Origin of the sequence: Paraburkholderia gardini, assembly GCF_907164575.1 — a bacterium.
Lineage (GTDB): Bacteria > Pseudomonadota > Gammaproteobacteria > Burkholderiales > Burkholderiaceae > Paraburkholderia > Paraburkholderia gardini.
On sequence record NZ_CAJQYY010000033.1, the window covers coordinates 1 to 57,671 of the forward strand.

Genomic DNA, 57,671 nt, shown 5'->3' on the forward strand with positions numbered 1-57,671 from the left:
CAACTTCCCGAACCGCCCGGTGCGGACCCGCATGCCGGGTGGTGTGGCAGGGGTACGGCCTCATGGCCGTCCCCTATGCCGATTCTTCTCTATAAGCCGACGCAGTCGGTTGTCTTGATCCGAATGAGTTTGAGCTTCCGGATAGCGCGGATTGCCTGTTCACACGTCATGTATTGCAAACGGGTTTCGTCCGTACTACACGCGCCGGAAATTTCGGTCACAAACGCGGAATAACCGGGTAGCGCCAAAGCTTTCGGGTGCGATAAATTCGCCCTGTCGTTGATTCTTTCATATCGAAAGAAATCGGTTTCGAATTTTTTAATCGCTATCGTCGAATCCAATTGTCTCTACACGGCGCCCGGATCTTGTGATCGATTTGTGAATGCTCGTTTTCGGAGATAGGCATCTTGTCTATGCGATCGAATATCTGTTGGTAATTTTATTTTTTGAAAGTCTTAACTTTCAAAGAGTGCCGGGTTTTTCAGATTGCGGCGGTTGTAAAACAACTGCCTACAGATCATAAATTGATACGGTTTGTGAAGTGTCAGTGGGAGAAAATTTCGACATGAGTATATTAAGAATACTGATATTCGGCCTTGCGTTTTCAACTGCCACGGCCGGGTGCAAGCGAGAACATACGAAAGACCGAGTGCCGATTTCAGTGCCATTCAATCTTGCCACGTCCGGAAACGATGTTTCGGTGAATTTTGTTGTCGATAAGGAATTCTTTTGCGCTGTCAATCTGAAATACTTCTTTCAGAGCGAAAATCCTGCTGACCGGGAGCGGGTATGGGCGTTAGTAGGCGGAATGAAAATGTCTGGGACAGCATTTGACGAGCGTGGGGCACCGGTCACCGTGCGAGTTTCCATATGGAAAATTTTAGGTGAGGACGAGAGTCTCTTGACGGAGCAAATCGTCTCGTCACCACGCTTGTCCTCATGGGGACAGACGCTCAATGCCAGGCTAATGTTGATCAAGCTCGAACCGGGTCGCTATGTAATTCGGGCGTCCACGCTGCTTGGGGCACCTCAGCTTTCTAAAGTCGAAACACAACTATCAGTTGTTCAAGCATATTTGGGTAAATAAGTGAGGTTGTCATGCCAAGAATTACGATAAAGATCGCAGGTCGCGGAACGCCGATGGCTGACGGCGGTGCGTCCGCGGTAGGTCACATGTGATTTGTGCTGGACAACGGCCATGGCATTTCCCAAAGCTACGGATTCGCCCCTGACGAAGATCATCATGGCCAGCCGTTCGCTCAGGGACGCCTATATGATGATGACGATGCAAATTATCAAACTCGCACCTACATAAACACAATTGAAATAACGGACGCGCAGTATGCCTCCATCGTTGCGTTCGCGGCGAGTCCCGCAGTCTACGGCTTCGATCTGCAATACAACGGTTTAAACAACAGCTGCATCGACTTTGTCTGGAAAGCGCTAGAAGTAGCCGGCCTTAACCCGTCGGGTTTCGAAGGGCAGATCTGGCCGACGCTGAACTCGCTTCAGGTTGAAATGATCCGAGACGGGTTCGCTAATGGCGATGACTCGCTACTCGGCAGTCTTACGTTTCCTGCATTCGACCTGCCTTTCGGGATTTATGACTTCTTCAAGCAACTCGGCCTTGCTCTGGGCATGATCGATCCATTGATTCTCGACTTCGACGGCGACGGTATCCAGACCATCAATCCGGACGACTCCACAGCCTATTTCGATTTTGACGGCGGCGGTAGTCGAACGCACACGGGCTGGATCAGCACGGGCGATGGTTTCCTCGTGCTGGATCGCAACCACAACGGCGCAATCGATTCGGGCGCGGAGATGTTAGCGATTTTACGCAGCGGGTGAGATGGTAACGCTCGACGCGCTTGGCATAGTCGCGATCAGTCTGAATAAAGACGGCGCCATCCGGACGCTGGAAAACGGTAACGTAGTACGCGGCACCGGCACGTTCGTACAGGTGATGGATGGAATCGCCGTCAATCGCGAAATTTTTGCTTCTGGTTCTTCATTTTTCTCCGTAAGCCGGTGCAGTCGACGAATTCGATTCGACCGAGGTCGATTTCGCTTGTACGGATGCGGGCTCGCGTGTCTGCTTCTCGGAAGAGTCAGTCATATACACAACTGCCCAGGAAATTTCGCTCTGAAACGCAGAATTATCGTGTATCGCAAGGATCTCGAGTTGCGGTAAATTCGCGTCTTCAACCGAATCTTTCATTATGAAAGGAATCGGCGATGATGGAGATTTTAGAGAGTTGTTATTGAACTAAATAGTTCTCGGTTTTTCGTAAATCCGTGGGAATGAATTTTAGCGAAAAGCCGGTTCCAACGCCGCCCGATAGTATGTCTGTTTCTGCGAATTTCCCGATTTTCTCCGGTCTCATCGCGAGCATTAACAGGGAATTTCAATGCTCGCAATTGATGGAACGGCAGCGGATGCTCGCCGAGGTGCGGCGTGAATTGTATCCAGATGGAGATCGTGGGTGCTTTATATATTTAAGCCGTTAGTGCCCATTGCGTATGCAAGGACACTTTTGTATTGCTTCGGAATTATGTTGGCGTTGGCCGGTCTGTTGTTTCCTGCAGAAATTCCAGTCAACGGAGGGGTGGCGCGCTGGATGTGTGATCTCGGACGACAGGTGCCGATAGTGCGTAGCCTCGATACGTCCATGAGATACACCTGCGCGCTGTCAGTCAGCCTGGGAGGAGCAGTTTATTTTGGATTTCTCGTCGGAGTGCTGCTGTGTTTCTGCAGGCTCCGCGACCCCATTCCTATACGCCAGTTTATAGCAGCCGACTGGAAGAAAAAAATCTCACTTCTATTAATCGTCGTAATTTTCCTTGGTGGAACGTGGACGACGAATACTGCTCCATTAATAGGGGGGATATTTAGGTTTATTTCGTTAAGTAGAATAACAATCGCCATTGTGGCGCCAGGTTATCTTTTTGCTCATGCACTAATGTGGTCGCTAGCGCTTTTTTACGTGAAATTCTGCTTCGGGATACGACATGAATTCTATTAACCAAGAATATTTTAAAAATCTTCAGGATGTGTTGTCGGATCGTTCTGCAGATTTTTGGACGATGGGTTCCGGTGCATTGGCGGCGGCGTTGACCCAGCTTGAAAAATCTGCGGAAACGTCCGCGGTAGTGTATGAGACGCTTGGCCGCACGATGGCGGACCAGGCTGCCAGGCTAGCTGCCGATTTGATAGCTCTTGGCGAAGGTGTGGGCACGGAATCACAGAGGGCCTTCCTGTTACATAACGCTCAAGCTATTTCATTGCGTATCGACGATTTGCGGGCCGGCGGCGCTGCCGCTTATGCGGAATACGGTGAGGCTATTGCAGCGGCGGCGAGAGGGGCGACGTCCGCGAAGGCGATTATGGGAGTTGGTGCATTCGTCGACGGGATCACTCTCGCCAGTGCAGTAAATGACGCACAGCGGACAGGAAACTGGACCAATGTTGCGAGTGCAATAGGATCAATCATCGCCATTAGCGCGACGGTAGACTTGGGAATTGCCGCTGGTACTCTCGCGGCGGGGTATGGAAGCGCGTTTCCTCGACGGCGAATTCATTGATTTCCAGTCGAAGCTGGCTCGTCTCGATGCGGAGATCGCGAAGAATCAGGCCGAATTGCAGACGGTCGAAGCCGTTGTGCAACGCCTGAAGCGGACGCTTCAGATTGCACGTGTGCGCGAGGCTGATCTGAATGAGCTTGTGGCAAGGAACTACGTGTCTCGCCACGAATACCTGGAAAAGCAGCAGGTCGTCATCGAGCAGGAAGGCGAACTCGCTGCACAGAAAAGCCGGACGGATGAAATCCGGGCGGTGATTTTCGCAGGCCGGCGGCAGCGCGATGAACTGACAGCCACGACACGTCGCCAGACGCTGGATAACCTGAACGCGGCTATTCAGAAAGCAGCGGAATTTCGCGAGGAATTCGCGAAGGCGGACGCACGTGATCGTGTGATGACGCTGGTCGCGCCAGTCGATGGGGCCGTCCAGCAGCTTGTCGTGCATACGGTTGGCGGAGTAGTCACCGCAGCCCAGCCGCTCATGGTGATCGTGCCGAACGACCGGCCGGTTGAAATCGAGGCTTTCCTGGAGAACAAGGATGTCGGATTTGTCCAGGCCGGTCAGCGCGCCGCCGCGAAGATCGAAACGTTTCTGTACACCCGCTATGGAACGTTGCCGGCTGAAGTGGTCAGCGTGTCTCACGACGCGATCGGCGGGGAGCTCACGCATTCGTTCGCGTGGTCGCGACGTCGCTCTGTCTGGTAGCCGCCGATGCGCGGGCCGAGACGTTCGATCCGCTTCGCACCGGCGAAGCGGTGCCGATGGTTCCTGTCACTGCGAGGATTCCGGGAAGCGTCGGCGTTGTGCCGTGCGAATATGGTCCGCCTGCGTCGGCGATGCAACTCGATGAGGTAGTGGAGCGGGCGCTGTGTCGCAATCCCCTCACTGCGCGGACATGGGCAAACGCGCAGGTGCAGGCGGCACGACTGGGACAGGCGCAGGCCGCCCGGCTGCCGACAATTTCCGGCGTCGTAAGCGGATCGGCCAATCAGGCGAATACGTCGTCCACCAGTTCGCTCGCATCGCAAGGTGCCTACGACGGTCCGGCTCGCGCGGCGGAACTGTCGCTTGATTGGGTCCTGCTCGATTTCGGTGCGCGTCGGGCGGAAGTCAGGAAAGCTCGCGAACTTCTTGCTGCCGCAGACGAGTCATTCAACGCGGCGGTGCTGGATGTTCTTTACGCAACGGCGCGCGACTATTTTGCTGCGCTGACTGCGCGAGCTCAGGTTGACGCAGCGAGAATGGCGCAAGCGAATGCATTGCAGAGTCTGAATGCCGTGCGAGCGAGGCTGGCATCCGGCGTTGTGTCGATAGCGGACGAATTGCAGGCGCGGACCGCACACAACGAGGCGACACTTCGTGTGGTCAAGGCCACGAACGCCCTTCACGAAGCCGAAGGAACCCTGGCCATCGATATGGGACTTCAACCCGACGTGCCGATCCACCTGGTGGACATTCCGGAAAACGTGAGAGATACCCGCCCTCCACTAGAGGGTATCCGGCTTCTGATCGAGCAGGCGCTGGCGACGCACCCGCGTCTGCGGGCAGCGCGGGCGGAACGCAATGCGACGGATGCAGCCGTGGATGTGAGTCGTGCCCAGGGTCTCCCGAGCGTGCATCTGGAGGCGGGCCTGTCGCGGAGTACGCGCCCTGGCGCGAGCATGGGAGACGACCTGCCTGTTACGTCAACGTCGCGCAGCAACTACGTCGGTGTGCGTGTGACCATTCCATTCTTCGACGGATTTGGAACGACATACCGTATCAAGGAGGCGCGGATGCAGGCTGAGGTCCAGCGGGCAAATCTGGCCGAGACAGAACAGCAGGTCGCGCTGAATGTCTGGAAAAGCTATGAAGCTGTGCGTTCAGGTGCGGATACGCTTGAGCAGGCCGAAGCGTTACAGCAGAATGCGGCGCTGGCGTTCGATGCCACCCGTGCGCGCTACAACGCGGGGATCGCGAACATCGTCGAATTGCTGCGTGCACAGGACGTACTTGTCGATGCCACGCAGCAGCGCATTTCCGTGCAATCGGACTGGAGGGTCGCGCGTCTCAGTCTGGCGGCAAGTCTTGGAAAGCTTGACATCTCTACGTTCCGAAACCGCCCGTGACAATGACCACCCCTAAAACACCTCCATCTCACTCTTCGGCTTCTCGGCAAAAAACCGTCCCATCTCACGCGCCAGTTCGTTCAACGCCGCCATCTCTTTCTGTGAGATCTTGCGCGGTTCCTGCGAATGCGACCAGTCGCCGTACATGAGCGCGACCGTCGACTGATTCTCTTCCAGCACGACCGGCAGGATCACGAACGAACGCGCATCGTCGAATGCACGACGGAACCACGCCGGCAGACGCGCCATGATCTTCGGGTCGCGCGCATTCTCGATGAAAATGCCGACCGAATTCGCGATCGCCAGATGGAACACGTCTGGTTCGAACGTCGCGGTGAAGCCGAGCGTCGGCAGCATCGCATCCATCTTCGGACCGAGTCCGAGTCGCGCCTTGAACGAGCCGGCACCATGCCTCACGAACACGACCGTGCGCGTGAAATTGAGCCCTGCCAGAACGGTCTCGGATGCCATCGCGAGCACCGGGCCGATCGGATTGTCGGAAGGCAGCGCACGCAGGTCCTCGACACCGGCGGCGATACGCGCTTCGGGATCGAGCGCTTCGCGTGCGATCGCATCGGCGTTCGCACGCAGTTCGACGATCTCACGCATCACGCCGTCGTCGGACTCTTCGCCGGCGAGCGCGATGCTCATCGCGACGAGTGTTTCCGGGTCGGTGCCGAGCATGTGGCCGTAGCGGTGCGCAAGCTCGGCGATACTCGTTTCGCGCACCGCGTCGGACATGTTCGGCGTCGTCAGGACGTGCGAGACTTCGGTCGAATAGTTGGTGATGGCGCGCAGCCACTGTACCTGGCGCGACGGATTGTCCGGCGTTTCGTACGTCGTCATGCCGGCGCGGATCGTGTCGGGCAGACGCCAGCGCGTTGCCGCTTCAAGACCGATTTCGTCGAACGTGACGCCGAGTTCGTTGTTGCACGCCTGGTTTTCATCGACGCCCGCGTCGATTGCGCGGCGGATCTTGTCCCACTCGGTGTCAAGGTAGAAGACGACCAGCAGCTTGCCCACCTGACGCATCAGCGTGCAGACGACGGCCTCTTCACCGGCGCGCAGATCGCCTCGCTCGGTGAGCTTGCGTGCGACGCAGCCCGAGAGCATCGTGCGGTTCAGCTCGAGCTTCGCGTCGATGCGGCGCGGCACGCTGTGGTGGAAGTGATCGACGAGCTTCAGGCCGACGATCAGATGGCCGACGGCGTCCATGCCGAGCACCATGAGCGCACGCGTGACGGTCGTGATGTTGCCGCCGAACGCCATGTACATCGCCGAATTGGCGAGCCGCAGCACCTTTTGCGTGAGGGCGAAATCCGACAGCACGACTTGCACGAGCGCGGAGAAATCGAGCTCGTCATTGTTCATCGCCGACATGGTGGTGCGCATCGCGTGCGAGAGCATGGGGAAGTCCCCGCGCTCGTTCATTCGCGACCACAGCCTGTCCAGCAGCGTAGCCTTCATTTAAGTCCCGCCAAAGCCATACGTATTCCAGTGTTCAGCATGCCGGTACGCCCCGGGTATCCGGGCTCCGGGTAGTTCGGGTACATCAGGACACCGCGCCATGCAGACGGAGCGCGCGGGACTCGAAGCGCTGCGCCAGTTCGTCCGACGGCAGCGCCTTGCATACCAGCCAGCCCTGAATGTGATCGCAGCCCATCTCGGTCAGAAGGGCACGTTGTGCCTCGGTTTCGACGCCTTCGGCGACGAGTTCGAGATTGAGTGTCTGTGCCAGTCCGACAACCGCGCTAACGATCGCCTGATCGTTTCGCGAGGTTAGCAGATTCTCCACGAAGCTACGGTCGATCTTGAGCTTCGCAAGCGGGAAGCGTTGCAGATACGCGAGGCTCGAATAGCCGGTGCCGAAATCGTCGACGGCAAAGCGGATGCCGATCGCGGTCATCTCCTCGAGCAACGCCTTCGCGTGCACCGGGTCGTGCATCAGCAGGCTTTCCGTGATCTCGAACACAAGCCGGTGCGGGTCGATGCCGGTGAGCGCGATCGCCTCGTGCACGCTCTCGGTAAAGCGCGGATCGCGAAATTGCTGGGGCGACACGTTCACCGCGACGTATTGCAGCGAAATGCCTTGCGTGTCCCACTGGATCAGCTGCATGCACGCGATCTTCAACACCCAGTTACCCAGATAGTTGATGAGGCCGACCGATTCGGCGAGCGGGATGAACATCGATGGCGGCACGAGACCGTGCACCGGATGCAGCCAGCGGATCAGCGCCTCGACGCCGACGACGCCATGCGTCTGGCTGCTCGTGATCGGCTGGAAGTGTAGCGAGAACTCGCCGTTGCGCACGCCGTCGTAGAGATCGGACTCGAGTTTGAGGCGTTCGGCGTCGGCGGGGTTGTTGTCGGGGATATAGAACGCGAGCGTGTTGCCGCCAGACGTCTTGGCCTGCATCAGCGCATGATCGGCGCAGCGTAGCAACTGGCTGTCGTCGGCGGGCGTGTCCTTCAGATGTCGCGCGTCAGGGTAGAGCGCGATGCCGACACTCGCCGACAGATGCACCTGCTGGCCGTTGAACGAATATGGCCGCTGGACGGCGGTCAGCAGGCGCCGCGCGAGCGCTTCGGCGGCAAGCGCGGCGTTCTGGTGCGTCGAGATCAGCGGCATCAGGATCGCGAACTCGTCGCTCGCGACGCGCGCGAGGATCTCGCCGCCGTTCATCATGTTCTGCAGGCGGCGCGCGGTATCGCGCAGCATCTCGTCGCCGGCGTCGTAGCCGAGCGCGCGGTTCACGCGCTGATAGTCGTCGATGTCGAGCAGCAGCAGCGCCGCGCTGGAGCCGTGCGCGTCGGCCTGCTGCTGGGCGTGCAGCAGCGCGAGCGTCAAGGCGGACTGGTTCGCGAGGCCGGTCAACCGGTCGTGATGCAGCGCGTGATTGAGACGGTCCTCCGTCGCGCGCCAGGCCGAAACGTCGAAGCCCGCGATCGCATAGCCGTCGACGCCGTCGTGCGTGTTGCGTACCACGCGCAGTTCGACCGCGACCGGATAGGTCAGCGACTTCACGAGGTCGAGCGTGGTTTTTTCGATGGTGTTGCTGTCCCGGGCGCTGGCGAGCAGGGCGTCGAGCTTCGCGACGTCGCCAGGGGCGACCAGATCGTGGAGCGTGATCGTCTGCAGGTATTCGCGGTGGTAGCCGATGAAGCGCAGGCTCGCGTCCGACACGTACAGGAACTTGAGGCTGGCGTCGACATGGGCGAGGAAATCCACGGCGCCGACGGCCACGAGGGTATCGCCGCCTGACGGCCGGCTGCCTCGACCGGTGGCTTCCCTGTCCGCGCGCCGGCCAAGCATGCGTAACCGGTCGATGACCGTGCGCAGAGGGCCCCGGCGGGGCGCGATGACGCTGTTCGCTTCCATGTTTGTCGCTGGCAACCCGTGTTCTCATTTGCTGGCGGACGACCGGTTCCGCCGTTTTCGGGGGCGCGGCTCGGAGACACGAGCCCGCCTATCAGAACAAGATAACGACCCCGGCGCGAAAATCTTTAGCCGGGAGGGCAAAAAAGCGACGATCAGCGGAAGCGCTTCCATGGGGGCTGTAATAATTTCCGGTTTCGGTTACAGTGGCGCGAATATCGTCGATCCGCCAACGTTCCAGGAGAAGCGCAAGCTCGGGGATCGTGCGCGCTGTGGTCCAACAGAATTCCACCCGCCAACAGACATGTCTGAACCGATCGAGCCCAGATCAACGATCGCACGTGCCGATACCGACGCGGCCTTGCCGGCGCCGGACGGCACCGTCGCGGCGTGCCAGTTCGCGTTCCTCGGCCGTCAGCCGATCCTTGACCGCTCGGGTGCGCTTTCCGCGTATGAGCTGCTGTTCCGCTCCGGCGAGCAGAACTTCGCGCAGGTCAGCAACGACGACGAAGCCACCGCTCACGTGGTCGCCCGCACGATTGGCGGGCTCGGCGTGCCGGCCGTGCTGGGCGAGCATCGCGGTTATGTGAACATCGGCCGCGACATGCTTTTCGACGACATTGTTCACGTGATGTCCCCCGAGCGCTTCGTGCTCGAAATCCTCGAGACCGTCACGTTCGACGCCCAGGTGGTGAAGCGTCTCACGCAGTTGCGTCGCGCCGGTTTCCAGATCGCGCTGGACGACGTGGTCGAACTCTCCGATGGTCTGATCACGATTTTGCCGCATGCGGACATCGTCAAGATCGACTTCCTGCTGACCGACCGCGCGAAGCTGCCCGAACTCGTGTCGGCGATCCGGAGGTTCGGCAAGACGCTGGTCGCGGAAAAAGTCGAGACACGCGAAGACTTCGCGCTTGCCAGCGAGCTGGGTTTCGATCTCTTCCAGGGTTACTTCTTCGCGCGGCCCCAGGTGCTGGCCGCACCGCGTCCGCGTTCGTCGCGCGAAGCGCTGCTGCGGCTTCTCGCGCTGCTGTCCCGCGAGCCCGACATCAATGAAATCGAAGACGAACTGAAGCGCAATCCGGGCGTCGTCGTGCAACTGCTGCGGCTCGCGAATTCGAGCGCGTTCGCGCTCGGCCGCGAAATCTCGTCGTTGCGCCAGGCGATCACCGCAACCGGCACGCGGCAGATCGCGCGCTGGACCCAGCTGCTGCTGTACGCCGACGGCCGCGCGCTGCCGTGGCGCTCCGATCCGCTCGTGCAGCTCGCGGGTACGCGCTCGCGCTTCATGGAACTGATGGGCAACTGGCTGCATCCTTTCGATGACCGGTTCGCCGATGCCGCGTTCATGACCGGCATTTTTTCGCTCGTGCACGTGGTGGTCGGTTCGACGCCGGAGAGCACGCTCGACCGGCTGGGTCTCGCGCCGCAGATTCGCGACGCTATCGTCAATTACGCGGGGCCGCTCGGTACGCTGCTGCGCATCACCGAGGCGGTCGAGCAGGGCCAGGACATCGATGCGATCGCACGTGAAACGCCGCTGCAGGAATTCGCCGGGCTCACGCCGGAGGTGCTGGCTGAATTGAGTCTTTCTGCAGCATCGTGGACAGGCGGGCATACTGACGACTAGTGCAGCTTCGCCGGTATGCGCGATCGGGCTCGATTCGTGCCCGCAGGCTGTCCGTCAGTCGCCAGAAAGGAAACCCGTGATGAAACGAAATACATGGCCGTGGATCGCTGCCGCCTGTGTGTCCGCGGCGCTGTCGCTGCATGCGCTCACCGCCAGCGCGACGCTGAAGCCGGGCGACGCCGCGCCTGACTTCACGACACAGGCATCGCTCGGCGGCAAGACGTACACCTACGCACTCGCCGACGCGTTGAAGAAGGGCCCCGTCGTGCTGTACTTCTACCCGGCGGCGTTCACGAAGGGCTGCACGATCGAAGCGCATGAATTCGCGGACGCAGTCGACCAGTACAAGAAATACGGCGCGACCGTGATCGGCGTCTCGCACGACAACATCGAAACGCTGACGAAATTCTCGGTTAGCGAATGCCGCAGCAAATTTCCCGTGGCCGCCGACGAGAACAGCAAGATCATCGATGCGTACGATGCCGGGTTGCCGATGCATGCCTCGATGGCGAACCGCGTGTCGTACGTGATCGCGCCCGATGGCAAGGTGATCTACGAGTACACGAGCCTTTCGCCGGACCAGCATGTCGCGAACACGCTGAAGGCGGTGAAGGACTGGGCCGCCACGCACAGGCAGCCCTGAGCGTAGTGCTCAGATCGCGCGCGGCGGGTTATTCCGCCGCTTTCCTTTTGTACACGCCGCGCGCGTTCGTGGCCCGGCGCGCTCACACCCGCGGGCCGCGTGAATTTGTATCGAGGTGATGTCGAATGCCGGTTCTGGTAGTTCTCTTTGCGTTGATCGCGCTGGTGTACGGCGCGGTGCAGGCGTTCTATTTTCTGTCGCGGCAATTTGGTCTCGCCGTGGCGACCGGTGTGGCCGTGACGGTCATCGTTGCGTTGCTGCTGGCGATCGCGTGGTGGTGGCGACGCCGTCGCGAGGTATCCGCCAACGTGCGCGACGGCGACTGGACGCACGAGCTGAAAGGCGAGTGGGGCGAGCTGAAACTGGCCGCCGCGAAGCGCTTCATGACGGTGCGCACGGGCGACGCCGTCGGCGAGTTTATTTTCGCGGATCTCGTTCAGGCCGAGGCCGCGCACGCAGCGGGCGGCTGGCAGGTCGCGCTGACGGTCCGGAATACCAGGCAGCCCGTCTGGCATCTGCCGATGGCAAGCGAACGGCAGGCAAGACAATGGGCGAGAATTCTTGTGCTGGCGGCGGCGCAAAAACTCAAGGGGTGAGCAGTCGCGCGACGCCCTGAAAAGGCGTCGCGTTCCGTCATTTACTCCACGGCAGGCGTCGAGCCGCCGCGACGTCGTTCACGCCGCGCTTCCCAGCGCACGCGCAGCCGGTCCATATACAGATAGACGACCGGCGTCGTATAGAGCGTGAGCATCTGGCTCACGATCAATCCGCCCACAATCGAGATGCCGAGCGGCGCGCGCAACTCTGCGCCTTCGCCGCGGCCGAAGGCGAGCGGCAGCGCGCCGAGCAGCGCCGCGCAGGTCGTCATCATGATCGGGCGAAAGCGCAGCAGGCACGCCTGGAAGATCGCGTCGCGCGAAGAAAGCCCTTGCCGCGACGCTTCGATTGCGAAGTCCACCATCATGATCGCGTTCTTTTTCACGATGCCGATCAGCAGAATCACGCCGATCAGCGCGATGATGCTGAACTCCGTTTTGAAGAGCAGCAGCGCGAGCAGTGCGCCGACGCCCGCCGAAGGCAGCGTGGAGAGAATCGTCAGCGGATGGATGTAGCTCTCGTAAAGTATCCCAAGCACGATATAGACGGCGGCCAGCGCGGCCAGAATCAGGATCGGCTGGTCCGACATCGACTGCTGGAACGCCTGCGCGGTGCCCTGGAAGCTGCCGCGTACCGTGCCCGGCACGCCGATCTCCGCCATCGTCCGGTAGATGGCGTCGGTGGCGTCCGAGAGCGACTTGCCCGGCGGCAGATTGAACGAGATCGTCGACGCGACGAACTGGCTCTGGTGATTCACCGAGAGCGCCGTGTTGCCCGGCCCGAAGCTCGCGATCGCCGACAGCGGGATCATCGTTTCCTTCGAGGTCGACACCGCCGCGCCCGACGATGCGCTCGACTTGCCGCTCGCGGCGATCGAGTTGGTCGCCTGGTTGCGCGCGGAGTCGGCGGCGATCGAGGCCGCGCTCGAAGCGGTCGTGCCGGCCGTTCCGCCGGTTTTCGCGCTCGTACTGGTTGCCGCCGACGTGACGGTGCCGGCGGTCGCGTTGGTGGTCTGCGCGCCGCTTGCGCTGCCGCCTGACGTGCTGACCCAGATCTGGTTCAGCATGTCGGGGCTTTGCCAGTATTTCGGCGCGACTTCCATCACCACGTGATACTGGTTCAGCGGGTTGTAGATCGTCGACACCTGGCGCTGGCCGAACGCGTCGTAAAGCGTGTTGTCGATCTGCGCCGGCTTGATGTTCAGCCGGGCAGCGGTGGCCCGGTCGATCGTGATCATCGCTTCGAGGCCGCCTTGCTGCTGGTCGGAGTTGACGTCGGCGAGTTCCGGGAGACGCTGGAGTGCTTCAGTCAGCTTCGGCACCCACTTGTAGAGATCGGCGGTCGAATCGGACAGCAGCGTGAACTGGTACTGCGCGTTCGACTGCCGGCCGCCCACGCGGATGTCCTGCACCGCCTGCAGGAACGTGCGCGCGCCCGCGACGCTGCTGAGCGGCCCGCGCATCTGCTGGATGACCTGGTCGGCGGAAAGACCGCGCTCGCTCTTCGGCTTGAGCGTGACGAACATGAAACCCGAATTGGTCTGCCGCCCGCCCGTGAACCCGACCACGCTGTCGACCGCCGGATTCTTCTGCACGATCGCCATCATCTGCGAAAACTTGACCTTCATCGCCTGGAACGACGTGCTCTGGTCGGCCTGAATACCGCCAACCAGCCGCCCGGTGTCCTGCTGCGGGAAAAAGCCCTTCGGGATGATGATATAGAGCCACACGTTCAGGCCGATCGTCGCGATCAGGATCGTCGCGATCAGGCGCGGATGTAGCAGCGCCCAGCCGAGCGTGCGCTCGTAGCCGCGGTGCATCGCCGTGAAGCCCCGTTCGAGCCAGCGCCCGAAGCGGCCTTCTTCCTTTTTCTCGTGATGCTCCTCGAGCAGGCGCGAACACATCATCGGCGTGAGCGTCAGCGAGACGATCAGCGACACGCCGATCGCGAGCGAAAGCGTAATCGCGAATTCGCGGAACAGACGCCCGACGATGCCGCCCATCAGCAGGATCGGCAGGAACACCGCGACGAGCGAGATGCTGATCGACATCACCGTGAAGCCGACCTCGCGCGCGCCGAGAAGCGCGGCCTTCATGCGCGGCATGCCGCTTTCGATGTGCCGCGAAATGTTCTCCAGCACGACGATCGCATCGTCGACCACGAAGCCCGTCGCGATCGTCAACGCCATCAGCGAGAGGTTGTCGATCGAAAAGCCAAGCAGGTACATCGCGGCGAACGTGCCGATGATCGAGATCGGCACCGCGACGCTCGGAATCAGCGTCGCGCGCCAGTTGCGCAGGAACAGGAACACGACCATCACGACGAGCGCGACCGCGATGATCAGCGTGCGCTCGGTGTCCCTCAGCGACATGCGGATCGTGGTCGAACGGTCGGAGGTCGGGATCACGTCGACGTCGGCGGGCAGCGATGCTTTCAGTTGCGGCAGCATCGCCTTCACGCGATCGATCGTCTCGATGATGTTCGCGCCGGGTTGGCGGTACAGGATCACGAGCACCGCGCGCCGGCCGTTGATGAGACCGAGATTGCGCAGGTCCTCGACCGAATCGACGACTTCCGCGACGTCGGACAGATGCACCGCCGCGCCGTTGCGGTAGGCGATCACCAGATCCTTGTACTGCGCGGCTTTGGTTGCCTGATCGTTGGTGTACAGCTGCACGTGGTTCGGGCCGAACTCGATCGAGCCCTTCGGGCTGTTCGCGTTCGCGGCGGCGAGCGCCGCGCGCACGTCCTCGAGCCCGATGCCGTAGTGGAACAGCATCTGCGGTTCGAGCTCGACGCGCACCGCCGGATTGGTCGAGCCGCTCACGTCGACTTCGCCCACGCCGTCGACCTGCGACAGCGACTGCTGCAGGACAGTCGCCGCCGAATCGTAGAGCTGGCCCGCCGGCAGCGTATTCGACGTAAGCGCGAGGATGAGGATCGGCGCGTCGGCCGGGTTGACCTTGTGATACGTCGGGTTGCTGCGCAGGCTCGCGGGCAGGTCGGCGCGCGCCGCGTTGATGGCGGCCTGCACGTCGCGCGCGGCGCCGTCGATGTCGCGGTTCAAACCGAACTGCAGGACGATGCGCGCGGAACCGACCGAACTCGTCGAGGTCATTTCGGAGACGTCCGCGATCGAGCCGAGATGCCGCTCCAGCGGACTCGCGACGCTCGTCGCGACGGTTTCCGGGCTGGCACCCGGCAGGCTCGCCTGCACCGAGATCGTCGGGAAATCGACCTGCGGCAGCGGTGCGACCGGCAGCTTCACGAACGCGAAGCTGCCGGCGAGCGCGATCCCGATCGCGAGCAGCGTCGTCGCGACGGGCCGGGAAATGAACGGACGCGACAGGTTCATCGCTCAGTTCCCCGCATCGGTGGCCGGCGGCGCGTCGTTCGGCGCATCGTCACGGTGAAAGCGCGCGCGCACGCGCCGCGCGAGCGAATCGAAGCCGAGATAGATGACCGGCGTCGTGAAGAGCGTGAGCAGCTGGCTCACGATCAGACCGCCCGCGATCGCGATACCGAGCGGACGGCGCAGCTCGGAACCGGCGCCGGTTCCTAGCATCAGCGGCAGCGCGCCGAGGAGGGCGGCCAGCGTCGTCATCAGGATCGGGCGGAAACGCAGCAGACACGCCTGATAGATCGCCTCGCGCGGCGATTTGCCCTGTTCGCGTTCGGCTTCGAGCGCGAAGTCGATCATCATGATCGCGTTCTTCTTCACGATGCCGATCAGCAGCACGATGCCGATGATGCCGATGATGTCCAGATCGTGACCGGTGATGAGGAGCGCGAGCAATGCGCCGAGACCGGCCGACGGCAGCGTCGAGAGAATCGTGATCGGGTGGATGAAGCTCTCGTACAGTACGCCGAGCACGATATACATCGTCACGATCGCGGCGAGTATCAGGAACAGTTCGTTCGACAGCGACGCCTGGAACGCGAGCGCCGCGCCCTGGAAACGCGTCTGGAACGAAGCGGGCAGGGCGATCTCTTTTTCCGCCTGATCGATCGCCTTCACCGCCGCGCCAAGCGACGCGCCGGGCGCGAGGTTGAACGACACGGTAGTAGCGGGGAACTGGCCCAGATGCGTGACGAGGAGCGGCGCGGGTCGCTCGTGGAAGCTTGCGATCGAGTTGAGCGGCACCTGGCCGCCCGTCGAGGTGGAAGAGGGCAGATAGATCGAATTGAGCGAATCGATGTAATGCTGCATCGTCGGCTGCGCTTCGAGAATCACGCGGTACTGGTTCGACTGCGTGAAGATCGTCGAGATGATGCGCTGGCCGAACGCGTCGTAAAGCGCGTTGTCGACCGTGGCCGGCGTGATGCCGTAACGCGCGGCCGTCGCGCGATCGATTTCGACGTACACCGACTGTCCGTTTTCCTGCAGGTCGGTGGCGACGTCCGCGAGTTCGGGCGACTGCTTGAGCCGGTCGATGAGCTTCGGCACCCACGTCGCGAACTCGGTGATATTCGGATCGGTCAGCAGGAACTGGTATTGCGTCGGGCTCACGGTCGAATCGATGGTCAGATCCTGCACCGGCTGCATGTAGAGCGACGCGCCCGGAATATGCGCGACGTCCTGCTGCAACTGGCGGATCACCTGGCTCGCGGTGTTGCTGCGGTCGTCGCGCGGCTTCAGGTTGATCAGCATCCGGCCGCTGTTGAGCGTGATGTTGCTGCCGTCCACCCCGATGAACGACGTGAGGCTTTCCACATCCGGATTTTTCAGGATCTGGGTAGCGAGTTCCTGCTGGCGCTCGGCCATCGACTGATACGACACCGACTGCGGCGCCTGCGTGATCGCCTGGATCACCCCCGTGTCCTGCACCGGGAAGAAGCCCTTCGGAATCACCACGTAGAGCAGCGCGGTGAAGACGAGCGTGAGCAGGGCGACGAAGAGCGTGGAGCGCTGGCGATCCAGCACCCATGTGAGCGCGACCGCGTAACGGCCGATCACGTAATCGATGAACCGGTGCGCCTTCGCCTCGAAGCGATGGCTCTCCTTGGGCGGCGTGTGACGCAGCAGCTTCGCGCACATCATCGGCACGAGCGTGAGCGACACCACCGCTGAAATCACGATCGTCACCGCCAGCGTGATCGCGAACTCATGGAACAGGCGCCCGACCACGTCGCCCATGAAGAGCAGCGGAATCAGCACCGCGATCAGCGAAACCGTCAGCGAGATGATCGTGAAGCCGATCTGCTTCGAGCCCTTTAGCGCCGCTTCGAGCGGTGGATCGCCTTCTTCCACGTAACGTGCGATATTTTCGATCATCACGATCGCGTCGTCCACGACGAAGCCGGTCGCGATGGTGAGCGCCATCAGCGAGAGGTTGTCGAGCGAGAAGCCGCACAGGTACATCACGGCGAGCGTGCCGATCAGCGAAAGCGGCACCGACAGGCTCGGAATGATCGTCGCGTAGATGTTCGCGAGGAACAGGTACATCACGAGCACGACCAGCACGACCGACATCAGCAGCTCGAACTCCACGTCGCGCACGGACGCGCGGATCGTGGTGGTGCGGTCGGTGACGACCTCGACGTCGAGCGCCGCGGGCAGCGACTGCTGCAACTGCGGCAGCAGCTTCTTGATGTTGTCGACCACCTGGATCACGTTCGCACCCGGCTGGCGCTGCACGTTCAGGATGATCGCCGGCGTGTTGTCGACCCACGCGCCGAGTTTCGTGTTCTCCGCGCCCTGCACGATGGTCGCGACATCCGTCAGCATGACCGGACGGCCGTTCTTGTACGCGACGACCGCGCTCTTGTACGCGTCGGCGTCAGTTAACTGGTCGTTGGCGTTGATCGTGTACGCGCGCGTCGGGCCATCGAAATTGCCCTTCGGCGTGTTCACGTTCAGGTTCGAAATCGTGGTGCGCAGGTCGTCCAGATTCAGGCCGTACGACGCGAGCGCACGCGGGTTCGCCTGAATCCGCACCGCCGGCCGCTGGCCGCCCGAGAGGCTCACGAGACCCACGCCCGCCACCTGCGAGATTTTCTGCGCGAGACGCGTGTCGGCCAGATCCTGGACCTGTGTCAATGGCAGCGTCTTCGACGTGATCGCGAGCGTGATGATCGGCGCGTCGGCCGGATTCACCTTCGCGTAGATCGGCGGCGCGGGCAGGTCGGACGGCAGCAGGTTGCCCGCCGCGTTGATCGCGGCCTGGACTTCCTGCTCGGCGATGTCGAGCGGCAGGTCGAGGCTGAACTGCAGCGTGATGATCGACGAGCCGGCCGAGCTTTGCGAAGACATCTGGTTCAACGACGGCATCTGCCCGAACTGCCGTTCGAGCGGCGCGGTGACCGACGACGTCATCACGTCCGGGCTAGCGCCCGGGTAGAAGGTTTGCACCTGGATCGTCGGGTAGTCGACTTCCGGCAGCGCCGACAGCGGCAGGAAGCGCAGCGCGACGAGCCCGACCAGCATGATCGCCGCCATCAGCAGGGCGGTGCCGACCGGGCGCAGGATAAAAGCGCGGGATGGATTCATTCGGTATCAGCCGTGCCTTATTCCGCCGACGCCTGTGACGCGTGCTTGTGACGGCGCGCGCCCGATGCAGCGGCAGCACCCGATGCGTGGGCCGTACCCGACGCAGCCGACGCAGCCGACGCAGCCGACGCAGCCGACGCAGCCGATGCAGCCGATGCAGCCGATGCAGCCGATGCAGCCGACGCAGCCGACGCACCGGCCGCGCCCGAAGCAGCCGGAATTGTGATTTTCGCGCCTTCACGCAGGCGGTCAGAACCGTCGATCACGACGCGCTCGCCGACCTGCAGGCCGGACTGGATGCTGGTGCGCTCTCCGTCCACCGGCCCGACCTTTACCTGCCGCACGGTGACCGTGTTGTCCGGCTTGACCACATACACGAATTGTCCCATCGAACCGTTGAGTACCGCCGACGTCGGCACGATGACGGCATCCTTGATGGCGTTGACGAGCAGGCGCGTATTGACGAACTGGTTCGGGAACAGCAGGTTGTTCGGGTTCTGGAACATCGCGCGCAGCTTGACCGTGCCGGTGGTGGTGTCGATCTGGTTGTCGACGGTTTCGAGGTAGCCCGCTTCGAGCGACGTCGTATTGCTGCGGTCATAGGCCGTGACCGACATCTTCGTGCCCGTGCGCATCTGCTTCGTGATGGCCGGCAGATTGTCTTCGGACGTCGTGAACAGAATGCTGATCGGTTGAAGCTGCGTAATGACGACGATGCCGTTCGTATCGCCCGGAGTCACGTAGTTGCCCGGATCGACCTGGCGCAGGCCCACCCGGCCCGAGACCGGCGCCGTGATGCGCGCATAGACGAGATCGAGCTTGAAGGTATCGATGTTCGCCTGGTCCGATTTGACCGTGCCTTCGTACTGTTTGACGAGCGACGCCTGCGTGTCCACCTGCTGCCTCGCGATCGAATCCTGCGAGAGCAGCGTCTGGTAGCGCTTCAGATCGAGGCGGGCGGTCTGCAGCAGCGCCTGGTCTTTCGCGAGCGTGCCCTCGGCGTTCTCAAGCGAGATCTGGTAGGGACGCGGATCGATCTGCGCGAGCACGTCGCCCTTTTTAACCATCTGGCCTTCCTGGAACGCGACGGTCTGCAGGATGCCGCTCAGCTGGGTACGAACCGTGACGTTCGCAAGCGGCGTGACCGTGCCGAGCGCGGTGAGCACCACGGGCATTTCGCCCTGCGTCGCCGTGGCGACGTGTACCGGCTGCGGCACATTGGCGGCATTGCCGCCGCGACCGCCGCGACCAGCGCGTGCGCCGCTCGCGCCACCGGCACCACTGGCGCCGGCGGCCGTGGCGCCGCTCGCGCTGCCCCACGGATGCGAGCGCACCAGTACGATGCCCGCGATCACCACGACCGCGACGATCGCGGCGATCACGCGGCCGCGGTGCCGCTTCGGCGTGGGCGGCGTGCCGTTGCCGGATCCGCCCGGACCGCCGGGTGTGCCAGCGGCACCGGCCGGTCGTTGAGCGGAGTCATGAGGGCGTGGCGTTTCCGGATGCTTTTGTTGTTCGTCCATCGGTTCGGTCAGGTGGCTGGCGTGGAATCGGAAATATGGATTGGCGCGCGGCGCGTTGCCCGGCGCATGCACGACATCATCGGTAACAGGCTGCCGGCAGGCATTCCGCGTGCGATGCCGGGCACGTGCTGTGCCGGCTCTTACGCCCCGGCTGATACGTTGATGTCTGTGCCTGCGCGATGCTACGCGAGGCGCGCGGAAAAGAGGTTACACGTGTAATGTTCGGCGACCATGAAAATGCAACGCCGGGTAGCGCGCGACGCGTTCGCGATGGCCGGGCCAGGTCGGGCGGCGGCGCGTGCCGTCGCGGCCGAAAGCATGATGCTACGTCCCGCCCCTTGTTACAGTCCAGCGACGTATTTTTCGTTTGATTACCCTGGTTAGAGAAGTGCAAGGCCGGAGCGTTGGGTCCGCGCCCTGGGTTCGACGTGTGACGGGGTGCTCAGTTGTCGAGCCGGCGGCCGGGCGTGCCTCCCACTTCGTGGACGATTTTCTCGATGCATTCGAGAAGGGCGGGTGCCGCGCGCTCCATCAGCCATTCGCGTGGGCACTGGTGCGCGGAACCCCCGCAATTGACTGCGTAGCGCTCGCCCGAGGGCCCGACGAAGCCGGCCGCGATCGCGTTCAGCCCTTCGTGCCATTCGCCCACGGCGATCGCGTAGCCGCGGAAGGCGGTTTCCCGCAACGCGGTATGCAGCCGGTTGCCCAGATGGCCCCAGTCATCGCCGGTCGCGGCCTGCACGCCGACGAGCAGTCTTTCGCGTTCCGGTTCGCTGAGCGCCGCCAGATACGCCCGGCCGACGGCCGTGCGGCACATGTCCATCCGCGAACCCACCTCGAGACGCGATACGAGCACCGCCGAGCGTGGCCGGATCGCGTCGATCACGACCATGTCGAGCCGGTCGCGCACGGCGAGATGCACCGAAAGAGCGGTCCGTTCGGCCAGCTCGATCAGGAAGGGCCGTGAGCGGGCGCGGATATCGAAATTACGCAGAAAACCGTTGCTCAGTTCGAGCACCGAGGAGGTCAGCACGAAGCGCTCGCTGTCCGGCAGGCGGAACAGGTAGCCCGCGCCGACGAGCGTGGCGGTGATGCGCGAGACGGTCGGCTTCGGAATGCCGGTGAGTTCGGTGAGCTCGCGGTTGCTGAGCGGCGCATCGGCGGCGGCGATCCGCCGGAGGACCGTCAGACCGCGTGCCAGTGCTGTCACTTCGTCGCCGGAACCTTCTTTTTCCTGAAGGGGATCGGCGTTGCCGATAGACGTTTGTCGCTTGTTCATGTCGTTTTTATGGAACTGTATTTCAATTTAATTGCTTTAATCGACCGGGCGTACGGATAACACAAAATCCCTGCAAACCTTTTCAAGTGGAGTATTCAGCGGTTTCTTATGATGATTCATTGTATCGGAAGGCTCGGTGTGGGCACGCAGACGTGGGATACTTTTTGCTTGACTTGGTCAGCATAAACATAAAAAATGGAATTTCATTTCGAAAGACGATCTACTCATCTTTGTTTCGAATCTTTTCGTCGCGTGGCTGAACGGCACCGGGTGCGGGTTCAGGCTGGAGCTTAAGGGTTTAGGCAGAGCCTGATGGGAGCGTTCGAATTTCGGATCCCGTCTCTCAGGTTCTAGCACGGCCCTCGGAATGGCTAGAACTTTTCAAGGCGTCACGGTTACGTGACGCCTTTTTTTTGGCCTGCGCTGGTAAAACCAGATTCGCACAAGGTTCGGTTCGCCCATTTCTGATATTTCGCCCCGGTCCGTCGCTGCCCTGGCGGGGGCGAGGCGCAGGCGACTGGTAGACTGGCAGGCAATTCAGCCGCCGCGCCGGCAGTGTGGGCTCCGCGCGGACATTGTTTCGGGAACGGATCACCATCATGCCGATCAACTATCTCCGGGCGTTCACCTCGCCCGCCCGCACGGACAGCTCAAACCGGCGGCTGGGATGCGCGCTCGCGTTCGTCGCCGGTGCCGCGAATGCCGGCGGCTTTCTGGCCGTCGGTCAATACACGTCTCATATGTCGGGGATCGTCTCTTCGCTCGCGGACAACCTGATTCTCGGGCAGGTGGCATTCGTCGTTTCCGCGGCGGGATCCGTGGCCTCTTTTCTGGCCGGTGCCGCGACCTCCGCCGTGCTGATCAACTGGGGACGCCTGCATCGCGCCAGGAGCATCTACGCGACGCCGCTGCTGCTAGAGGCGATCCTGTTGCTCTGTTTCGGGTTGCTGGGTGCAAACCTCGAAGCACACCGTGTCTTTTACATACCGACGACGGTTGCGCTGCTGTGTTTTGTGATGGGCCTTCAGAACGCGATGATCACGAAGATCTCGAAGGCTGAAATCCGGACCACGCACATGACGGGTCTGGTGACCGATATCGGAATCGAGCTGGGCAAGGGCCTCTACTGGAATCGCGGCACACCGCTGACCGCTCCGCACTATGTCCGCGCCGATCGCCGCAAGCTCACGCTGTTTGCTTCCCTGCTCGGCATGTTTCTGGCCGGAGGCATTACAGGCGCATTCGGGTTCAAGCAGTTCGGCTTCGTCGCGACAGTGCCGCTGGCCGCCGTGCTCCTGACGTTCGCCGGGGTGCCTCTCGGTGACGATCTTGCATCGTTGCGCCGTCGCGGGCGGTTCTGAGACGGCGGTCTTTGCAGCCGGTGCCGGGTCGTTGTCGCATACGTGCAGGTGAAACCGTCGACGCCGGAACAATGCGAACGCATCTGTGAAAAAAAGAAGGCACGGCATCAAGCCGTGCCCGCGACAGGAAAAGGACAGACAGGGTATGGAGGCGTTGTCCTTCGTTCGCAAAAATGGCCGACCCGGGAGGTCAGCCGTTCGATAACCAGTGCATCGAAGGTTACAGTGCATCGCGGCGGGGATACAGGCCGTCCGGTCGAAAACACTGGTTGGGAAAAGCGAACAATGACATGCCCATGCAGCGTCGCAAAGGGCGGGAAACGAGGCTTTACACTACATGTTCCTCGCTTCCGGTCCGGATGGTCGTTCAATGTCTGATCGCTCATTAACGCTGAATCGCCACCTGTTCCGTTATGTGTTCGCGACGTTTTTCGTCACGTTGCCGATGCCGGCTGCGCATGCGGCGAGTTTCGACTGCGGGCAGGCGAAACAGCCCGACGAGCGCGCGATCTGCCGGTCGCGGCAGTTGAGCGAGATGGATGTGGAAATGGCGGTGCGTTATGGCACGCTGACGGGTCTCGTCGCCATGGGCACACGCGGCGACATGCAGGACGAGCAGCGCGCCTGGCTGCACGCGCGCGCGGCTTGCCGTGGTGACCGGCGCTGTCTGCGGGCCTCGTACACGAAGCGCATCGACGTGCTGAAACGCGAGTACGAACAGCTGAAAAGCCGCGGACCGTTCTAGCGCGAACGCGAACGCGAACACGAACCAGCGTACCGGCGGGCAGCGCGTTCCGGACGCGCACACACCCGGGCGAAGGCGATGCCCGGACTTACCGCGTGACGAGCGCGACGGTGCCGAGGCCGAGCAGCGTCATGGCGAGCGAACTGCCGACGTGAATGGCTATCTCGGCGGCGGCCCAGCCGGGCCGGCCCTGCTGCAGATGGCCGACGACTTCGGCGGAAAACGTCGAGAACGTCGATAGTCCGCCCATCAAGCCGGTGATCACGAAGAGCCGCCATTCGGGCGCGATGCCCGGATATCGCGCAAATACCGCGATGGCGAGGCCGATCACATATCCAGCGAGGATGTTCGCCGCGAGCGTGCCGAGCGGCAGCGCAGGCAGCACGGCATTGAGCCGCAGACCGAGAACCCAGCGAAGCAGTGAACCGAGTGCGCCGCCGATGCCGACAGCAAGAATGGACAGATACATTGTTGTTAGAGATCCAGGCAGGTCGGTAAACCGGGGCGTATGCGGGCAGACATGGCACTGCCCGCCGGTTTCCCGGACGAGGGCAGGCATCATCAGCCACAAGGGCGGTTTAGGGACAACGGAGAATGCCATCTCCGGCCCGCAGTCTATCACCGGGGCGCCGCGTCAGCGGGTCGCGGCGGCCTTCGTGCGGATCGGCACAGCAACACGGAAGGCGTAAACTAGAATGAAACGACGGCCGCCGCCGATGCGATTTTCGCCTCGCCGACGGGCCCGCCGCCGGAACATCGCTCCTTGCCGGAGACCGTTCATGAAGGGCTACCAACTCACTTTCTACACCGAGCAGAACCACCGGCACGGCCGGCAACCGGTGATCGACTGGCTGCTTGCGAAGGCGAAGCACGCCGGCATTCAGGGCGCGACCGTCATCGCGGCGGCCGAGGGCGTCAGCCACGCGGGCGTGCACCATGCCGCGCGCTTTTTCGAACTGACCGACCAGCCGATGCAGGTCATTTTCGCGGTCACGGAAATCGAGTCGGAACTCATGCTCGACGCAATCCGCCGCGAAAACCTCCACGTGTTCTACACGCGCTGCCCGATCGACTTCGGCGTGCTGGGAGGAGACCTGCCGGCGCCGCGCCGGACGAAACTGTCTTCGCTGTTTCATCGCGTGCACCGCCCGGCGCATTGAACGGGCGCCCGATGCGCTCGATCCGGCAGCCGGGCCGCGTTCAGCCGGCGGTCTCGCGTTCTGGCGTCGACGTGATCCGGTGAATGGAGAGGTCGGCGCCGTTGAACTCGTCTTCCTGATCGAGGCGCAGCCCGACGGTCATGCGAATCGCACCGTAGACGAGCGTGCCGCCAAGCGAAGCCACCACGATGCCGCCCAGCGTGCCGACAATCTGCGCGCCGAACGACACGCCGCCGAGTCCGCCGAGCGCGTGCAGCCCGAAAATGCCCGCGGCGATGCCGCCCCATGCACCGCACAGGCCGTGCAGCGGCCACACGCCGAGCACGTCGTCGATCTTCCAGCGGTTCTGCACGCACGTGAACATATAGACGAAGAGCGCGCCCGCGATGCCGCCCGTCACCAGCGCACCGAGCGGGTGCATGACGTCGGACCCGGCGCACACCGCGACGAGCCCGGCGAGCGGACCGTTATACGTGAAGCCCGGATCGTTGCGGCCGGCAAGCCAGGCCGTCAGCGTGCCGCCGGCCATCGCCATCAGCGAATTGACAGCGACCAGGCCGCTGATCTTGTCGACGGTCTGTGCGCTCATCACGTTAAAGCCAAACCAGCCGACCGTCAGCACCCACGCGCCGAGCGCGAGGAATGGAATATTCGACGGCGGATGCGCGGCGATACGGCCGTCGCGGTGATAGCGTCCGTGGCGCGCGCCGAGCAGCAGCACCGCGGGCAGGGCGACCCAGCCGCCGAACGCATGCACCACCACCGAGCCCGCGAAATCGTGGAACGGCGCGCCGAACGTCGCGGCGATCCAGCTCTGGATCCCGAACCGCCCGTTCCACACGATGCCCTCGAAAAACGGGTAGATGAAACCGACCAGCACGAACGTCGCGAAGAGTTGCGGATTGAATTTCGAGCGCTCGGCGATACCGCCCGAGACGATCGCCGGAATGGCGGCCGCGAAAGTCAGCAGAAAGAAGAAGCGCACGAGCGCATAGCCGTTGTGGGCCGCGAGAAGATCGGCCGGTTCGAAGAACTGCACCCCGTACGCAATCGTGTAGCCGATGAAGAAATAGGCGATCGTCGATACCGAAAAGTCGACGAGAATCTTCACGAGCGCGTTGACCTGATTCTTTTTTCGTACCGTGCCAAGTTCGAGAAACGCGAAGCCCGCATGCATCGCGAGCACCATGGCGGCGCCGATCAGCAGGAACAGCGTGTCGGTGCCGGTTTTCAAGCTTTCCATCCGTAAGTCCCGATTTGCGCAAAAAACGGGCACGGAACGCAAGAAATGGGCCAAAGAAGGGCCTGACATTGACGATCTCGGTGCATGCGGGCACCAGCATGGTTTTCCCGGTTTCACGGATGATCTTCTCGCTGGTTCGAGTGGTGGCGTGTACGCACCATTTATGTGCTTGATTCTCGAAACCGGGCGCTGAACGTCCCATATCGGGGCGATATTTTCGATTTTGTTTACGCATTTATTCGGTTTGGTAACGGCTGTGAGTGACGATGCCCGGTTGTGGGAAGGGACATCTGAAACCCGGTGCCTCGCGACGCGCATGTCGTGCCTTTGTCATCCCGTGCAAACGCCGACATAATGGCCGTCGCAACGCAGCGTCCGCTACGTACAGTTTTTCCTTTCGCGCGCATGAGACTGACTACCAAAGGCCTGTTGCTGATCGCGATTCCCGCGCTGTTCGAACTCGCGCTGCTGGCGGGCGTCGTCGAGGCGCAGGCCGATGCGACCGATGCCGAACGCTGGGCGCTGCACAGTCAGGTCGTGCTGCGCCAGACCACCGCGATCCTCGAACCCGTGCAGTTCGAATCGGTGCGCCTGCGCGGTTCGGCCGTCGGCGGTGACGCCGGCGCGGCCACGCCGATCGCGATGTGGATGGACATCGACCGCCGGATCGACCAGCTCGTCGAACTGGTCGCCGACAACCCGTCGCAGGTGGAACGCGCGGTGCGGATCCGTCAGGCGATCCAGTCGTACCGGCAATGGTCCGACCGGATTCAGGACCTGCTGCGCTCCGGGCGCCGCGCCGACGTGCTCGAACGTTTTCGCGATCCGGGCGCCGAAGCTGTGCTCGATCAGGTGCGCACGCAGGTGGCCGCGTTCCAGCAGGAGGAGCGGCGGCTCGACGTCGCGCGCACGGAAGCAGCGGCGCGCGCGCGCGGGCGTCAGCAGATGCTGGTTGTCGCGGCGGTGACCGGTTCGATCCTGTTCGTGGCGATCGCGTTCGTGCTGCTCGCGCGCGGCCTGCGCGGCCGGCTCGCCGCGTTGACCGGCAATGCGCGGCGTCTTGCGCAAAACCAGCCGCTCGCGCCGCTCACCCCGGGCACCGACGAGATCGCGCGGCTCGATGCCGCGTTGCACGACACCAGCCGGCGGCTTCTCGACGCTGACCGCATGCAGGCACGCTTTCAGTCGGATCTCGCGCGCCGCGCCGGCGAGCTTGCCCGCATCAACGAAACGCTGCGCCAGCAGACGCAGGAAAACGAGATGTTCATTCACAGCGTGTCGCACGATCTGCGCTCGCCACTCGTCAACCTGCAGGGGTTTTCGAAGGAACTGATCCACGCGTGCGACGACCTGCGCGCGGCGGTGCGCGCGTCGTCGCTGACCGACGCGCAGCGCGCGCACATCGGGCATCTCATCGACCAGGACATCAGCGAGGCGCTACGTTATCTGCAGACGGCCGTGCTGCGCGCGTCGCACATCATCGACGCGCTGCTGCGGCTTTCGCGCGTGGGGCGCGTCGAGTACCGGCATCAGCACGTCGACGTCGGCGATATCGTGCAGCGCGTGATCGATGCGATGCAGGTATCGATCCGCTCGCGCGGCGCGCAGATCGTGGTGCGCGAACTGCCGACGGTCTGGGGCGACGCGACCGCGCTTGAACAGGTGTTCGGCAACCTGATCGGCAACGCGGTGAATTATCTGGACCCGGTGCGGGCAGGGCGCATCGAGATCGGCACGACTGCCGGGCCGCCGGGCGTGCATTCGCTACGGATTTTCTACGTGAAGGACAACGGGCTTGGCATCGCGGAAGTCGCGCTGCCGCGACTGTTCGGCGCGTTCCAGCGGCTGCACGGCAACGTCGCGCCTGGCGAAGGAATCGGCCTCGCACTTGTACGGCGGATGGTGGAGCGGCACGGCGGCCGCGTCTGGGCGGAATCGGCGGAAGGCGTCGGCACGACGTTTTATCTGTCGTTGCCGGAGGCGGAGCAGGTGACGCGCGATGCGCCGGAAAGCATCGTCAGCGAGGCGAAAACCTGACGTGCGAAGGTACCGCGCGCTTTCAGTGTCTAACGCCAGGGTGTTGCGAAGAGCTGGCGGGGTTTCAGCAGACGGGTGCCGCGCACGGACCAGTAACATGCGGCGGCGGCCAGAATCAATGCACAGGCGATGACGACGTGCGGCGCGGGACGCAGCCCGGCGACGTCGTCGAACGAAAACACGCCGCGCTGAACGAGCAGCAGCGCTAACCACAGCGCGATGGCGGCCTGCACGAGCAGACGCGTTCCAGTGAGGCGTCGCATGCGGTTTTCGAGCGACCAGGCGGTGGGCGCGCGCAGGCAGAAAAATGCGATCGCCATCAACGCGACCGCGAGGATAACGATCCAGTCTGTCAGTTCCATCGAAAGGCTCTCAAAAGTCGACCGGCGACTATAGGAAAGCGCGTTCTTTGGATAAATCAGACTGGTCTCAAATGGGGGGCGGGCTGGCCCGGAAGTGGCGCGGGCTGCGCGAACCGCAGCCCGGTTCAAGGCGGTATTACAGTTCGATGCGCGTGCCGAGCAGCACGAGGAACTGGCGGATCCACTCAGGGTGAGCGGGCCACGCTGGCGCGGTCACGAATGGTGCATCGGTGACGGCGGCGTCGATCGGGATGTCCGCGTAGTCGGCGCCGGCCATCCTGACTTCGGCGGCGCAGGCCGGGTACGCGGAGATCCGCTTGCCGCGGATCACGTCGGCGGCGGCCAGCAACTGCGCCGCGTGGCAGACCGCCGCAACCGGTTTTTTCGCTTCGGCGAACTGGCGCACGATGTCGATGACTTTCTGGTTCATCCGCAGATACTCGGGCGCGCGGCCGCCGGCGATCGCGAGCGCGTCGTACCGGGTTGCATCGACGTCGTCGAAGGTGGCGTTGAGTGTGAACTGATGACCCGGCTTTTCGGTGTACGTCTGATCGCCTTCGAAATCGTGAATCGCGGTCTTGATCCGGTCGCCGGCTTTCTTGCCGGGACACACCGCATCGACCGTATGGCCAACTGCCTGCAGTGCCTGGAACGGCACCATCGTCTCGTAATCCTCGGCGAAATCTCCGGTCAGAAACAGGATCTTCTTCGCTGCCATCGCATGCCTCCAGTGGTGGGTGGAATACATCGAACGCTCCCGCAGTCTACTCCAGCGTGCATGACGGATGCGCGACCTGACAGCTTCGCAGTCAGGTGGAATGTGCGCTGGATGAATGCATGAAGCCAGACAAAGCGCGTGTGTTACGGACGGAACGGGCAACGGCGTATGATGGGCAGCGTTTCCGCATATCGAAGCCGCTCAGCCCGGCTCACTTCCGTAATGATCTCTTTCCGTTCCTCTCCTCTGATTCGCCGTACGGCGCTGGCGCTGGCCTTGCTCGGTGTGCTGGCCGCGTGCCAGAAGAACGACGCATCCGCTGGTCAGGTCGCCGGCAAGCTCGATGACGCCGCGCAGGTCGCGGGCCAGAAACTCGATCAGGCCGCAAGCTACGTGGGCCAGCAGGTCGACGCGACGCGCGCCACGGCCGAGCAGAACCTCAATTCCGCCGCCTCGGCGCCTTCGGTCAGGATCGATCCTGCCGATCTCGCATCGTCGGCGCAGGCGAACCTGCAGAACGCCGCCAGCGCCACCAGCGCGGCGATCGATCACGCGGCCTCGCTGACGGACGAAGGCCTGCAGACCACCGGGCGCAAGCTTCAGCAGTGGTCGAGCCAGAGCACGGCCGCCTCGTCGTCCGCTTCGACATCGACGTCCAGCTCGACGGATTCGACCGACGCCCAGAAGCAGATGGACAAATGACCGGCGATTTGACGTCAGTGTTAAATGTAATTACCATGGTTACACATCGTCGCCGGAAACAGTCGCTGTGAATACGAGTAGCCGGTTCGCTTTTGCCGTGCATGTGCTGGCGCTGCTGTCGCTGCAGGAGGGCGTGCCGCTGTCGTCGGACATGATTGCGGGCAGCGTGAACACCAATCCGGTACTGGTGCGCCGGCTGCTTTCGATGCTGTCGGCAGCCGGGCTCACCACGTCGCAACTGGGCGCGGGCGGCGGCGCATTGCTCGCGCGCGCGCCGCGGGACATCACGCTGCTGGAAATCTATCGCGCGGTCGACGATGCGCAACTCTTCGGGCTTCATCGCGAAGAGCCGAACCCGGCGTGCATGGTCGGGCGCAACATTCAGGTGGTGCTGCGCGGCATCATCGACGACGCGCAGCGGGCCATGGAAAGCTCGCTTGGAGCACGCACACTCGCGGATGCGACGGCGGATGTCGAGCGGGCAGAGCGACAGCGCGGGGGCAAGAAACGCGCGCGCGGTTAAAGGATTCGAAAGCAGGGATTTCCGCGCACAAGGCGCGGCAATGCAGGGTGCAGGATTCACACGGGGCGAAGCCCCTCTTTTTTCCTTGATATATGTAATCGATGTGGTTACATATAAATACTTAACGGGAGCATCAGGATGAGCAAGGCACTGAAAATCGCGCTGTTCGGCGCGACGGGCATGATCGGTTCACGCGTCGCGGCGGAAGCGGCGCGTCGCGGGCACACGGTGGTTGCGCTGTCGCGCAATCCGGAGCGCGTTTCGACGGGTGTCGCCAACCTGACGGCGGCGTCCGCGAATGTGCTCGATGCCGCGAGCGTGGCGGATGCGGTGCGCGGCAGCGACGTCGTCGCGAGTGCCTATGCGCCGCCGCAGGGGGACCTGGGCGCGATCGTGGCGGCATCGAAAGCGCTGGTCGACGGTGCGCGCACGGCCGGTGTGAAGCGTGTGGTGGTCGTGGGCGGCGCGGGCTCGCTCGAAGTCGCGCCGGGCACGCAACTGGTGGATACAGCCGGTTTCCCGGACGCCTACAAGGCGATTGCACTCGCGCACCGCGACGCGTTGGCGTATTACCGCACGGTCGGCGACCTCGACTGGACGTTTTTCGCACCTGCCGCGCTGATCGCGCCGGGCGAGCGTACGGGCACGTTCCGCACCGCTGCCAACGTGCTCGTCGCCGACAGGGACGGCAACAGCACGATCTCCGCCGAAGACTACGCCATCGCGTTCGTCGATGAAATCGAGCAGGGCCGCTTCATTCGTCAGATCGCGACGGCCGCGTACTGACGCTGACTGGCCCACTCGCGGGCAAACCGGCGCGGTTTCCCGCTGTTTCCAGCCCGCGCCGGTATCTGCAAGCGTTCTAACATCCGGTTACGCATGTAAGTGTCGACGCACCGCAACTGCGACTACACTGGCATGTCCCGTTTTGTCACCGGATCTCATGAAGTCATGCCCGTCGCGGCGTGAGCCCGGGACCGCGCCGTCGCACGGCGCGCGACCGGCCGCTCACGCCGTTTTGTCGCCATTTCCACATTCCCGCCGCCAGTCTGCTTCCGCGCGCGCGCCGTCGTGGTGCGCTGCGTGGTCTTCGGCTGTATGGCTGGCCTTCGTGCTGTGCGCTGTCTTGCTGACGGGCGCGCCGCAACTCGCGCGGGCGGCCGGCACGCCGGTGATTCCGGCGTTGCAGAGCCTGATCAACAGCGCGACCGCGTCATCCGCCGCGGCGGGCTCGGCGCCCGAGGCGGCGTCCGCGCCGACGCCTGCGAGCCAGGCCGAACTGTCGCGCTCGCTCGACAACGTCATCTCGACGCTCGATAACGACCGGCAGCGCACGGCGCTCGTCACGCAGCTGAAAAAGCTGCGCGACGTGTCGAAGACCGTGAGTCCCGTCGCGCCCGCGCAACCGGGTTCGGGTCTGCTCGGTGCGATCGCTTCGGGCATCGCATCGGTCGAAACCGACGTGAGCAACGGCCGCACGCCGCTGCGCTACTGGGCGGGGCGTTTCAACGCGGCGGGCAACGAGGTCTACACGATCGTCGCGAGTCAGGGCCGCGAGTCGTTCGGCCGCGTGCTGCTCGACCTCTTCACCATGCTGGCCGGCTGGGGCGCCTGCGCAGGCGGCCTGATCTATCTGCAAAAGCGGATGTACGCCCGTTTTGGCGTGGTCAATGAGCTGAAGCCGAATCCCACTACGCGCGAGTTGCTGATTTTCGCGCTCAGGCGAGTGGGGCCGTGGATCGTCGCGTTCGTCGCCGCGCTGCTCTTCGCGCGCGCGATGCCGGTCGCGCTCGGCCGCACGCTCGGCATGGTGATCACCTATGCGATCGTTGCCGGCGCGGTGTTCTCGGCGATCTGCCTGATCATGTTCTCGCTGTTCGGCTCCGGGCACCGGCGTGTCGCGGTGAGGCTGCTGCTCGCGCACGGTCGCCGTCTGCTGTTCGTGATCGGCATCTGCAGCGCGCTGGGCGACGCGGCCGTGAATTACGACGTCGCGCATCAACTCGGCCCGAACCTCGCGGCGCTGGTATCGACGGTGGCGAACATGACAGCCGCGCTACTCACCGGCTATTTCGCGCTTGCGTTCCGCCGTCCCGTCGCGCATTTGATCCGCAATCGCTCGTATGAGCAGCGGCACGGCCACAAGGCCGCCACCGATGCATTCGACGTGCTCGCATCGCTCTGGCATTTGCCGATGCTGTTGCTCGCGGCCGTCTCGGTGATCGCGACGATCGCTGGCATCGGCACGAGCGAAAACGTGTTGCAGATTTCCGTGTTGACGGCGCTGCTGCTGGTGCTGGCGTTCTTCATGAGCGCGATCGTGCTGCGCATCACGCGCCCCGGTGACGTCCGCCGCCGGCGTCGCTCGCCTTACGTGTCGCGTCTGTTGCGCTTCATCGGCACGTTGATGGTGCTGTTCATCTGGCTTGCATTCCTCGAATTCGCCGCGCGCCTGTGGGACATTTCCATCGCGGAATTCGTCGAGGAAAGCGTCACCGCGCGCGGCATCGCGCACGCGGTCACGGCGATCATCACCACGGTGTTCGTCGCGTGGCTGATCTGGATTCTGGTCGACACGGCGATTCTCGAAGCACTCAACCCGAGCAGCCCGCGCACGAAAGGGCGCAATACGAGCACGCGCGCGCGCACGATGTTGCCGCTCGTGCGCAACGCGCTGCTCGTGACGATCCTGATGATCGCCGGAATCGTGACGGCCGCGAATCTCGGTATCAACGTGACGCCGCTGCTGGCCGGCGCGGGCGTGATCGGACTCGCGATCGGTTTTGGCGCGCAGTCGCTCGTGACCGACCTGATCACCGGGCTCTTCATCATCATCGAAGATACGATTTCAGTGGGTGACTGGATCGATGTGGACGGCGGTCACGCCGGTACGGTCGAGCACCTGACGATCCGCACGGTGCGTCTGCGCGACGGGCAGGGCGCGATTCACGCCATTCCGTTCTCGCAGATCAAGATCGTGAAGAACCTGTCGCGCGATTTCGCGTACGCGGTGTTCGAGGTGCGCGTGCCGTTCTCCGCGGATGTCGATCAGGTGACGCACCTGATTCGGGAAGTCGGCGCCGATCTGATGGCCGATTTCCGCTATCGACGCGAAATGCTGGGCTCCGTCGAAGTATGGGGACTCGACCGTTTCGATCCGAACTGGATGGTCGTCAAAGGGCAGATCAAGACGCGGCCGCTGCAGCAATGGAGCGTCGCGCGCGCGTTCAATCTGCGCCTGAAGCGCAAGATGGACGATGCCGGCATCGAGATTCCGGTACCGCAGATGCGCGTCTATACGTCGACGAAGGATGAAGCCGGGGTCGATATCGAGCGGGAAGAAACGCACGCGGCGATGCACGCCACGGGCGCGGGCCATGCGCAGGCTTCGGCTGCTCCGGTCGTGGCGCCACGCGATGTGTCGCACGCGCCGCGTCCGGCGCCGCCATCCACGGGTGAAACGGCGCCCGTCGCGCCGCAGATCCCGACTGCCGGTGAGACCGGCAGAAACTAGCGACGCGACATAACCGTCATGCGAAGGTGCGCTCGGCCGCGCCTTCGGTCGCTGCGGCGACGCGGAGCAGATCGTTCACGTGCGTGGCGATCTGTTCGCCCTGCACGCCATACACGTGCAGCGACACCGCGCGTGCGTCACTGAGATTGCCGAGCTGATGAATGCCGGTTCGCCCGGCACGCGTGAACGACACGGCGCTGCGCTCGCGCGGATGAGTGCGCACTTCGGACGCGCACTGACCGGCCTCGTTCCATTCGAAAACCGTCTCCGTGAGCGCGCCTTCAATGACGGCGTAGCCGCACCACGTGTGATGGGCGTGCACCGGGCTCATCTGGCCCGGCATCCAGACGAGGGCGGCGACAGCGTAACGGCCAAGCGGATCGGCGGCGAGCAGATGACGGCGATAGCCGTCAGGCGAGCCTTCGCGCTGCGTGGAGCCCAGCAGGGTGTCGTCAGCGATGGCTTCGGCCAGCGCGGCGCGCACGGCGCGTGCGAAATCCGCCTCGTGCGACGACTCGACGTGGCTGACGCAGCGGGCGGGGCCGCCAAAAGCATTGTCGAGCGAGCGACACAGCCGGTCGATGACCGCGAGCGGCCGCATGGCCTGCTGCTCGCGCGCCTGAAGACGTCGGGTGTCCGCGCCAGCGAGCGTAAGGGTGGCACGGTCGGAGGGCATCAGGTTGGCGTCGTGACTCATGGCGGTATTGGATGTGTTGTTGTGTGGTGTTCGGACAACGACATTTATACCGGTTTGCACAGAGAAAGAGTTTCCATATAATTTCCCTTGATGCCGTAAAAATAGAATAATTTTCTACCTGGGTGCCCTCATGGGAATGGACCTTATCGACCGGAAGCTGCTCGAACTGCTTCAGTCGGACGCTACGATGCCGGTCGCGGAACTCGCGCAGAAGGTGAACCTGTCGCAGACGCCTTGCTGGAAGCGCGTGCAACGGCTGAAGGAAGCCGGCGTGATTCGCGCGCAGGTGGCACTGTGCGACCCGCGCAAGCTGGGCGTCGGGACAACCGTGTTCGTGGCCGTGCGCACGAACCAGCACACCGAGGAATGGGCGCAGATGTTTACGCGCGCCGTACAGGCTATTCCCGAAGTGGTGGAGGTCTACCGCATGAGCGGGGAGACGGACTACCTGCTGCGCGTCGTGGTGTCCGACATCGACGATTACGACCGCGTCTACAAACTGCTGATTCATGCGGTGCCGCTCTACGACGTCAGCTCCAGTTTTGCGATGGAGCAGATCAAGTATTCGACGGCGTTGCCCGTGCGCGAGACGGCGATCACGTAGATAGCGCGGAGCACGTCGGCCATGCGAGTGCTGGCTGATTGCCCGGTGGCGGTCGACATGCAAAGCCAGCCGCGCGACCAGCGGCGTACTGCAAGCAGAGTGCAAGGACTGCGGGCGTAGAATGCCGCTTCCTTCGACACAACCCACCCTCTGGTGTTTTCATGAACGAACCGCGCAGGAAGAATCCGACTTTTGGCGTCGCCGTATTTATCGTGGTCGTCGTGCTGATCGTGATCGGGACGCTGGCCTATAACTCGATCAAGGACAAGCGCGAGTTCGACCAGCAAAATGCATCGGTGCCTCAGGCCGCCTCGCTCACAACAACGACGACCGGCACGACCGGCGCGACCGGCGCCTCGCAGTAACGCGGCATGCCGCGTTGGATCAGGTCTGTCAGTCTTCCGGCAACCTGATCACGCTCGCGTCGCGGCGAATCTGCGAGGCCGCCGCGATCATCTGCTTGCACTGATGCGCGAGCTGTTTCAGGTCATGAACCGCGTCCGTCGAATAGCCCGCTGACTGTTCAGCTTCCACCACCGTGGTGTCGAGTTCGCGCGTCATCTGTTTCGCGATGTCGGCCTGATCGGCCGGCGGCGCGCTTCCCAGTTCGGCTTCGCTCAGGTTGTCCCGCACGAGGGTGAGCGCACGCTGCAGCGAGTTCAGCGACACGTCGTCTTTTTGCTGCGCCGCCGTGCGCAACAACGGCGCGGCGGCCGTGATGTGCGACGCGAGCACGTGACTGCGAACCAGCAGGTCATTCAGTTCGGGCACGAACTTCTGTACCGACTTCGGTTCGAGCATCATGCGCTGGAACGCCTGGCCGAGATTCGCAAACGCGACGTGCACGTTCTTGCGCGCGAGGCGATAACGGAAGTCGCGATCGAGCGCGTTAGTGGCGGCTGCGGCGGCGGGCGTCTTTGCGGAGGGCGTGGCGGTTGTTTTCGGCGACACGCCGGGCACAGCGGTTGCGGCGCCGGCGGCCGGATTGAGCGCCACGTTGCCCACGACTGACGGCGCGAGCACAGCCGTATCGCCGCCTGCCGACACTTCCGCCAGCGCCGCGACCGGTGCCCGTGCACCCGCTTCGGTTACCGCCGTCGCGGAAATGCCGGCGCTCGCCGCGGCAGGCTTGCCGCTCCACCACCAGCTCGCTTCCAGATACTGCCGGGTCGCCGAGATCATGTCGTTGACGAGCTTGCCCATCAGCCGGTATTCCCAGTACGGAAACAGATGACTCGCGGCGATCGCGATCGCGCAACCCACGACGGTATCGATCGCGCGCTCGCCGATGATGTGCAGGCTGCCCGGCGCGAGCAGATGAAACATCAACAGAACATACGACGACGTGAACACGACACTTGCCGTGTAATTGAACAGCAACAGGCTGTAGCTCATCACCATCGAGGCGAACATCACGATCAGCAGGATGTGCGGTTCCTTCACGAAGATCATCAGCGCGATACTGGCCGCGCAGCCGATCATCGTGCCGATGATCCGCTGCCCGTTGCGCTGCTTTGTCAGCGAATAGCCAGGCTTCAGGATGATGACGGTGGTCATCACGATCCAGTACGCGTTCGTGAGCGGCAGCAGACGGCCAAGCCAGAAGCCGACCGCGACCGCGATCGTCACGCGCAGCGCGTGCCTGAAACTCGGCGACGCCATGGTCAGGTTCGAGAAGATCTGCCGGAACGGTACGCGGCGGCTGGAGATGAAGCGTGACAGTGCCTGGTCGACACGGACTTCGGTTTCCGTCACGCTGGCGTCGTCAGCCAGGCTCTTCCGCATCCGGTCGATCAGACGCGTTGCGCTCCAGATGCGCCGGAAGGTCGCCGACACCGCGGCGTAGGCCTCCGGGTTTTTCGCCTGCACGTCCTGCTTGCGCAGCTGTTCGAGTTCGTATTCGATGGCCCGCAGTTCGGCTTTCGTGCTGATACGCAGGCGTGGCGGCCGGTTACGCAGTGCCGCGAGCCCGATGTCCTCGAGATCGGCTGCGACCTTGCGCATGAGATCCCGATAAAAGATCAGCAGGTCGGAGCCGCCAAACGTATTGCGCACCAGCGGATAGTCGGTGTGCGCCCCGACTATTAGTTCATGCAGATCGACCGTATTGATAAAGAGATTGAACAGGGCGGCACGGCGGCCGTCCATCCGGCCGCTTTTCAGTTTCGGCAGGTTGCGCAGTACGATGTCGCGAGCCGCATCCTGACGCTCGACCGCTGCGATCTGCCTCGCGACCAGATTGCGATAGCACTCGTCGAGATCGCGATCGAGGTCATAGAAATCGGAGCGGGCCAGCAGGTAATCGGCGCAGGCGAATACGCCTTCGGCGAGCGCCTGCTGTTCGATGCGGTGCATCTGCCAGCGGCTCACCAGCGTGGCCCAGTACGTGTACCACAGCCCGCCGAGCAGGATCCACGAGGCGTTGACGAGCGCCTGCACCGGCGTGAAGTGGTCCTCCAGCGTCATGATCATCATGAAGAGCGTCGCGAAGCTGATCTGCGGCCAGCGGTTGCCGTAGACGACGATCAGCGAGAGCACGAACGTAAGCGGGACGACGGTGCACCAGAGCGCCACGGAGTTGACCGTGGCGAGCCCGGTGGCGAGCGCGGAAAGAAACCCGATCACCGTGCAGGCAAGCATCTCGTTGTGCTTGTACTTGAGCGGGCCGGGCATGTCCACGACGCAGGCGCCGAGTGCGCCGGTGGCGATCGTGAACCCCAGGTCGCGGTTATGGAACACGACGAGGCAAAGCACGGCCGGCAACGATACGCCCACCGCAATGCGCAGTCCGCCATAGAAGTACTGGCTGTACAAAAATTTCTTGATTTCGACCGAATAGCGCATCGACTGCCTGAGCTTTACTGAGTGGAGGGGAAACGTAAAAACGCTTGAGGGGCCAGACTCAAGCTGCGTCGAGTCTAACTGATTTTGCACGTGCTCTGACCTCATCCATCCGGCCAGGTTCTACGCGATCCACGCCTTTGTTATGCTGTCGCCTCAATGTCTGTCGCCGTGTCCTGTCAGGGTCGCGGTGCCGCTTTCCCGGGTCCCATGCTCCAGCTCTTCTATTCGAACCGTTACGAGACGCTCGCAGCCGCGTTGCTCGATGACCTGTTGGCCGCGCCGTCCGATCCATGGGCGGGGCAGTCCGTCATCGTGCCGAGCGCCGCGGTGCGCCGCCAGCTCGAAATCGATATCGCGGAGCGGCATGGCGTCTGCGCGAACATCAACTTTGGCTATCTCGCGCAATGGCTATGGGCGCGTATCGACGGCGTGATTCCCGTGCCGGTTCATTCGCCTTTCGCGCCCGACCGGCTCGTGTGGCGTTGCTACCGTCTGCTGGGCGAACCGGCGGGCGAAGGCGATGGCGCGCCGTGGAACGCGTCGCCGCGTCTGCGCAGCTATCTCGACGCCGCGGATGCACCGATGCGCTACGAACTCGCACGGCGCATCGCAACGGTGCTGGATCATTACCTGACGTACCGGCCCGAGTGGCTGACGCAATGGCAGGCGGGCGGCTCGATCTTCGCGGGTGCGCCGGGGTCCGCACAGGATCGCGGCCCGCGGCTCACGGGTGGCACCGGGGCCCTCCGCGAGGACGAACGCTGGCAGGCCGCGCTCTGGCGCGCGCTTTCGATGGAAGTCGCGGGCAACGTGCCGTCGCCAGCCGATGCGGCGCCACCGGCCTACCGCTTTCTCGATCAGGTGCGCGCGCTCGATCTCGATGCCGTCGCGCGGGCGCGATGGCCGGAGTCGGTGAGTGTGTTCGCGCTGCCGACCATGCCGCCGCTGCACGTCGCGCTGCTGCGTGAACTGTCGCGCTGGGTCGACGTGCGTTTGTACGTGATGAATCCGTGCCGCGAGTACTGGTTCGATATCGTCAGCGAAGGCCGTATCGAATCGCTCGACGCGAAGGATCAGCTCGACTTCCAGGAGGTGGGGCATCCGCTGCTCGCGGAGTGGGGCAGACAGACCCAGGCGCAACTGCACATGCTGCACGAGCTGACGGAGAGCGCTGCGTCGAGCGAAGTGTCGCACTTCGTCGAAAATTCCGGTTCGAGCTGGCTTGCCAGCGTGCAGAACGCGATTCTCGATCTGCGCGACGAAGCCAACGGCGAGCGGCCCGCCGTGAATGGCATCGAGGTCCACGTGTGTCACAGCCTGTCGCGCCAGCTCGAAGTGCTGCACGACCGTCTGCTTGGCTGGTTCGACGAGTTCGACGACCTGCAACCGTCGGACGTGCTCGTCGCGTTTCCCGATCTCGGGGCCGCCGGTCCGCTGATCGACGCGGTGTTCGGCACGGCGCCGCCTGGGGACACACGGCGTATTCCGTATCGCATCACGGGCTTGCCGCCTTCGCAGGCCAATCCTGTCGCACGTGTACTGCTCGACTGGCTGGCGTTGCCGGAGCGCAGCGTGGGCGCACCGGAACTGGTCGAATGGTTGCGCGTCGATGCGATCGGCGCGCGCTACGGCATCGACGCAGTCGCGCTCGAAGCCGCGCAGGAATGGCTGGCGGCTGCTGGTGCGCGTCGCGGGCTCGCCCCGGTCGAGCCGGACGACGCAACGGTGCCCGTTGCCCGCCATACGTTTTCGGACGCGCTGACGCGCCTCTTTCTCGGCTACGCGATGCCCGATGGCGGCGACCCCGTCGATGTCTGGCTTCCCGTCGAAGGCGCTGACGGTTCCGATGCCGAACTGCTGGGGCGGCTCGCGCGCTTCGTCGACGATATCGACGCGTTTGCGCGCATTTGCGAGACGGAGCACACGCCGGCCGGATGGACCGGGTTGCTGCTCGAAACGCTCGGTCAGTGCTTCGACGGCGGCGTGCTGTTTGCCGATGCGCTCTCGGACGTGCGCGACGCGCTCGATGCAATGGGCGCCGCGATGCATGCCGGTGCTGAACATCTGACGTTGCCGGCAGCGGTGGTGCGCACCGCGTTTGCCGAAGCGCTCGACGATCCCGCACGCGGCGGTGTGCCGTGGGGCAGCGTGACGTTTTCGTCGCTAACAAGCCTGCGCGGTTTGCCGTATCGCATCGTGTGTCTGCTCGGCATGGACGACGGTGTGCTGCCAAGCCTCGCCCGCGCCGATGAGTTCGATCTGATGGCGGCGTTCGGCAAGGCCGGGGACCGCCAGCGGCGCGATGACGAACGCAACCTGTTCCTCGATCTCGTACTGGCCGCGCGCGACCGTCTGCTGATCGGCTATACAGGGCGCAGCATTCGCGACAATGCGCCGTTACCGCCGGCCGCGCTGGTCGATGAATTGCTCGATCACCTTGCGCGTGCCTCGTCGGAGCCGGATGCAACGCCGGCCGAAATGGATCTTGCGCGGCGCGCATTCATCGTCGAGCATCCGCTGCAGCCCTTCGCATCGGATTACTTCGAGTCGAACAACGGTCTTTTTACGTACGACGCGGACCGCGCGGAGCTTGCTGGTTTGCTGACCGCACCGTCGCAGGTAGCCGTCGCGCCGTTCTTCGCACAACCGTTGCCAGTCGAGGCGGCAGCGCCCGTTGCGTTCGACGGTTTTCTGCACTTCTGGCGTCATCCCGCGCGCGCGATCCTGCGCGACCGGCTTGGCATTGTGCTGTCGGATGCGCAGGGAGAACTGCTCGATGTCGAGCCGTTCGAACTCGACTATGCGGGCCGCGACACGCTGGCTGACCGGTTGCTCCCCGGGCTGCTCGAACGCGATGAAGGCGGCGATGCGTTTGCGCGGGCGCGTCGCGTGGCGGAAGCGAGCCCGGAGTTGCCCGGTGGTGCGACGGGCGCCGTGTGGCGCGCGCGCGAGCTTGGCGCGCTGTGCCATCTGGCGGAGCGCGTGCGAAGTGAGCTCGCCACGGGTGTCGAGCGTTTGCCTTTTGCGCTCGATATCGTCCCGGTCTGGCCCGACACCGGCGACGTCACATTGTTCGGCGAGCACGACACGATGCTTCGGCAGGCAGCGCTTGAATCGCCATTCCAGCTGCATGGCACGCTCAACCTGCTCACGGAGGCCGGTCAGGTCCTGTTTCGATATGCACGCCCTTCGGCGCGCGATTATCTGTCGGCGTGGCTTGCGCATCTTGTCTACTGCGCGGCATACCCGTCCGGCCCACGGCGCACCGTGTGGCATGGCAGCGGCGAGACTTTCGAACTCGCGCCCGTCGAGTCACCGCTCGACGAACTCGCGCCGCTCGCCGCGCTGTATCGGGCCGGGCGCATGTTGCCGTTGCGCTTCTTTCCGAAGAGCGCGTGGGCCAGGATCAGCAACGGCGAGTCGGCTGCCCAGGGCGCGTGGATCAACGACCGCGTGCGTGGCGAATCCGAAGATGCGGCGTTGCGGGTCGCGTTGCGCGGCATACCGCTGACGCTCGACGAGCCGTTCGGCACGCTCGCCGCGATTGTTTTCAAACCGCTTGTCCAGCACCTGCGGAGCGGATCATGAGCGGCGCGTCATGGGTGCATGAAACCGCGACGCAGGAGCTCGATGTTTTCGCGTGCGCGCTCGACGGCGTGAACCAGATCGAGGCTTCGGCGGGAACTGGCAAGACCTGGAATATCTGCGCGCTGTACGTGCGGTTGCTGCTCGAAAAGAAGCTGAACGCCGACCAGATTCTCGTGGTCACCTTCACGAAGGCGGCGACAGCTGAATTGCACGAACGCATTCGCGGACGGCTCGCCGAGCTGGACCGCGCAATCGAAACCGGTGATGACAGCGGCGACCCGTTTATCGCGCGGCTGTTCGAGACCACGCTCGCACCGGAAAATGGTATCGACCTTGCCGACGCGGCGAAGATCGTGCGTCGCGCGTTGCGCACGTTCGATCAGGCAGCCATTCATACGATTCACGCGTTCTGTCAGCGTGCGCTGCAGGAAGCACCGTTCGCCGCGGCCATGCCGTTTGCCTTCGATATGGAAGCCGATGACGCCGCATTGCGCTTCGAACTCGCCGCCGGTTTCTGGCGTCAGCGTGTCGAGCCGCTCGCGGCTTTGCATCCCGCGTTCGCGTCCTGGCTCGTGGCAAGGCATGCGGGGCCCGCGTCGCTCGACGAGCAACTCGCGCGGCGTCTCAAGAAGCCGCTTGCCCAGTTGCGCTGGAGCGGTCTCGACCTCGCTGATGCGTCGGATGCATCCGGGGCGTCCGGCGCGCATGCCATGCAGGCGCGCTTCGACAACGCGCACGAACTCTGGCGCGCGCAGCGTGAGGCAGTCGCCGGATTGCTGGCCACGGCGCAGGAGCGTCTGAGCCGGACAACGCACAAGCCCGAGCAGGTGAGCGTCGCGATCTCCGCGTGGACTGAATACTTCGCCGGCGGCGATCCTCACGAGGCGCCGCCCAAAGCCGCGCTGAAGCTGACCGCATCCGCACTGAAGAAGGCGACGAAGGTCAAATTCGAGCCGCCGGAGCATCCGTTCTTCGCGCTGGCTGAAGAGCTTGCGGCTGCGGTCGTCGCATCGGAGGCGATGCAGCGGGTGCGCTGGCTCACGCTCGTCCAGACGTGGCTCGACACCGCGCCGGTTGAGTTGAGCGCGCGCAAGCGCACGCGCCGGGTGGTGTCGTTCGACGATCTCCTGTCGAACCTGTATTGCGCGCTCGCATCGCATCCGTGGCTGGCCGACGCGTTGCGTGCCCGCTATCCGGCCGCGTTGATCGACGAGTTTCAGGACACGGACCCGCTGCAGTTCGCGATCTTCGATCGCATTTTCGCGCCGGCGGGGCCGCTTTTTCTCGTCGGCGATCCGAAGCAGGCGATCTACAGCTTCCGCGCGGCCGATCTGCACACGTATCTGGCGGCGCGCGATGCCGCGTCCGCCCGCTATACGCTCGCCGTCAACCAGCGTTCGACGCCGCCCATCGTCGAGGCCTGCAACCGGATTTTCGCGGCGAATCCACGAGGGTTCGTGCTGGAAGGGCTCGACTACCATCCGGTGCGCGCGGGCGAGCGGCAACGTCCGCCGTTCGTCGACCGTCACGGCGCGGGAGCGGACTTCCGTGTGTGGATGCTGCCGCAAGGCGAAGCTGCGTTGAACAAGCGCCAGGCACAGTATCAGGCGAGCGAGGCGTGCGCGGCGGAGATCGTGCGTCTGCTGCGCGGCGCGCGCGAAGGCTTTGTATCGATCGGTGGCGTGCCGCTTGCGCCGGCCAGCATTGCCGTGCTCGTGCAGACGCACCGGCAGGGGAGTCTCGTCAAACGGTCGCTGGCGGCGTGGGGTGTCGGCAGCGTCGAACTGGCCCAGGCGTCGGTATTCTCGACGCTGGATGCCGGGCAGATCGGGCGCGTGCTGGCGGCAGTCGACACGCCAGGGGATCTGCGCCGGCTGCGGGCCGCGCTCGCCACCGACTGGTTCGGGCTCGACGCCGCGGCGTTGTGGCGTCTCGAACAGATCGCGGAAGCGCCTCAGGCGTTGGACGACCCCGCGCATGCGGCCGATGCGATGAGCTGGGTCGAGCGTTTTTCCCGCTACCGGACGCTCTGGCACGAACGCGGCTTCGCGGTGATGTGGCGCACGCTGATGCGCGAGCTTCGCGTCGCGCAGCGGCTGGTGACAGGCGTGGATGGCGAGCGCCGTCTGACCGATATCAACCATCTCGCCGAACTCGTGCAGGCGCGCGCGGCGACGCAGCCGGGCATCGCGCCGACGCTGCGCTGGCTTGCCGCTCAACGCACGCAGGGCGGCGGCGAAGAGGCGCAGCTGCGTCTCGAATCCGACCGCAATCTCGTGCAGATCGTCACGGTGCACAAGTCGAAGGGTCTCGAATACGCGGTCGTATTCTGCCCGTTTCTCAATGATGGCAAGTTGCGCGAGCCGCCTTCCTCGGGTCTGCCGGACGCGCGTGAGTATCACGATGACGAAGGCGCCGCCGTGCTGCATTACGGTTGCGACGACGATGAAGCGGAGCGCGCGCAGCGTTCTGCCACGCGTGAACAGGCGGCCGAGCGGGCGCGGCTCGTGTACGTGGCACTCACGCGCGCGGTGTATCGCTGCTATCTCGTCGGTGGCGTCTATCTGGCGTCGCGTGCGACCAGGGAGTCGCGCCGTAGCGTGCTGAACTGGCTGGTGGCGGGCGAGGGCTACACGTTCGACGGCTGGCTCGCTGACCCGCCCGATGAAGGCGTGCTGCAGGCGCGCTGGCAGGCACTCTCCGGCGGACCGGTTTCGGTCGAACCGTTGCCGGCGCTGACGCGTCGCGTGCCACTCGAACGCCAGCAGGGCGACAGCGCGAACATGCGGTCGCGCACGAACCGCCGGCTGTTGCGCGATCAATGGCGCATTGCCAGCTTCAGTGGGCTCGTCGCGGCGGGCGCGCGTACTGAAGAGGCCTTTACACCGACTGGGGAAGCGCGTCCCGATCACGATGAGGTCGTCGATGTGGCGGCGGGCGTGAGCGCCGCGCCGGTTATCGCCCAGCGCCCGGTGCATGGGCCGGACGACATCCTCGGCTTTCCTCGTGGAGCCGCCGCCGGCGAGTGTTTGCACCTGATGTTCGAACTGGCCGATTTCTCCGATCCCGCAACCTGGCCCACCGCGATCGAACGCGCGTTGCGCGAGCGGCCTGCGCCCGCGCTGCCGGAACTGGCGCGCCAGATGCCTTCGATGATGCACGCGCTGCTGACGGACATCGTCGCGACCGAACTCGTGCCCGGCATGACGCTCGCTGCGTTGGACCCGCAGCGTCGGCTGAACGAGCTCGAGTTCCTGTTTCCCGCGCACGCGCTGGATTTTTCCGCGCTGCGTGCACTGCTGGTGTCGCACGGCTATCCGGACGTCGCGCTGGAAATGGGCGCATTGCGCGGTTTCGTCAAAGGATTTATCGACATGATCGTCGAGCACGATGGCCGCTACTGGATCGTCGACTGGAAATCGAATCACCTGGGCGATACGCCGGATGATTACGATGCGGCTTCGCTGAATGTGGCGATGGCGGACCACGCGTATCACCTTCAGGCGCTGCTCTATACGGTTGCGTTGCATCGCTATCTGCGCACACGCGTGCGCGACTATGCATACGACACGCATATCGGGGGCTACCTGTATCTCTTCGTGCGGGGCGTGCGGCCTCAGTGGCGTAATGGCGGTGGTGCCGCCGGTGTACACGTGCGCACGCCATCGGCGCAACTTGTCTTTGCGCTCGATGCCCTGATGGACGGAGGCGCGCCATGAGCGCATTCGAACCGCCGCCGCTCGATATCGAGGTCACGCTGCCGACGCCGGCAGATTTCAGCACGGCACTCGCCGAAGGTTTCGCGCGGCGGCTCGGCGTGCTGGCGCGCCGGCTCGGCGGCAACGCGGCCAGTGTGCGCTGGGCGCAGCGGGCGGCGTTTGCCGTCAGTCGCGCAACGTCTGAGGGACACGTCTGCGTGCCGCTCGATGTACTTGCCGCGCGCTATGAAACGCCGGAAGCGGATGTGCGCGCGGCGCTGGCGGCAAGCGGAATCGCCTGTGACGGCTCGGCGGAAGCGGCGGCGCTGCGGCCGCTCGTCGTCGACGCGCAGGGCCGTGTATTTCTCGCCCGTTACTACGAGCACGAGCGGCAGCTTGCACGCGCGCTTGTCGCGCATGCGGGGCGCGACGACGGGCCATCCGCGTCGGCGATGCACGACGTGGCGCAAGACGCGGACGCGCTCCGCGCGCGGCTGCTGCGCTACTTTGGTCCGCCGCGCGATGACGAACTCGACTGGCAGCGCGTCGCCGCGGTCATGGCGTTGTCGGGTCGTCTCACGATCGTGAGCGGTGGCCCCGGTACGGGCAAGACGACGACCGTCGTGGGCGTCCTTGCGTGTCTTCTCGACGCGGCGCCCGATTTGCGTATCGCGCTCGCCGCGCCTACCGGCAAAGCCGCGCAGCGCATGCAGGAAGCGCTGCTCGCCCGCGCTGGCGACCTGCCGCCAGAGATCGCCGTGCGGCTGCCGCAGACGTCCAGTACGCTGCATCGGCTGCTCGGCGGCGGGCCGGGCGGCCGCTTCAGACATCATCGCGACAATCCGCTGCCGTTCGACGTGATCGTGATCGATGAAGCATCGATGATCGACGTCGCGATGGCCGCGCATCTGCTCGACGCGATTGCGCCACGGACGCGTCTCGTGATGCTGGGCGACAAGGATCAACTCGCGGCGGTCGAGGCAGGCGCCGTGTTCGCCGAACTCAGCGCGCGTCCGGTGTTCAGCGCCGACGGAATCGCTCGCGTCGCGGCGGCGCTGGATATCGGCATCGCGCAACTCACCGCGGCTCTACCGGGGACGGCGTCCGGCGCGGCTTTCTCGTTGGTGCCGTCGGCGGTGCTGAAGGCGTCGAACGCAGAAGGATCGACATCAGCACTATTCGAAGACGACCGGTCCGGCATGACTGCATACGAGGACGGTCGCGCCACCCACCCTGCGCCCGCGCCAACCGGAGGGCCGCTCGCCGACGCCGTCGTCTGGCTCGAGCGCAACTACCGGTTTCGTCTGGATTCGGCGATCGGCCGCCTGTCGCTCGCGATTCGAGGCGGCGATCCACAGGCCGTGCTCGACACGCTCACACCGAACCCTGACGCGCCGTGCGCGGCCGCGCTCCACGAAGACGCGTCGCCTGCCTTGAGCGAGCGCACCGTCGCGCGACTCGCGGCCGGTTTCGCGCCGTATGCCGAAGCGCTCGCGAATGCGCTTGCTTCCCGCGCGCCAGATCCCGCACCGCTCTTCGAGGCGCTGAATCGCTTTCGCATTCTGTGCGCGACGCGTTCGGGACTTCGCGGCGTCGAGCAGGTCAACACGCTGATGGCGGCTCAGGTGCGTCGTATGGCGCGTATTCCTTTGACTGTCGGCGCCGGCTGGTTCGCGGGCAGGCCGGTGATGGTCACGCGCAACGATTACGCGCTTGGCCTTTTCAACGGCGACATCGGTATTGCGCTGCCAGGCGCGGATGGCGCGCTGCGCGTGTACTTCTGGACGGGCGACGGCAGTTCGCGCGCCGTGTCACCGGCGGCGTTACCGCCTCACGATACGGCCTTCGCGCTCACGGTCCACAAGTCACAGGGGTCGGAGTTCGAGCACGCCGCGCTCGTGCTGCCGACGGCGTTTAGCCGCGTGCTGTCGAGGGAGCTCGTTTATACGGCGATCACGCGCGCGCGTGAGCGGGTGGAAGTGATCGGCTCACGCGCGATACTGGCGCAGGCGATCGCCGCGCCAACGCAGCGCGACTCCGGTCTCGCTGCACGTATCGAGGAGGCAATGGCGCGCGAGTCGTGACGCGTGACTGGCCGCGCCGCGGCGCATCTCGATCCGTGCCAGCGGGCGCCACTGCATGCGGCATGCTTCGCCGGATCGCCTCGGCACAGGCTATGTCGTGAGCGGGGCCGTTCCACACGTACACTCGCTGACCGGGGCGATACCTGAGAACACCCTATTCAGCAAAACCGCCCGTGGCGTCGCCCGTCTCCGAAGCGCGCTGGCGAAGACTTTTCCGGTACCACAACGTCCACAGCAGCAACGTGCCGTAGATGCCGTAACTCACAAACGGCGACACGACCAGAAAGCGCTCGACGGGCCACGTCATCGCCATGAAGGCGCGCAGCGCGGTTTCGACCGTCAGTCCCGCGCCCCACACGAGCGTCATCAGCCGAAGCGCGGATGCGAAAGCAGGGCGCGCGTGCCACAGTGCGTCGATCTGCGCGGCGCCGTCCGCCTTTTCGCGCGCGACGGTCGCCCGGGCGAGATAGAACACGAGCGGTCGTCGCATCACGAGCGAAACCAGGAACGCGACGCCGACCGCGCCCGACACCAGCGATTCCCGCAGCAACAGCATGCGCGGACTGCCGCCTGCCGCCATCGCCGCGATCGACAGCACGATGCCGAGCAGCACCAGCACGCTGAGCGCATCGACGCGGCGAAAGCGCGCGAGTTCGACGACGCTCCAGATCACCGGCGGCACCGCCGATGCGATGAGGCCGCCCGTTTCTCCCCAATGTGGCGCGGCGAGGCGATATGCAAGCCACGGCAGCGCCAGGTTCACGACCAGTTCCAGCAAAAAGCTCGCGCGTATTTTCATGCTGATCCGTCAGCTCTCAAGGTGTCGCAAGTATCGTGAGCGCACCGGTTGCCGGCAAATGTTTTTTATTCGATGCGCCCGGTCCGCGACGCGGGTAAAGTGCCGCGCATACGACAGGACGCCGTGCCATCGCTTTGGCGGTGCGGTCCTCACGTGCACGATTCTCCGGGGCTTCGTGCGAAGCGCACGGCGACGGCTGCCCAGGCTATCCTCGCATTTGATCGAAATCCATCCGAGCCATGACTTCCCGTTACCCGGTCCCACTGAATGAAATCGAACTGACGGCCGTTCGCGCGCAAGGAGCGGGCGGGCAGAACGTCAACAAGGTGTCGAGCGCGATTCATCTGCGCTTCGACGTGCGGGCGTCGTCGTTGCCGGACGTGCTCAAGATGCGCCTGCTCGCGCTGTCGGATCATCGTTTGACGCGCGACGGCGTCGTGATCATCAAGGCGCAGGAACACCGGACGCAGGAGATGAATCGCGCAGCCGCGCTGGCACGGCTCGACCAGCTGATCGAAAGTGTCAGCGTCAGTCGCAAGGCGCGCGTCGCGACACGTCCGACGCGCGCATCGAACCGGCGCAGGCTCGATGGAAAAACAAAACGCGGTGAAATCAAGGCAGGCCGCGCACGCATCGACGACTGAGGTGTCCGCGCGCCGGCGAACTCAGCGCGTCGTGTCGCGCGATTTCCCGGATCGGTCAGGCAGAAAATCCGCGCAGAATACATCCGGGCCTTCGCTGCCATCGGCGCTATCGATGGTGATGGCGGCGGTATAGCAATCGTCGCCCTCGGTGAGCGAATAGTGTGGCCCCATCAGAGCGACGCGCCCAGGTGTTGCCAGCGCGTGACGGAAATACGCGCGCCGTGACCAGTTGCTATGCGTATCGGGAAAGAGCGGCGCAAGACGATCTGGCGGCGGCGCGAGATCCTTCGCGGTGACGGACGGCTGTTCCTGCAGCCCATGCGAGTTGAGGACGAAGATGCGTCGTGCGTCGCTCACGGTGAAAACGTGCTCCGCCGCCTGCGCGAGATTCCGCGTCGCCGAATACACGCTCGCGCCCGCGCGCACCGCTTCGGCATAGGTCTCGAAACCCAGTTGCTGGTGGCGCCTGTTCGCGCGGTCATACGCCTCGTATTTGCTCCACATCGAATCGATCAGCTCCGGTGCGCCGTTACCGGCCGCCCGCACGGACGCCTGTGGCTTGCCGAACCAGTATCCCTGCACGAAATCCACGTCGGCCTGCATGAGAATCATCAGCTCGTCATCGGTCTCGACACCTTCGGCGAGCACGAGCGTGCCGGCCTGATGCAGCATCGCGATCAGATGCATCATCAGCGATTCATCGCCGTCACGCTTGCCGGCGCGCGCGATCAGCGAGCGGTCCAGCTTGACGATATCCGGACGCAGCCGCCACACGCGGTCGAAGTTCGAAAAGCCGGTGCCGAAGTCGTCGATCGCGATCAGAAAGTCGCGCGGCCTGGCAGCGGCGAGCGTGCGCGCCACGGCCTCTTCATCGCCGGCGGGCTGCTCCAGCAGTTCGATCACGATGCGCTCGAGAGGCAGGCCGAAATGAGTGGACAGTTCGTCGATAAACGCGCGATGCGGCCACTTCGTTTCGAAAACCTGCGGCAGTGCGTTCAGAAACAGCCAGCACGCATCGATTTTCTGTTCGACGAAATTCGCGACGTGCAGACAGCGCGAGAGCCGGTCGAGGATCGGTGCGTTGGCGTGAACCTGCGCCTGTGAGAAGAGTGCTTCGGGTGTGACCGGGTTGCCCGCCGAATCGGTCGCGCGCAACAGCGCCTCATAGCCGACGATGCGTTGATGCGTGATCGACAGCACCGGCTGGAACACGCTGTGCAGCGTGATGGAACGCCAGTTGGCCGACCAGCCGTCCCCCGCCCGGACGATGCGGGGCAAGAGGCGGCCAAGCGTCAGTTCGTCGATGGTGGACATCCGGGTTTGTGATGGGCAAGGTGCTTCGGCATGCTGCCGGCCGCGCATTTTCGCGCGTTTTCTCGATACCGGCCGGCGAAAGCCCCGCCTGCGCGCGGCTGCGTAACCTGTGCCTGAAGGCATGCTCCAGCGATCTCGCGTGGAACGCCATGCAGACCTGGGGTCGAAAAGAGTCTATCAGTTCATTTGCCAGATGAGTGTTCGGCGGGCCACAGAATCCGGTGTTCAGCGCGTTGGCGACGCCGCGGGTATGCTGCTGCTTTTCTGGAATGGAGAGCGATATGTCGGAAGTGGCGGTGGTGGCAATCTCGGTAGCGAAGCCGGGCTGCGAGGAACAGTTGCGCGAGGCAATGGTGGGGATCGTCGGGCCGACGCGCAGGGAGCCAGGTGCGCTGCAATACGATCTGCATCGCGATGTGAAGGAACCGCGCCGCTTCGTGTTTGTCGAGCGCTGGGAGAGCGAGGCCGCACTCGCCGCGCACGCAAAGTCCGCGCATATCGCTGCCTACAAGGCAGCGACCGTGGACTGGGTCGAACTCTTCGAAATTCGCGTCGTCTCGAAGATCGCGTGATGACGTGGCCGGAGGCATCTGGCTGCATGCCGGTGACGGATCAGGCGACCCCGGATGGACCGACGGCGGGCATATGCCCGCCGTCGTTGTTCTGGCCTGTCGTCGATGTCAGGCACGTGTTCGCTGAAAGCGGCGCCTTAGTGCGTGGCCTGCGGAACGTCGAGGATCAGGATGATCGTCCAGTCCGCGTCGCCTTCGTGATGGTACTGCCGCTCCGCGACGATAAACGGCTGCTGCTTGCCAGCCGGGCCGAGGAAGAGCACATCGCCTTCCATGGGCAGGCATTCGACCGGCGGTAACGCGAGAAACGCTTCCTGGCTGCCACGCGGCATCAGTTTTTCAATCTTGCGGGACGCTGCTTCGGTCCATTCGATGTCCAGCTCGATGTTGCTCATACTGTCCTCCGCACCAGGGTGCGCACGGGTTGGGATGGGTGGGTGCGCGACTTTAGCATACCGTCATCCACACGCCGGCAATAAAAAAGCCGAAGCCGATGACGCCGGCTTCGGCTTTCTCTCCTTGATGCGGCACGATCTTGCCGCGACGCCGGAGCAGACGTTATTCGGCCTTCGGGGCCTTCTTGTGCTTCATCGACTTGCCATGGTGGTGAGCCGGCATCGGCGCGCTTTCCATGGCTTGCTGCTTTGCCTGCAAATCTTGCGCACGTTGTTCGACGTCGGCTGCCTTTGCCGGATCGGTGCTCATCGTGACGCCGTTACCGGACTGCGCATAAGCCGCCGTCGTCAGCGCCGAAAGGGCAACCAGGACTGCCAGGGACGCTTTTTTCATTGCTACCTCCGTAGAGTGATTGATGGACCCGAGTAAAGCCTGTCCAGTCGGAAAGACACTGCATTCTAGCGAGCAATATCTGTTATCGCGGACCGCTCGTAACAGAATTGACAGTTCGTTACATTCAGTTACATTCGACTCCGATCCTTGTCCTGGGTGGCCAGCGCAGTATCGATGCGATTCGCATGCGTCGGTCCGCAGGGCGTGCTCATATGGGCCGCCCATTCGAGCAGCATTCTGCGTGCCCTGGTCTGATCAGAACCAGCCGATCGCACGATAGACGTGAAATTGTACAATTCCGATTAGTTCGTGCAGCGCGATGTCCGCGTTGACAAGGTTGATGTAGCGCGGCAGGACGCCGGGGTGTGCGCGACGCGTATTGGAAATAACTGGCTGCGGGAAACTGCCGAAACGGTGGAAGTCGAGCAACGCGCGTGGCATCTGATGCGCGGATGTCACGAGTATCGTCGAATCGTAATGTTCGCGTTGCAGAATGGGTACGACGAGCTTTGCATTTTCGTAAGTCGTGAGGCTGCGGTTTTCGAGCACGATATCGCTGCGCGCGACGCCGCGTTCCACGAGCCAGGGCAGATAGATATCGGCTTCGGCGGCTTCGTGCCGCTGTGGATTGCCTCCGCTTACGATGACATCGCAGTGCGTCGCGACGTGCGTGCAGTCGGCGTAGAGCGCGGCGGTTTTTTCGATGCGTGCGATGGCGTCGTGCTTCGGCATCAGGCGGCCGTTGCTGTCGTATTCGGTGCCGCTGCCAAGCAGCACGATCGCGGCGCGCCCGGAGAAAGTTGCGTGTGCAACCGGACTTGCTCCGCGCTCGGCCCATGCGAGAAGCGGCGCCGTCAGCCATCCGGACGAGAGCAGCCAGAAGAGCGCAAGCGCGATAATGAAAATGATCGAACGCTGCCGGCGCAAGAGCAGGAAAGCTGCAAAAAAAAGCGCCAATAAAGTGAATAGAATCAATTTAAATGGGGTAACGTATGACTTTCGGGACAATCTTCGCGCCTGCCATCGCACCGGTACGGATCGCATCGTCGGCACGGGGATAGAACGTCGGCAACGCGTTCGTACGGGGGTTCTGAATATAACAGGCAGCACCCGGTGGCAAACGGAACATCGGGAGAATCCGGTGCTTCGCCTCTCACCAGTGGCGCGGTGACAAGCGTTGCGCAAGTCGTGTCATGGCTGCACTTTAAGAAAGAAGTGAGATGACCACGTATTCCAACGAAGCGGTACTCGAAGCGCTAAGGCGGGCGCAATATCGCCAGGTACCCTGGGCCAGACGACCCGGTGTTTTCGAATATCTTCGCGCGCAAGGTCTCATGGAGACCGTTCGACAGCGCACGGTGGCGCCGGCGCCGGGCTTTCATGCCCCGGTCGATATCGCGGTGCTGACCGAGCGGGGCAGGGCAGAGTTCGCGCGACTCGAACGCGACGAGCGCTCACTGCAGTGGCATGCCCACCGGATGAACGACTACATCGTCATCACACCTGAAGCGAGCCCGGTCGTCGATCTCGAAGCGCGTTCGTAACCGCTACTGATTCGGCCCTGCGCGAACCGGCGCCGTGCGTCGGCGAGACCACCTTTCGCAAAAAAAAGCCCATATCGCGAGATACGGGCTTACCGGATTTGCTTCTGCCACGCTGTACTTATGGCGTGGGTGAGACAGCGCTCATTTCGAAGTGGTTCCCGGCATTGTTCGCATGGTTCGCTCAGGATCGTAGCGGCGCCTGACGGTTATGAACCTGCTTCCTTCCAACGCGCGCCCGTATCTTCATCCGGTTGTGTAAAACAGCCGCAATTTCCTGCGTGCCTGCTGGATGGAGAAGCGCTAACGCCTGCGCTGATCGTTGTCGCGCGATACGTCTGGCCGCTCGCGCGCGTTGCTCGCGATATCGCCGCGTAGATTGCCACGTGGGGTGGGCGGTGTGAAGCTGCGATCCGGCGTGTCGTTCTGCCCGGTTTTGAGGCTGGCAGAACGTTCCGGATGCCAGTTCCACATCTGCGGTCGTTCCTGGGCCAGCGTGCGTACGGCAAGTAATGAAACCACCATGCCGTACAGAAGCAGGGACACTGGTTTCATGATGGGCTCCCGTCAAGCCACCTGGTTCAGGCTTGTTTGCATACTCATACGGTATGCCTGGGAGCGAAAGCGCACTGTAAATAATGGTAAAGAGATGTTTCGCCAGCCGCTGAATACCGCGTAGGGATTGCGATGCGGAACCTGCGTTGGAAAACGCTATTCCCGGTGTCGGCAGGACAGAAGCGAAGCAGGAGAAAACGCCTTCACCCCCGCAGCGAACGAAGCGGAACCCATGCGCGAGACCTCGCAGATGCGCATCGGGCGCCCAAAGGCGCCCAATGGCATGGGGGTGGCGTCAGGCCATCTTGACCGGTGCGCGCCAGGATTCCGGATTGGTCCAGAAAGCGCCGCGCAGACGGTCGCGGCTCGGCGGTGCGGGCGGCTTGGCTGCCGTCGCGCCGATGCGTCCGCGCAACGAAATTTCGCGGCCGCTCGTGCCCAGTCGCTTGACTATTTCGGCGAGCGTACCATCGGCTTGCCACTCGTCGAAACGACGGCGGCACGTGGGCGGTGACGGGTAGCGGCCCGGCAGTTTCGACCAGCCTTCACCGGTCGACAGCACCCACAGCACGGCATTGACAACCGCGCGGGCTTCCACGCGAGGACGGCCGCGTCGTTCGCTTCGTGCTGGCTCCGCACAAAACAACGCCTCGACCAGCGCCCACTCGTTGTCTCTCAAATCGTCGAACAGCATCATATTTTCACCTCAGCGAAGCTAACTCCGGTGCGCTGCCCCGCGCCGCGCACTCTTCATGCACCCAGATTCGGGTGCCAGGCGGGGTCGGGCTTGCCACGGCGTGTTGAGCGTCAATCCAGCGGCGAGGAGCGCCGACCCAGTGATCACCCTAATGCATGAAGCGTGCCATTGCCTCGACAAACGCTCAGGAACCCTGTGGCATCGGGCCAGCGCGGGCGCTAGCCAGGGGCGTATAAGAATCCAAAAAACCCATTCCGCAAATCGGGACAATCACCAATCTTGTGCAATCAAGCCCGCCCAGCGTGCGTCTGCGCTTTATTGCTGCATTGCAGCGAATAGTGATTTGTGCCTTTGCGCGTTCAGAAACAATACAATACGCATGAAAGACGTCAATTGATGAGGTGAATGGATGAATGTGACGCTGCGTCAGTTACGCGTGTTTATCGAGGTGGCGCGACTGCAGAGCTTCAGTCGGGCGGGCGACGAGATCGGGCTGACACAGTCGGCGGTGAGCCGGTGTGTGCGCGAACTGGAGGGGGAAATCGGTCTCAAGCTGATCGACCGGACGACGCGTGAAGTCCAGCTCACGGACGTCGGCGGCAATCTGGTGGCGAGCGTATCGCGGCTGCTCACGGATCTGGACGACGCGCTGCGCGAGATCCGCGAGATCGGCCAGCAGCGGCGCGGGCGGGTCGTGGTGGCGGCGAGCCCGACGGTGGCGTGCCGGCTGATGCCGCAGATCATCGCGAGCTGCGGGCGGGATTTTCCGTACGTCACGCTGGGGCTGCGCGACGACGTACAGAGCGACGTGGTGCGCAAGGTGAAGTCGGGCGAGGTGGATTTCGGCGTCGTGATCGGGCCATTGTCCACGGACGATCTTATGTGCGAGCCGATGATGACCGATTCGTTCTGCCTCGTGTCGCGCAGCGATCACCGGCTGGCTGCGCGGCGCCAGGTCGCGTGGACGGATCTGGAGGGCGAACGGCTCGTGATGCTCGACTACGCGTCGGGCAGCCGGCCGATCATCGATGCCGTCATGGCCGAACACAACGTCACCGCTACCGTCGCGCAGGAGCTTGGTCATTCGGCGACCGTGTTCGGGCTGGTCGAGGCTGGTATCGGCGTGACCGTGCTGCCGTGGCTGTCATTGCCGCTGCCGGCGAATTCGTCGCTCGTGGCGCGACCCCTGGTGCCGCGCGCGGAGCGGACGGTGGAACTGGTGCGCCGCCGGGACCGGTCGCTGTCGCCCGCGGCCGAGGCGGTCTGGGGATTGATCCGCCAGTTGCCCGCACGGGCGGAGGATTTGCGGTAACGTTACCGCCGTCGCGAACCGCTTCACCGATAACCAGACAGCACAATGACCGAACTGCATTTGCACCAACCTTCAGCCCCTGATGCCCGGGATGCCGTCCGGGCGCTGCGGCCCTCGCAGATCCGTGAAGTGGCGAATGCCGGATTTGGCATCGAGAACGTACTGCCGTTCTGGTTCGGCGAATCCGACCGGGTGACGCCGCAGTTCATCCGCGATGCGGCCAGCGCCGCGCTTAACGATGGCGCAACCTTCTACACGCACAATCTCGGCATCGCACCGCTTCGGGAGGCGCTTGCAGGGTACGTGAGCACGTTGCATGGCGCGACCCCGGCGGGACACGTCGCCGTGACGAGCGCCGGCGTGAACGCGCTGATGCTGGCCGCGCAGCTGGTGGTCGGCGCGGGAGACCGCGTGGTCGCCGTCACGCCGCTCTGGCCGAATCTCGTCGAAATTCCCAAAATCCTCGGTGCGCACGTCGACACCGTCGCGCTCGATTATGGCGCGGATGGCTGGACGCTCGATCTGGAACGGCTGCTGGCGTCCCTCACGCCGGACACGAAGCTGTTGATGATCAATTCGCCGAATAATCCGACCGGCTGGGTGATGACGCGTGAGCAGCAGCGCGCGGTGCTCGGGCATTGCCGTCGTCACGGCATCTGGATCGTCGCCGACGAAGTCTACGAGCGCCTTTATTACGCCGATGACGCCAGCGGTGCCCGCGCGGCACCGTCGTTCCTCGATCTCGCGACACGCGACGAGCGAGTGATCTGCGTCAATTCGTTTTCGAAAGCGTGGCTCATGACGGGCTGGCGGCTCGGCTGGATCGTCGCGCCGGCCGCGCTGATGGATGATCTCGGCAAGCTCGTCGAGTACAACACGTCCTGCGCGCCGTCGTTCGTGCAGCAGGCCGGCGTGGCCGCGATCGGGCAGGGCGAGGCGTTCACGCGGCAACTCGTCGCCGATCTGCACGCTTCACGCGATCATCTGGTGCGCGCGCTTTCATCGATAGCCGGTGTCGACGTCAAGGCTCCGGCGGGGGCGATGTATCTGTTCTTCTCGCTGCCGGGTGCAAAACAGAGTCTCGAACTGTGCAAGGCGCTGGTCCGGGAAGCCGGGCTTGGACTGGCGCCAGGCAGCGCATTCGGTCCTGAAGGTGAGGGCTTCGTGCGCTGGTGCTATGCCTGCGACACGGCGCGCCTCGACGCGGGGGTGGAGCGCCTGCGACGCTATCTGACAGCGCGCGGCGGCCGTTGACAGCCGCCGGACATCGGCGGGACGGACCGTCTGGCGGCCGCATGGCCGGCATTTCGCCTTTACGCTTCGATTTTTTTTGCGTAAGATGGCGCTCAGTCACGCGATTCCTTACGGGAATTTCGCTGCTCCGTCCGGCTGGGTTTGGCTCGATTAGCCTGTTTCGCCTCCCCCCGGTGCGTGCTCCCATCAATATGACCGATCAGAATCGGGCGAGCGCGTCTTCAGTTCCAAATCGTCTGTCTGATCCGGTTCTTTGACCCTAACTCATAAGGTCGACCTGGCTGCATGAATACCCAAGAGGCGAAAATCGTCCTCGAGACTGCCTTGATCTGCGCGCAGGAGCCGTTAAAGCTCGGCGAGCTGCGCAAGCTCTTTGCCGACGGCGTGTCGGCAGACACGGTTCGCACGTTGCTCGAAGACCTGAAGCTGGACTGGTCGGATCGCGGGGTGGAACTGGTCGGGCTGGCGTCCGGCTGGCGCTTCCAGAGCAAGCCTGCAATGCGCTCGTACCTGGACCGTCTGCATCCCGAGAAACCGCCGAAATATTCGCGTGCGGTACTCGAGACGCTCGCGATCATCGCCTATCGTCAGCCCGTTACGCGCGGCGATATCGAAGAAATCCGTGGTGTGACGGTGAACACGCAGGTCGTCAAGCAGCTCGAAGATCGTGGCTGGATCGAAGTGATTGGTCACCGTGATGTGCCGGGGCGCCCGGCGCTCTATGCAACGACGCGTTCGTTCCTCGATGACCTGGGGCTGAAGGCGCTCGACGAATTGCCGCCGCTCGACGATCCGTCGGCGCAGCTGAACGCGAATCTGCTGGGGCAGCGCGCAATCGAATTCGCCGATGGCGAAGCCGCCGCGGGTGAGGCGACCGATGCGGATGCGGTCAACACGAAGCCTGTTGAAGATGCGATGGAAACGTCCGGTGCGGCTGATGCGGATGTCGATACACCGCATGTCGAAGCAGCGCATGCTGAATCGGGTGACGCGACCAGGGCGCACGCAAACGTAGAAACCGGCCCGGCGGACATCGGAACCGAGGCAGCCGGCGATGCGTCGCACGTGTCTGCGATGAACGGAGA

The 57,671-nt window shown here is 63.6% G+C and carries 45 protein-coding genes, 1 pseudogene and 1 riboswitch (1 of these 47 running past the window's edge); of the genes and pseudogenes, 27 read left to right on the forward strand and 19 right to left on the reverse strand.

The annotated features are described in order from the left end of the window. The first annotated feature begins 649 nt into the window (after positions 1–649). The 5 genes from LPA34_RS23120 (at position 650) to LPA34_RS23140 (ending at position 5,691) form a co-directional block, all read left to right on the forward strand. Complete coding sequence (locus LPA34_RS23120) at positions 650–1,087, forward strand: DUF5625 family protein (protein WP_228982634.1); 438 nt, start codon at positions 650–652, stop codon at positions 1,085–1,087. 95 nt (positions 1,088–1,182) lie between these two features. Beyond that, positions 1,183–1,851, forward strand: a complete 669-nt coding sequence (locus LPA34_RS23125) for a hypothetical protein (protein WP_228982636.1) — start codon at positions 1,183–1,185, stop codon at positions 1,849–1,851. Between the two features lie 1,161 nt (positions 1,852–3,012). Next, complete coding sequence (locus tag LPA34_RS23130) at positions 3,013–3,585, forward strand: hypothetical protein (protein WP_228982637.1); 573 nt, start codon at positions 3,013–3,015, stop codon at positions 3,583–3,585. Next, the gene (locus LPA34_RS23135; RefSeq protein ID WP_228982639.1) at positions 3,551–4,288 is read left to right on the forward strand and encodes an HlyD family efflux transporter periplasmic adaptor subunit; all 738 of its coding nucleotides are present in this window, start codon (positions 3,551–3,553) and stop codon (positions 4,286–4,288) included. Before LPA34_RS23130 ends, LPA34_RS23135 begins: the two co-directional genes overlap by 35 nt. 131 nt (positions 4,289–4,419) lie before the next feature. Further along, complete coding sequence (locus tag LPA34_RS23140; protein ID WP_228982641.1) at positions 4,420–5,691, forward strand: TolC family protein; 1,272 nt, start codon at positions 4,420–4,422, stop codon at positions 5,689–5,691. Between the two features lie 12 nt (positions 5,692–5,703). Here the strand turns inward: LPA34_RS23140 and LPA34_RS23145 are convergent, their stop codons facing one another. Continuing rightward, positions 5,704–7,158, reverse strand: coding sequence for an HDOD domain-containing protein (locus tag LPA34_RS23145; RefSeq protein ID WP_228982643.1), 1,455 nt, complete (start codon positions 7,156–7,158; stop codon positions 5,704–5,706). 85 nt (positions 7,159–7,243) lie between these two features. After that, on the reverse strand, positions 7,244–9,070 hold the full coding sequence (locus LPA34_RS23150; protein WP_228982644.1) for a putative bifunctional diguanylate cyclase/phosphodiesterase: 1,827 nt from the start codon (positions 9,068–9,070) through the stop codon (positions 7,244–7,246). Positions 9,071–9,371: 301 nt separating this feature from the next. Between LPA34_RS23150 and LPA34_RS23155 the strand changes: the two genes are divergently transcribed. The 3 genes from LPA34_RS23155 to LPA34_RS23165 all read left to right on the forward strand — a co-directional run bounded on the left by LPA34_RS23155 (position 9,372) and on the right by LPA34_RS23165 (position 11,936). Next, a complete protein-coding gene (locus tag LPA34_RS23155; protein WP_228982646.1) occupies positions 9,372–10,697 on the forward strand; it encodes an EAL and HDOD domain-containing protein in 1,326 nt (441 codons plus the stop codon). A gap of 79 nt (positions 10,698–10,776) precedes the next feature. After that, positions 10,777–11,340, forward strand: a complete 564-nt coding sequence (locus LPA34_RS23160; RefSeq protein ID WP_228982648.1) for a peroxiredoxin — start codon at positions 10,777–10,779, stop codon at positions 11,338–11,340. Between the two features lie 125 nt (positions 11,341–11,465). After that, entirely contained in the window at positions 11,466–11,936 is a 471-nt protein-coding gene (locus tag LPA34_RS23165; protein WP_228982650.1) for a hypothetical protein, read from the forward strand. 41 nt (positions 11,937–11,977) lie between these two features. Here LPA34_RS23165 and LPA34_RS23170 read toward each other — a convergent pair whose 3' ends face one another. The 4 genes from LPA34_RS23170 to LPA34_RS23185 form a co-directional block, all read right to left on the reverse strand. Next, entirely contained in the window at positions 11,978–15,292 is a 3,315-nt protein-coding gene (locus LPA34_RS23170; RefSeq protein WP_228982652.1) for an efflux RND transporter permease subunit, read from the reverse strand. 3 nt (positions 15,293–15,295) lie between these two features. Beyond that, positions 15,296–18,427 carry an MdtB/MuxB family multidrug efflux RND transporter permease subunit gene (locus LPA34_RS23175; RefSeq protein ID WP_228982655.1) on the reverse strand — a complete coding sequence of 1,044 codons (3,132 nt, stop codon included), beginning with the start codon at positions 18,425–18,427 and terminating at the stop codon, positions 15,296–15,298. Positions 18,428–18,444: 17 nt separating this feature from the next. Continuing rightward, positions 18,445–19,950: an MdtA/MuxA family multidrug efflux RND transporter periplasmic adaptor subunit gene (locus LPA34_RS23180; RefSeq protein ID WP_228982657.1), complete on the reverse strand. Its 1,506-nt coding sequence runs from the start codon at positions 19,948–19,950 to the stop codon at positions 18,445–18,447. A 442-nt stretch (positions 19,951–20,392) separates the two neighbouring features. Continuing rightward, entirely contained in the window at positions 20,393–21,229 is an 837-nt protein-coding gene (locus LPA34_RS23185; protein WP_228982660.1) for an IclR family transcriptional regulator, read from the reverse strand. Positions 21,230–21,828: 599 nt separating this feature from the next. On the opposite strand from LPA34_RS23185, the gene LPA34_RS23190 reads away from it, so the two are divergent. Together LPA34_RS23190 and LPA34_RS23195 are read left to right on the forward strand one after the other, a co-directional pair. Beyond that, positions 21,829–22,590 carry a YoaK family protein gene (locus LPA34_RS23190; RefSeq protein WP_228982663.1) on the forward strand — a complete coding sequence of 254 codons (762 nt, stop codon included), beginning with the start codon at positions 21,829–21,831 and terminating at the stop codon, positions 22,588–22,590. Between the two features lie 370 nt (positions 22,591–22,960). Continuing rightward, positions 22,961–23,335 carry a lysozyme inhibitor LprI family protein gene (locus LPA34_RS23195; protein ID WP_228982664.1) on the forward strand — a complete coding sequence of 125 codons (375 nt, stop codon included), beginning with the start codon at positions 22,961–22,963 and terminating at the stop codon, positions 23,333–23,335. 88 nt (positions 23,336–23,423) lie between these two features. Here the strand turns inward: LPA34_RS23195 and crcB are convergent, their stop codons facing one another. Continuing rightward, entirely contained in the window at positions 23,424–23,804 is a 381-nt protein-coding gene (crcB, locus tag LPA34_RS23200; protein ID WP_228982666.1) for a fluoride efflux transporter CrcB, read from the reverse strand. 76 nt (positions 23,805–23,880) lie between these two features. Then, positions 23,881–23,949, reverse strand: a riboswitch (Fluoride riboswitch). Positions 23,950–24,114: 165 nt separating this feature from the next. On the opposite strand from crcB, the gene LPA34_RS23205 reads away from it, so the two are divergent. Then, positions 24,115–24,495, forward strand: a complete 381-nt coding sequence (locus LPA34_RS23205; protein ID WP_228982668.1) for a DUF190 domain-containing protein — start codon at positions 24,115–24,117, stop codon at positions 24,493–24,495. Positions 24,496–24,535: 40 nt separating this feature from the next. Here the strand turns inward: LPA34_RS23205 and LPA34_RS23210 are convergent, their stop codons facing one another. Next, a complete protein-coding gene (locus tag LPA34_RS23210) occupies positions 24,536–25,738 on the reverse strand; it encodes an ammonium transporter (RefSeq protein WP_228982674.1) in 1,203 nt (400 codons plus the stop codon). Between the two features lie 405 nt (positions 25,739–26,143). Between LPA34_RS23210 and LPA34_RS23215 the strand changes: the two genes are divergently transcribed. Further along, entirely contained in the window at positions 26,144–27,775 is a 1,632-nt protein-coding gene (locus LPA34_RS23215; RefSeq protein WP_228982676.1) for a sensor histidine kinase, read from the forward strand. Positions 27,776–27,804: 29 nt separating this feature from the next. Here the strand turns inward: LPA34_RS23215 and LPA34_RS23220 are convergent, their stop codons facing one another. Then, positions 27,805–28,137 (reverse strand): hypothetical protein, encoded by a 333-nt coding sequence (locus tag LPA34_RS23220; protein WP_228982679.1) that lies wholly within the window; start codon positions 28,135–28,137, stop codon positions 27,805–27,807. A 136-nt stretch (positions 28,138–28,273) separates the two neighbouring features. Next, on the reverse strand, positions 28,274–28,855 hold the full coding sequence (locus tag LPA34_RS23225; RefSeq protein ID WP_228982681.1) for a DJ-1/PfpI family protein: 582 nt from the start codon (positions 28,853–28,855) through the stop codon (positions 28,274–28,276). 222 nt (positions 28,856–29,077) lie between these two features. Between LPA34_RS23225 and LPA34_RS23230 the strand changes: the two genes are divergently transcribed. The 4 genes from LPA34_RS23230 to LPA34_RS23245 all read left to right on the forward strand — a co-directional run bounded on the left by LPA34_RS23230 (position 29,078) and on the right by LPA34_RS23245 (position 33,594). Then, positions 29,078–29,557: a hypothetical protein gene (locus LPA34_RS23230; RefSeq protein ID WP_228982683.1), complete on the forward strand. Its 480-nt coding sequence runs from the start codon at positions 29,078–29,080 to the stop codon at positions 29,555–29,557. Between the two features lie 67 nt (positions 29,558–29,624). Then, complete coding sequence (locus tag LPA34_RS23235; protein WP_228982684.1) at positions 29,625–30,080, forward strand: Rrf2 family transcriptional regulator; 456 nt, start codon at positions 29,625–29,627, stop codon at positions 30,078–30,080. A gap of 138 nt (positions 30,081–30,218) precedes the next feature. Beyond that, positions 30,219–30,866 carry an NAD(P)-dependent oxidoreductase gene (locus LPA34_RS23240; RefSeq protein WP_228982685.1) on the forward strand — a complete coding sequence of 216 codons (648 nt, stop codon included), beginning with the start codon at positions 30,219–30,221 and terminating at the stop codon, positions 30,864–30,866. 157 nt (positions 30,867–31,023) lie between these two features. After that, complete coding sequence (locus LPA34_RS23245; protein WP_228982686.1) at positions 31,024–33,594, forward strand: mechanosensitive ion channel family protein; 2,571 nt, start codon at positions 31,024–31,026, stop codon at positions 33,592–33,594. 16 nt (positions 33,595–33,610) lie between these two features. On the opposite strand, the gene LPA34_RS23250 is transcribed toward LPA34_RS23245, so the two are convergent. Continuing rightward, positions 33,611–34,291: a cysteine dioxygenase family protein gene (locus LPA34_RS23250; protein WP_228982687.1), complete on the reverse strand. Its 681-nt coding sequence runs from the start codon at positions 34,289–34,291 to the stop codon at positions 33,611–33,613. A gap of 130 nt (positions 34,292–34,421) precedes the next feature. Between LPA34_RS23250 and LPA34_RS23255 the strand changes: the two genes are divergently transcribed. Beyond that, positions 34,422–34,895: an Lrp/AsnC family transcriptional regulator gene (locus LPA34_RS23255; RefSeq protein ID WP_228982689.1), complete on the forward strand. Its 474-nt coding sequence runs from the start codon at positions 34,422–34,424 to the stop codon at positions 34,893–34,895. A 161-nt stretch (positions 34,896–35,056) separates the two neighbouring features. Continuing rightward, entirely contained in the window at positions 35,057–35,260 is a 204-nt protein-coding gene (locus LPA34_RS23260) for a hypothetical protein (protein ID WP_228982690.1), read from the forward strand. A 28-nt stretch (positions 35,261–35,288) separates the two neighbouring features. Here the strand turns inward: LPA34_RS23260 and LPA34_RS23265 are convergent, their stop codons facing one another. Continuing rightward, the gene (locus tag LPA34_RS23265) at positions 35,289–37,739 is read right to left on the reverse strand and encodes an FUSC family protein (RefSeq protein ID WP_228982693.1); all 2,451 of its coding nucleotides are present in this window, start codon (positions 37,737–37,739) and stop codon (positions 35,289–35,291) included. Between the two features lie 207 nt (positions 37,740–37,946). On the opposite strand from LPA34_RS23265, the gene recC reads away from it, so the two are divergent. From recC to LPA34_RS23280, 3 genes are read left to right on the forward strand one after another with little or no spacing between them, the layout of a single operon-like run. After that, positions 37,947–41,327 (forward strand): exodeoxyribonuclease V subunit gamma, encoded by a 3,381-nt coding sequence (recC, locus tag LPA34_RS23270; RefSeq protein ID WP_228982695.1) that lies wholly within the window; start codon positions 37,947–37,949, stop codon positions 41,325–41,327. Next, positions 41,324–45,046, forward strand: a complete 3,723-nt coding sequence (recB, locus tag LPA34_RS23275) for an exodeoxyribonuclease V subunit beta (protein ID WP_228982698.1) — start codon at positions 41,324–41,326, stop codon at positions 45,044–45,046. The genes recC and recB overlap by 4 nt, the downstream gene beginning before the upstream one ends. Continuing rightward, the gene (locus LPA34_RS23280) at positions 45,043–47,109 is read left to right on the forward strand and encodes an AAA family ATPase (protein ID WP_228982701.1); all 2,067 of its coding nucleotides are present in this window, start codon (positions 45,043–45,045) and stop codon (positions 47,107–47,109) included. The genes recB and LPA34_RS23280 overlap by 4 nt, the downstream gene beginning before the upstream one ends. Before the next feature lie 154 nt (positions 47,110–47,263). Here the strand turns inward: LPA34_RS23280 and LPA34_RS23285 are convergent, their stop codons facing one another. Continuing rightward, a complete protein-coding gene (locus LPA34_RS23285; protein ID WP_228982707.1) occupies positions 47,264–47,908 on the reverse strand; it encodes a VC0807 family protein in 645 nt (214 codons plus the stop codon). A gap of 239 nt (positions 47,909–48,147) precedes the next feature. Between LPA34_RS23285 and arfB the strand changes: the two genes are divergently transcribed. Beyond that, entirely contained in the window at positions 48,148–48,552 is a 405-nt protein-coding gene (arfB, locus tag LPA34_RS23290) for an alternative ribosome rescue aminoacyl-tRNA hydrolase ArfB (RefSeq protein WP_228982708.1), read from the forward strand. Positions 48,553–48,573: 21 nt separating this feature from the next. On the opposite strand, the gene LPA34_RS23295 is transcribed toward arfB, so the two are convergent. Beyond that, the gene (locus LPA34_RS23295; protein WP_228982713.1) at positions 48,574–49,866 is read right to left on the reverse strand and encodes an EAL domain-containing protein; all 1,293 of its coding nucleotides are present in this window, start codon (positions 49,864–49,866) and stop codon (positions 48,574–48,576) included. A 281-nt stretch (positions 49,867–50,147) separates the two neighbouring features. Between LPA34_RS23295 and LPA34_RS23300 the strand changes: the two genes are divergently transcribed. Next, a complete protein-coding gene (locus LPA34_RS23300) occupies positions 50,148–50,438 on the forward strand; it encodes a putative quinol monooxygenase (protein ID WP_228982714.1) in 291 nt (96 codons plus the stop codon). Between the two features lie 137 nt (positions 50,439–50,575). Here the strand turns inward: LPA34_RS23300 and LPA34_RS23305 are convergent, their stop codons facing one another. The 3 genes from LPA34_RS23305 to LPA34_RS23315 all read right to left on the reverse strand — a co-directional run bounded on the left by LPA34_RS23305 (position 50,576) and on the right by LPA34_RS23315 (position 52,202). Further along, the gene (locus LPA34_RS23305) at positions 50,576–50,833 is read right to left on the reverse strand and encodes a DNA-binding protein (protein WP_228982715.1); all 258 of its coding nucleotides are present in this window, start codon (positions 50,831–50,833) and stop codon (positions 50,576–50,578) included. Between the two features lie 163 nt (positions 50,834–50,996). Then, a complete protein-coding gene (locus LPA34_RS23310; RefSeq protein WP_228982717.1) occupies positions 50,997–51,227 on the reverse strand; it encodes a hypothetical protein in 231 nt (76 codons plus the stop codon). Between the two features lie 255 nt (positions 51,228–51,482). Beyond that, on the reverse strand, positions 51,483–52,202 hold the full coding sequence (locus tag LPA34_RS23315) for a YdcF family protein (protein ID WP_228982719.1): 720 nt from the start codon (positions 52,200–52,202) through the stop codon (positions 51,483–51,485). 245 nt (positions 52,203–52,447) lie between these two features. On the opposite strand from LPA34_RS23315, the gene LPA34_RS23320 reads away from it, so the two are divergent. Next, positions 52,448–52,771, forward strand: coding sequence for a hypothetical protein (locus LPA34_RS23320; RefSeq protein ID WP_228982720.1), 324 nt, complete (start codon positions 52,448–52,450; stop codon positions 52,769–52,771). A 300-nt stretch (positions 52,772–53,071) separates the two neighbouring features. Here LPA34_RS23320 and LPA34_RS23325 read toward each other — a convergent pair whose 3' ends face one another. Continuing rightward, on the reverse strand, positions 53,072–53,323 hold the full coding sequence (locus tag LPA34_RS23325) for a hypothetical protein (RefSeq protein ID WP_228982721.1): 252 nt from the start codon (positions 53,321–53,323) through the stop codon (positions 53,072–53,074). 298 nt (positions 53,324–53,621) lie between these two features. Then, positions 53,622–54,017 (reverse strand): annotated as a pseudogene (locus tag LPA34_RS23330) (transposase); the annotation flags it as partial. A gap of 412 nt (positions 54,018–54,429) precedes the next feature. Between LPA34_RS23330 and LPA34_RS23335 the strand changes: the two are divergent. The 3 genes from LPA34_RS23335 to scpB form a co-directional block, all read left to right on the forward strand. Continuing rightward, on the forward strand, positions 54,430–55,332 hold the full coding sequence (locus tag LPA34_RS23335; RefSeq protein ID WP_228982722.1) for a LysR family transcriptional regulator: 903 nt from the start codon (positions 54,430–54,432) through the stop codon (positions 55,330–55,332). A gap of 45 nt (positions 55,333–55,377) precedes the next feature. Further along, a complete protein-coding gene (locus LPA34_RS23340) occupies positions 55,378–56,586 on the forward strand; it encodes a pyridoxal phosphate-dependent aminotransferase (RefSeq protein ID WP_228982723.1) in 1,209 nt (402 codons plus the stop codon). Between the two features lie 285 nt (positions 56,587–56,871). After that, positions 56,872–57,671: the 5' portion of an SMC-Scp complex subunit ScpB gene (scpB, locus tag LPA34_RS23345; RefSeq protein WP_228982724.1), read on the forward strand. 388 nt of this gene lie beyond the right edge of the window; the window shows 800 of its 1,188 coding nt (coding positions 1–800); it begins with the start codon at positions 56,872–56,874; its stop codon lies off the right edge, out of view.

Excerpts from the sequence above, each read along its gene's own strand:
- LPA34_RS23185 (WP_228982660.1), bottom strand. The coding sequence starts at position 21,229 with ATGAACAAGCGACAAACGTCTATCGGCAACGCCGATCCCCTTCAGGAA.
- LPA34_RS23195 (WP_228982664.1), top strand. The coding sequence starts at position 22,961 with ATGTCTGATCGCTCATTAACGCTGAATCGCCACCTGTTCCGTTATGTG.
- LPA34_RS23145 (WP_228982643.1), bottom strand. The coding sequence starts at position 7,158 with ATGAAGGCTACGCTGCTGGACAGGCTGTGGTCGCGAATGAACGAGCGC.
- LPA34_RS23240 (WP_228982685.1), top strand. The coding sequence starts at position 30,219 with ATGAGCAAGGCACTGAAAATCGCGCTGTTCGGCGCGACGGGCATGATC.
- LPA34_RS23320 (WP_228982720.1), top strand. The coding sequence starts at position 52,448 with ATGACCACGTATTCCAACGAAGCGGTACTCGAAGCGCTAAGGCGGGCG.
- LPA34_RS23285 (WP_228982707.1), bottom strand. The coding sequence starts at position 47,908 with ATGAAAATACGCGCGAGCTTTTTGCTGGAACTGGTCGTGAACCTGGCG.
- LPA34_RS23180 (WP_228982657.1), bottom strand. The coding sequence starts at position 19,950 with ATGGACGAACAACAAAAGCATCCGGAAACGCCACGCCCTCATGACTCC.
- LPA34_RS23160 (WP_228982648.1), top strand. The coding sequence starts at position 10,777 with ATGAAACGAAATACATGGCCGTGGATCGCTGCCGCCTGTGTGTCCGCG.
- LPA34_RS23260 (WP_228982690.1), top strand. The coding sequence starts at position 35,057 with ATGAACGAACCGCGCAGGAAGAATCCGACTTTTGGCGTCGCCGTATTT.
- LPA34_RS23190 (WP_228982663.1), top strand. The coding sequence starts at position 21,829 with ATGCCGATCAACTATCTCCGGGCGTTCACCTCGCCCGCCCGCACGGAC.
- LPA34_RS23325 (WP_228982721.1), bottom strand. The coding sequence starts at position 53,323 with ATGAAACCAGTGTCCCTGCTTCTGTACGGCATGGTGGTTTCATTACTT.
- recB (WP_228982698.1), top strand. The coding sequence starts at position 41,324 with ATGAGCGGCGCGTCATGGGTGCATGAAACCGCGACGCAGGAGCTCGAT.
- LPA34_RS23230 (WP_228982683.1), top strand. The coding sequence starts at position 29,078 with ATGATCTCTTTCCGTTCCTCTCCTCTGATTCGCCGTACGGCGCTGGCG.
- arfB (WP_228982708.1), top strand. The coding sequence starts at position 48,148 with ATGACTTCCCGTTACCCGGTCCCACTGAATGAAATCGAACTGACGGCC.
- LPA34_RS23220 (WP_228982679.1), bottom strand. The coding sequence starts at position 28,137 with ATGGAACTGACAGACTGGATCGTTATCCTCGCGGTCGCGTTGATGGCG.
- LPA34_RS23305 (WP_228982715.1), bottom strand. The coding sequence starts at position 50,833 with ATGAGCAACATCGAGCTGGACATCGAATGGACCGAAGCAGCGTCCCGC.
- LPA34_RS23140 (WP_228982641.1), top strand. The coding sequence starts at position 4,420 with ATGCAACTCGATGAGGTAGTGGAGCGGGCGCTGTGTCGCAATCCCCTC.
- recC (WP_228982695.1), top strand. The coding sequence starts at position 37,947 with ATGCTCCAGCTCTTCTATTCGAACCGTTACGAGACGCTCGCAGCCGCG.
- LPA34_RS23245 (WP_228982686.1), top strand. The coding sequence starts at position 31,024 with ATGAAGTCATGCCCGTCGCGGCGTGAGCCCGGGACCGCGCCGTCGCAC.
- LPA34_RS23175 (WP_228982655.1), bottom strand. The coding sequence starts at position 18,427 with ATGAATCCATCCCGCGCTTTTATCCTGCGCCCGGTCGGCACCGCCCTG.
- LPA34_RS23280 (WP_228982701.1), top strand. The coding sequence starts at position 45,043 with ATGAGCGCATTCGAACCGCCGCCGCTCGATATCGAGGTCACGCTGCCG.
- LPA34_RS23205 (WP_228982668.1), top strand. The coding sequence starts at position 24,115 with ATGAAGGGCTACCAACTCACTTTCTACACCGAGCAGAACCACCGGCAC.
- LPA34_RS23215 (WP_228982676.1), top strand. The coding sequence starts at position 26,144 with ATGAGACTGACTACCAAAGGCCTGTTGCTGATCGCGATTCCCGCGCTG.
- LPA34_RS23340 (WP_228982723.1), top strand. The coding sequence starts at position 55,378 with ATGACCGAACTGCATTTGCACCAACCTTCAGCCCCTGATGCCCGGGAT.
- LPA34_RS23150 (WP_228982644.1), bottom strand. The coding sequence starts at position 9,070 with ATGGAAGCGAACAGCGTCATCGCGCCCCGCCGGGGCCCTCTGCGCACG.
- LPA34_RS23265 (WP_228982693.1), bottom strand. The coding sequence starts at position 37,739 with ATGCGCTATTCGGTCGAAATCAAGAAATTTTTGTACAGCCAGTACTTC.
- LPA34_RS23210 (WP_228982674.1), bottom strand. The coding sequence starts at position 25,738 with ATGGAAAGCTTGAAAACCGGCACCGACACGCTGTTCCTGCTGATCGGC.
- LPA34_RS23135 (WP_228982639.1), top strand. The coding sequence starts at position 3,551 with ATGGAAGCGCGTTTCCTCGACGGCGAATTCATTGATTTCCAGTCGAAG.
- LPA34_RS23165 (WP_228982650.1), top strand. The coding sequence starts at position 11,466 with ATGCCGGTTCTGGTAGTTCTCTTTGCGTTGATCGCGCTGGTGTACGGC.
- LPA34_RS23295 (WP_228982713.1), bottom strand. The coding sequence starts at position 49,866 with ATGTCCACCATCGACGAACTGACGCTTGGCCGCCTCTTGCCCCGCATC.
- LPA34_RS23310 (WP_228982717.1), bottom strand. The coding sequence starts at position 51,227 with ATGAAAAAAGCGTCCCTGGCAGTCCTGGTTGCCCTTTCGGCGCTGACG.
- LPA34_RS23170 (WP_228982652.1), bottom strand. The coding sequence starts at position 15,292 with ATGAACCTGTCGCGTCCGTTCATTTCCCGGCCCGTCGCGACGACGCTG.
- LPA34_RS23155 (WP_228982646.1), top strand. The coding sequence starts at position 9,372 with ATGTCTGAACCGATCGAGCCCAGATCAACGATCGCACGTGCCGATACC.
- LPA34_RS23130 (WP_228982637.1), top strand. The coding sequence starts at position 3,013 with ATGAATTCTATTAACCAAGAATATTTTAAAAATCTTCAGGATGTGTTG.
- crcB (WP_228982666.1), bottom strand. The coding sequence starts at position 23,804 with ATGTATCTGTCCATTCTTGCTGTCGGCATCGGCGGCGCACTCGGTTCA.
- LPA34_RS23250 (WP_228982687.1), bottom strand. The coding sequence starts at position 34,291 with ATGAGTCACGACGCCAACCTGATGCCCTCCGACCGTGCCACCCTTACG.
- LPA34_RS23300 (WP_228982714.1), top strand. The coding sequence starts at position 50,148 with ATGTCGGAAGTGGCGGTGGTGGCAATCTCGGTAGCGAAGCCGGGCTGC.
- LPA34_RS23255 (WP_228982689.1), top strand. The coding sequence starts at position 34,422 with ATGGGAATGGACCTTATCGACCGGAAGCTGCTCGAACTGCTTCAGTCG.
- LPA34_RS23225 (WP_228982681.1), bottom strand. The coding sequence starts at position 28,855 with ATGGCAGCGAAGAAGATCCTGTTTCTGACCGGAGATTTCGCCGAGGAT.
- LPA34_RS23335 (WP_228982722.1), top strand. The coding sequence starts at position 54,430 with ATGAATGTGACGCTGCGTCAGTTACGCGTGTTTATCGAGGTGGCGCGA.